Annotated in this window: 51 protein-coding genes and 3 tRNA genes (2 of these 54 only partly in view); 20 read left to right on the top strand and 34 right to left on the bottom strand. The window is 63.9% G+C overall.

Going from position 1 to position 57262, the window contains the following annotated elements; genetic code table 11:
• From AWB65_RS17435 to mltG, 8 genes are all read right to left on the bottom strand, one after another.
• On the bottom strand, positions 1-363 hold the 5' end (the start) of the coding sequence (locus AWB65_RS17435) for a mechanosensitive ion channel family protein (protein WP_087668341.1). Its footprint begins 897 nt before the window's first position; the window shows 363 of its 1260 coding nt (coding positions 1-363); the start codon lies at positions 361-363; the stop codon falls past the left edge of the window.
• A 134-nt stretch (positions 364-497) separates the two neighbouring features.
• Positions 498-854 carry a Rap1a/Tai family immunity protein gene (locus AWB65_RS17430; protein ID WP_087657557.1) on the bottom strand — a complete coding sequence of 119 codons (357 nt, stop codon included), beginning with the start codon at positions 852-854 and terminating at the stop codon, positions 498-500.
• A gap of 62 nt (positions 855-916) precedes the next feature.
• Positions 917-1639 carry an ankyrin repeat domain-containing protein gene (locus AWB65_RS17425; protein ID WP_087668340.1) on the bottom strand — a complete coding sequence of 241 codons (723 nt, stop codon included), beginning with the start codon at positions 1637-1639 and terminating at the stop codon, positions 917-919.
• Positions 1632-2444: a TatD family hydrolase gene (locus AWB65_RS17420; RefSeq protein ID WP_087668339.1), complete on the bottom strand. Its 813-nt coding sequence runs from the start codon at positions 2442-2444 to the stop codon at positions 1632-1634. The genes AWB65_RS17425 and AWB65_RS17420 overlap by 8 nt, the downstream gene beginning before the upstream one ends.
• Before the next feature lie 19 nt (positions 2445-2463).
• The gene (locus AWB65_RS17415; RefSeq protein ID WP_087668338.1) at positions 2464-2970 is read right to left on the bottom strand and encodes a GNAT family N-acetyltransferase; all 507 of its coding nucleotides are present in this window, start codon (positions 2968-2970) and stop codon (positions 2464-2466) included.
• Between the two features lie 15 nt (positions 2971-2985).
• Positions 2986-4017, bottom strand: coding sequence for a DNA polymerase III subunit delta' (locus AWB65_RS17410; RefSeq protein ID WP_087668337.1), 1032 nt, complete (start codon positions 4015-4017; stop codon positions 2986-2988).
• Positions 4018-4022: 5 nt separating this feature from the next.
• Positions 4023-4643, bottom strand: a complete 621-nt coding sequence (tmk, locus tag AWB65_RS17405) for a dTMP kinase (RefSeq protein WP_087668336.1) — start codon at positions 4641-4643, stop codon at positions 4023-4025.
• Positions 4643-5653 (bottom strand): endolytic transglycosylase MltG, encoded by a 1011-nt coding sequence (mltG, locus tag AWB65_RS17400; RefSeq protein ID WP_087668359.1) that lies wholly within the window; start codon positions 5651-5653, stop codon positions 4643-4645. The genes tmk and mltG overlap by 1 nt, the downstream gene beginning before the upstream one ends.
• A 77-nt stretch (positions 5654-5730) precedes the next feature.
• On the opposite strand from mltG, the gene ygfZ reads away from it, so the two are divergent.
• Positions 5731-6705, top strand: a complete 975-nt coding sequence (ygfZ, locus tag AWB65_RS17395; protein WP_087668335.1) for a CAF17-like 4Fe-4S cluster assembly/insertion protein YgfZ — start codon at positions 5731-5733, stop codon at positions 6703-6705.
• A gap of 6 nt (positions 6706-6711) precedes the next feature.
• Positions 6712-7539, top strand: coding sequence for an NRDE family protein (locus AWB65_RS17390; RefSeq protein WP_087668334.1), 828 nt, complete (start codon positions 6712-6714; stop codon positions 7537-7539).
• A 5-nt stretch (positions 7540-7544) separates the two neighbouring features.
• Here the strand turns inward: AWB65_RS17390 and AWB65_RS17385 are convergent, their stop codons facing one another.
• The 9 genes from AWB65_RS17385 to AWB65_RS17345 form a co-directional block, all read right to left on the bottom strand.
• Positions 7545-8501, bottom strand: a complete 957-nt coding sequence (locus AWB65_RS17385; protein ID WP_087668333.1) for an alpha/beta hydrolase — start codon at positions 8499-8501, stop codon at positions 7545-7547.
• 4 nt (positions 8502-8505) lie between these two features.
• Complete coding sequence (locus AWB65_RS17380; protein ID WP_087668332.1) at positions 8506-9384, bottom strand: SDR family oxidoreductase; 879 nt, start codon at positions 9382-9384, stop codon at positions 8506-8508.
• Positions 9385-9403: 19 nt separating this feature from the next.
• Positions 9404-10402, bottom strand: coding sequence for an NADP-dependent oxidoreductase (locus AWB65_RS17375; RefSeq protein ID WP_087668331.1), 999 nt, complete (start codon positions 10400-10402; stop codon positions 9404-9406).
• Positions 10403-10429: 27 nt separating this feature from the next.
• Positions 10430-10900, bottom strand: a complete 471-nt coding sequence (locus tag AWB65_RS17370) for a PaaI family thioesterase (RefSeq protein ID WP_087668330.1) — start codon at positions 10898-10900, stop codon at positions 10430-10432.
• Positions 10901-10907: 7 nt separating this feature from the next.
• Complete coding sequence (locus tag AWB65_RS17365) at positions 10908-11210, bottom strand: Dabb family protein (protein ID WP_087668329.1); 303 nt, start codon at positions 11208-11210, stop codon at positions 10908-10910.
• Between the two features lie 69 nt (positions 11211-11279).
• Positions 11280-12458 carry an acetyl-CoA C-acyltransferase gene (locus AWB65_RS17360; protein WP_087668328.1) on the bottom strand — a complete coding sequence of 393 codons (1179 nt, stop codon included), beginning with the start codon at positions 12456-12458 and terminating at the stop codon, positions 11280-11282.
• Between the two features lie 30 nt (positions 12459-12488).
• Positions 12489-13118, bottom strand: coding sequence for a bifunctional nicotinamidase/pyrazinamidase (gene pncA / locus AWB65_RS17355; RefSeq protein WP_087668327.1), 630 nt, complete (start codon positions 13116-13118; stop codon positions 12489-12491).
• Between the two features lie 9 nt (positions 13119-13127).
• Positions 13128-15212, bottom strand: coding sequence for a 3-hydroxyacyl-CoA dehydrogenase NAD-binding domain-containing protein (locus tag AWB65_RS17350; RefSeq protein WP_087668326.1), 2085 nt, complete (start codon positions 15210-15212; stop codon positions 13128-13130).
• Positions 15213-15402: 190 nt separating this feature from the next.
• Positions 15403-17073 carry a 3-(methylthio)propionyl-CoA ligase gene (locus AWB65_RS17345; protein ID WP_087668325.1) on the bottom strand — a complete coding sequence of 557 codons (1671 nt, stop codon included), beginning with the start codon at positions 17071-17073 and terminating at the stop codon, positions 15403-15405.
• A 113-nt stretch (positions 17074-17186) separates the two neighbouring features.
• Here AWB65_RS17345 and AWB65_RS17340 point away from each other — a divergent pair, with 113 nt between their 5' ends.
• From AWB65_RS17340 to AWB65_RS17320, 5 genes are all read left to right on the top strand, one after another.
• Positions 17187-18761 carry a protein adenylyltransferase SelO gene (locus tag AWB65_RS17340; protein WP_087668324.1) on the top strand — a complete coding sequence of 525 codons (1575 nt, stop codon included), beginning with the start codon at positions 17187-17189 and terminating at the stop codon, positions 18759-18761.
• A gap of 57 nt (positions 18762-18818) precedes the next feature.
• Complete coding sequence (gene msrB, locus AWB65_RS17335; RefSeq protein WP_087668323.1) at positions 18819-19241, top strand: peptide-methionine (R)-S-oxide reductase MsrB; 423 nt, start codon at positions 18819-18821, stop codon at positions 19239-19241.
• 110 nt (positions 19242-19351) lie between these two features.
• Positions 19352-19888, top strand: a complete 537-nt coding sequence (locus AWB65_RS17330; RefSeq protein WP_087657538.1) for a septation protein A — start codon at positions 19352-19354, stop codon at positions 19886-19888.
• A complete protein-coding gene (locus AWB65_RS17325; RefSeq protein ID WP_087668322.1) occupies positions 19885-20202 on the top strand; it encodes a BolA family protein in 318 nt (105 codons plus the stop codon). The genes AWB65_RS17330 and AWB65_RS17325 overlap by 4 nt, the downstream gene beginning before the upstream one ends.
• An 88-nt stretch (positions 20203-20290) precedes the next feature.
• Positions 20291-21073: a peptidylprolyl isomerase gene (locus tag AWB65_RS17320; protein WP_087668321.1), complete on the top strand. Its 783-nt coding sequence runs from the start codon at positions 20291-20293 to the stop codon at positions 21071-21073.
• Positions 21074-21157: 84 nt separating this feature from the next.
• Here AWB65_RS17320 and purL read toward each other — a convergent pair whose 3' ends face one another.
• A complete protein-coding gene (purL, locus tag AWB65_RS17315) occupies positions 21158-25195 on the bottom strand; it encodes a phosphoribosylformylglycinamidine synthase (protein WP_087668320.1) in 4038 nt (1345 codons plus the stop codon).
• Positions 25196-25667: 472 nt separating this feature from the next.
• Between purL and AWB65_RS17310 the strand changes: the two genes are divergently transcribed.
• The 3 genes from AWB65_RS17310 to pgi all read left to right on the top strand — a co-directional run bounded on the left by AWB65_RS17310 (position 25668) and on the right by pgi (position 30323).
• Complete coding sequence (locus tag AWB65_RS17310; protein WP_087668357.1) at positions 25668-26948, top strand: FAD-dependent oxidoreductase; 1281 nt, start codon at positions 25668-25670, stop codon at positions 26946-26948.
• A gap of 62 nt (positions 26949-27010) precedes the next feature.
• Positions 27011-28567 carry an NAD(P)H-hydrate dehydratase gene (locus AWB65_RS17305; protein ID WP_087668358.1) on the top strand — a complete coding sequence of 519 codons (1557 nt, stop codon included), beginning with the start codon at positions 27011-27013 and terminating at the stop codon, positions 28565-28567.
• 133 nt (positions 28568-28700) lie between these two features.
• Positions 28701-30323, top strand: coding sequence for a glucose-6-phosphate isomerase (pgi, locus tag AWB65_RS17300; protein WP_087668319.1), 1623 nt, complete (start codon positions 28701-28703; stop codon positions 30321-30323).
• 16 nt (positions 30324-30339) lie between these two features.
• Here the strand turns inward: pgi and AWB65_RS17295 are convergent, their stop codons facing one another.
• Positions 30340-31041 (bottom strand): ABC transporter ATP-binding protein, encoded by a 702-nt coding sequence (locus AWB65_RS17295; protein ID WP_087668318.1) that lies wholly within the window; start codon positions 31039-31041, stop codon positions 30340-30342.
• A gap of 67 nt (positions 31042-31108) precedes the next feature.
• Between AWB65_RS17295 and AWB65_RS17290 the strand changes: the two genes are divergently transcribed.
• The gene (locus tag AWB65_RS17290) at positions 31109-31723 is read left to right on the top strand and encodes an arylesterase (RefSeq protein WP_374729748.1); all 615 of its coding nucleotides are present in this window, start codon (positions 31109-31111) and stop codon (positions 31721-31723) included.
• A 134-nt stretch (positions 31724-31857) separates the two neighbouring features.
• Positions 31858-32199 carry a hypothetical protein gene (locus AWB65_RS17285; protein ID WP_087668316.1) on the top strand — a complete coding sequence of 114 codons (342 nt, stop codon included), beginning with the start codon at positions 31858-31860 and terminating at the stop codon, positions 32197-32199.
• A 73-nt stretch (positions 32200-32272) separates the two neighbouring features.
• Here AWB65_RS17285 and AWB65_RS17280 read toward each other — a convergent pair whose 3' ends face one another.
• The 8 genes from AWB65_RS17280 to tig form a co-directional block, all read right to left on the bottom strand.
• Positions 32273-34198, bottom strand: coding sequence for a SurA N-terminal domain-containing protein (locus AWB65_RS17280; RefSeq protein ID WP_087668315.1), 1926 nt, complete (start codon positions 34196-34198; stop codon positions 32273-32275).
• 88 nt (positions 34199-34286) lie between these two features.
• A tRNA-Asp gene (locus tag AWB65_RS17275) sits at positions 34287-34363 on the bottom strand.
• Positions 34364-34398: 35 nt separating this feature from the next.
• Positions 34399-34474 (bottom strand) — tRNA-Val (locus tag AWB65_RS17270).
• Between the two features lie 65 nt (positions 34475-34539).
• Entirely contained in the window at positions 34540-34860 is a 321-nt protein-coding gene (locus AWB65_RS17265) for an HU family DNA-binding protein (protein ID WP_159907663.1), read from the bottom strand.
• 191 nt (positions 34861-35051) lie between these two features.
• Positions 35052-37478, bottom strand: coding sequence for an endopeptidase La (gene lon / locus AWB65_RS17260; protein WP_087668314.1), 2427 nt, complete (start codon positions 37476-37478; stop codon positions 35052-35054).
• A 188-nt stretch (positions 37479-37666) separates the two neighbouring features.
• Positions 37667-38938: an ATP-dependent Clp protease ATP-binding subunit ClpX gene (gene clpX, locus AWB65_RS17255; protein WP_087657529.1), complete on the bottom strand. Its 1272-nt coding sequence runs from the start codon at positions 38936-38938 to the stop codon at positions 37667-37669.
• A 160-nt stretch (positions 38939-39098) separates the two neighbouring features.
• Positions 39099-39752 (bottom strand): ATP-dependent Clp endopeptidase proteolytic subunit ClpP, encoded by a 654-nt coding sequence (gene clpP / locus AWB65_RS17250; protein WP_087668313.1) that lies wholly within the window; start codon positions 39750-39752, stop codon positions 39099-39101.
• A gap of 141 nt (positions 39753-39893) precedes the next feature.
• Complete coding sequence (tig, locus tag AWB65_RS17245; RefSeq protein ID WP_087668312.1) at positions 39894-41240, bottom strand: trigger factor; 1347 nt, start codon at positions 41238-41240, stop codon at positions 39894-39896.
• A gap of 463 nt (positions 41241-41703) precedes the next feature.
• Between tig and AWB65_RS17240 the strand changes: the two genes are divergently transcribed.
• Positions 41704-42849, top strand: a complete 1146-nt coding sequence (locus AWB65_RS17240) for a glycerate kinase (RefSeq protein ID WP_087668311.1) — start codon at positions 41704-41706, stop codon at positions 42847-42849.
• 53 nt (positions 42850-42902) lie between these two features.
• Here the strand turns inward: AWB65_RS17240 and AWB65_RS17235 are convergent, their stop codons facing one another.
• The 3 genes from AWB65_RS17235 to AWB65_RS17225 form a co-directional block, all read right to left on the bottom strand.
• Positions 42903-44306, bottom strand: a complete 1404-nt coding sequence (locus tag AWB65_RS17235; protein ID WP_087668310.1) for a PepSY-associated TM helix domain-containing protein — start codon at positions 44304-44306, stop codon at positions 42903-42905.
• 36 nt (positions 44307-44342) lie between these two features.
• The gene (locus AWB65_RS17230) at positions 44343-46703 is read right to left on the bottom strand and encodes a TonB-dependent receptor (RefSeq protein WP_087668309.1); all 2361 of its coding nucleotides are present in this window, start codon (positions 46701-46703) and stop codon (positions 44343-44345) included.
• Positions 46704-46798: 95 nt separating this feature from the next.
• Entirely contained in the window at positions 46799-47209 is a 411-nt protein-coding gene (locus AWB65_RS17225; RefSeq protein ID WP_087668308.1) for a DUF2946 domain-containing protein, read from the bottom strand.
• A 232-nt stretch (positions 47210-47441) separates the two neighbouring features.
• On the opposite strand from AWB65_RS17225, the gene AWB65_RS17220 reads away from it, so the two are divergent.
• Positions 47442-47528, top strand: a tRNA-Leu gene (locus AWB65_RS17220).
• 107 nt (positions 47529-47635) lie between these two features.
• Positions 47636-48472, top strand: a complete 837-nt coding sequence (locus AWB65_RS17215; RefSeq protein WP_087668355.1) for a squalene/phytoene synthase family protein — start codon at positions 47636-47638, stop codon at positions 48470-48472.
• On the opposite strand, the gene AWB65_RS17210 is transcribed toward AWB65_RS17215, so the two are convergent.
• Positions 48453-49457, bottom strand: coding sequence for a DUF1501 domain-containing protein (locus AWB65_RS17210; protein WP_087668307.1), 1005 nt, complete (start codon positions 49455-49457; stop codon positions 48453-48455). The genes AWB65_RS17215 and AWB65_RS17210 overlap by 20 nt on opposite strands.
• A gap of 19 nt (positions 49458-49476) precedes the next feature.
• Positions 49477-49872 carry a hypothetical protein gene (locus AWB65_RS17205; RefSeq protein ID WP_087668306.1) on the bottom strand — a complete coding sequence of 132 codons (396 nt, stop codon included), beginning with the start codon at positions 49870-49872 and terminating at the stop codon, positions 49477-49479.
• 240 nt (positions 49873-50112) lie between these two features.
• On the opposite strand from AWB65_RS17205, the gene ompR reads away from it, so the two are divergent.
• The 4 genes from ompR to AWB65_RS17185 all read left to right on the top strand — a co-directional run bounded on the left by ompR (position 50113) and on the right by AWB65_RS17185 (position 53671).
• Positions 50113-50847: a two-component system response regulator GluR gene (gene ompR / locus AWB65_RS17200; protein ID WP_374729747.1), complete on the top strand. Its 735-nt coding sequence runs from the start codon at positions 50113-50115 to the stop codon at positions 50845-50847.
• A 52-nt stretch (positions 50848-50899) separates the two neighbouring features.
• The gene (locus AWB65_RS17195) at positions 50900-52270 is read left to right on the top strand and encodes a two-component system sensor histidine kinase GluS (RefSeq protein ID WP_087668305.1); all 1371 of its coding nucleotides are present in this window, start codon (positions 50900-50902) and stop codon (positions 52268-52270) included.
• 222 nt (positions 52271-52492) lie between these two features.
• The gene (locus AWB65_RS17190) at positions 52493-53041 is read left to right on the top strand and encodes a peroxiredoxin (RefSeq protein WP_087668304.1); all 549 of its coding nucleotides are present in this window, start codon (positions 52493-52495) and stop codon (positions 53039-53041) included.
• A 105-nt stretch (positions 53042-53146) separates the two neighbouring features.
• Positions 53147-53671 (top strand): carboxymuconolactone decarboxylase family protein, encoded by a 525-nt coding sequence (locus tag AWB65_RS17185; protein ID WP_087668303.1) that lies wholly within the window; start codon positions 53147-53149, stop codon positions 53669-53671.
• Between the two features lie 57 nt (positions 53672-53728).
• Here AWB65_RS17185 and ispF read toward each other — a convergent pair whose 3' ends face one another.
• Complete coding sequence (gene ispF / locus AWB65_RS17180; RefSeq protein ID WP_087668302.1) at positions 53729-54220, bottom strand: 2-C-methyl-D-erythritol 2,4-cyclodiphosphate synthase; 492 nt, start codon at positions 54218-54220, stop codon at positions 53729-53731.
• 26 nt (positions 54221-54246) lie between these two features.
• A complete protein-coding gene (gene ispD / locus AWB65_RS17175) occupies positions 54247-54963 on the bottom strand; it encodes a 2-C-methyl-D-erythritol 4-phosphate cytidylyltransferase (RefSeq protein WP_087668301.1) in 717 nt (238 codons plus the stop codon).
• A gap of 109 nt (positions 54964-55072) precedes the next feature.
• On the opposite strand from ispD, the gene mfd reads away from it, so the two are divergent.
• Positions 55073-57262: the 5' portion of a transcription-repair coupling factor gene (gene mfd / locus AWB65_RS17170; protein WP_087668300.1), read on the top strand. It continues 1287 nt past the right edge of the window; the window shows 2190 of its 3477 coding nt (coding positions 1-2190); the start codon lies at positions 55073-55075; its stop codon lies beyond the right edge, outside the window.

Below are 57262 nucleotides of genomic sequence, written 5' to 3'. Positions count from 1 at the left end.
ATGTGCCTGCACGATCGCTTCGCCGACCGCGCCCGCCGAACGCACCGCGAGGAACGTCAGCGCGCCGATCAGCGCGACCGTCGCCAGGTCGCGCAGCACGCCGATGAGCGGCAGCGTGTCGGGCGCCTCGAAGATCACGAAGGCGAGCGCGAGGATGATCAGCAGAACGAGCGCGGGCTTGTTGATGTAACGCAGCACGACGCTCATCAGCGGGTACGGCCGCGCGATGCGTGTGAGAATGCGCGCGCCCACGCGATGGACACCAAGCGCGAACACCACGCCGAGCGCCGCAACGCCGAGCGCGCCCGGCCAGGTACGCAGGGGGGCTTCGGCGATGCGGAGGAATTCGTCGAAGGAGATCATGAGCGTCGTGGAATCAGCCTCGTCGGGAAGGTGGATACGACGGTTCAGGGCACCGGATTCGAAGCCTGAAAAACAAACGGCCGGTCACGCGGACCGGCCACAACGGGTGCAACCTCTTCAGTTGCGCCGTGCGCTCAGCGCTCCGCCTTGCAGGGAAACGCCTTGCCGAGCCCGAGCGACACCATCGTCGTCGCGTTGAAGCCGGCCTTGTCGGGGTTGTCGGCGATGTACTTGCGCACCGCGTCGGTGAGTTGCTGCGGCTTCACATCCACCGGCAGGCAAAAATACTGGCCCACCTGCGGGCCGGAGGTTCCCCCGATCGCCTCGATTGTGTTGTAGATGCCGTCCGCCGCGCCCTCAATATAGGCAGCGCACGCGCTGCGCGAAACGGTATCGGTCTTGATACAAAGCTTGTTCAGGTCGTTGCCCGTGAACGCCGCCGCGCTGAGCGGCGCCGCCAGGACACTGGCCATCACGAAGAACCGCAGCATGGCGTTCCTTTTTCTAGTTGATTGGAGGCCGGATCGATGCGGCTCCCCGCCCGGCGACTGCGCTATTTTGCACCGTTTGTGCCGCTTTGCGGAGCGCTTGCGGCGGCTGGCATCGAGTCGAGACGCGCCTGCAGCCCTTCCGCGACGTCCTTCGCGTTGTATTGCTTCGCGAAATCGATGGCCGTCATGCCGATCTGGTTCTTCACGCGCAGGTCGGCGCCTTCGTCGAGCAGCAGTTTCACCGTCGACAGATGGCCGCCGCGCGCCGCCATCATCAGCGGCGTCGTGCCGTTCGGCGAACCGGCGTCGATATAGGCCGAATGGTCGATGAGGATCTTTACGACGTCGTCGTGGCCGTTGGTCGCCGCGTAGTGCAGCGGCGTCCAGCCTTTCTTGTTGACCTCGGCGTCCTTCGCGATCAGGAGGTTCACGAACTTGGCGTCGCCGTTGAGCGCCGCGAGCATCATCGCGTTTTCGCCGGCGGTGTCGAGCTTCTCGAGATCGGTTTTCGGGTTGTCGGCGAGGACCTGGCCGACCTTGTCCGACTTCTCGCGCGCGGCGATCACGAGGAGCGGCGCGCCCGTGTTGTCGACGAGATTCGGGTCCATGCCCTGCGCAAGCTGCTTTTTGACGCCGGAATCGTCGTCGAACTTGACGGCTTTGATCAGCGTGTCGGCGGGTGCGGCGAACGCCGGGGTGCCAATCGCCGTGGCGGCCAGCAGAACGCCCGCGAAAAGACTGCGCGCACGATTGGACGAAGCGGATTTCAGCGATGAATTATTCATGTGAGCCTTGAGTTGCTTGAGTGGCGGGGCGCGGGATCTTGAAGAGCTTGAAGAAGTTGTCGGTGGTCGCTTCTGCGAGCGCTTCGTCGGGCATCTCGCGCAATTGCGCGATGAAACGTCCGACATAACTCACGTACGCAGGTTCATTCGGCTTGCCGCGATACGGCACGGGCGCGAGATAGGGCGAATCGGTTTCGATCAGAAGCCGTTCGAGCGGCACGCGCTGCGCGACGTCGTGCACGTCCTTCGCGTTCTTGAACGTAACGATGCCCGACAGCGAGATGTAAAAGTTCTGCGCGAGCGCCGGTTCGGCGACGTTCCACGGCTCGGTAAAGCAATGCATCACGCCGCCGGGCACGCTCGCGCGCTCTTCCCGCATGATCCGCAGCGTGTCCTCCCACGACGACCGCGTGTGCACGATCAGCGGCTTGCCCGTCGCGTGCGCGGCGCGGATATGCGTGCGAAAGCGTTCGCGCTGCCACTCCATATCGGCGAGGCTGCGGCCTTCCAGCCGGTAATAATCAAGCCCGGTCTCGCCGATCGCCACCACTTTCGGGTGCGACGCCAGCTCGACCAGTTGCTCGACGCTCGGCTCCTCGGCGTCTTCGTGGTCCGGATGCACGCCCACCGACGCGTAGATGTTCTCGTACTGCTCCGCGAGCGCGAGCACCGAAGGCAGCGTCTCCAGATCGACGGAAACGCAAAGCGCATGCGTGACCTGCTGCTCGCGCATTTTCGCGAGCACTTCGGGCATGCGGTCGGCGAGACCCTCGAAATTGATGTGGCAATGCGAATCGACAAACATGGGCGTTCCTGTGTGTGGCTCAGTGCAGCGTATCGAGGCGCCGGCCGAGGATCACGAGATCGCGCTCGATGCCGTCGAGCACCGCCACGCGCGGCAGCGTGCCCCACGGCTCGAAGCCGAAGCCCTCGAATAGCCTCACGCTCGGCGCGTTATGTCCGAACACGAAGCCGAGCACGGTATCGATCCGAAGCTCGGGCGCTTTTTCCAGCGCCGCTTGTAGAAGTTTCTTACCCAAGCCTTTGCCGCGCGCGCTTTCGTCAAGATAAATGCTGACTTCCGCCGTGCGCGAATAGGCCGGACGGCCGTAAAAGTCGGAAAAACTCAGCCACGCGATGACCTTGCCTCCCTCTTCGACCACCCACAGCGGGCGCGCGTGCGGGCCGTGCGCGTGAAACCACGCGAGACGGCTTTCGACCGTGACCGGATCGAGATCGGCGGTGACCTGGCGCGAGGGCACCGTCGAGTTATAGATGGCGACGATGGCGGGAAGATCGTCGAGTGTGGCGTCGCGGTAAATCAGGCTCATGGATGACAGGCGGAATCAAGTCGCGAAAACGTCGCGATAACCGATAAAAAGCTCTTCGAAAACGAGCCGCGCGTTCAGCGGATGGTTCTCCACCGCGCGCTGGCGCGTGACCGTCTTCATGTAGCGGGCGAGCGCGGCGGCATCGGTCTGGGCGGCACAGCGCTCCAGCGCCTTCGACGCGTTCGGAAAATAACGCGGGCGCCCAGCCGTGCGTTGCGCGAGCAGGTCGTAAAGCCAGCGCTGCAACCAGCCGAGCACCATCGGCACCGGCAGCTTCTGCAGGTTCTCGCCGCACGCAAAGGCGTCACACTTCGGGCCGGCCGCGAGCTGCGCCAGCGTGAAATCGCGCAGCGGCCGGTTTTCGTCGGAGGCGAGCGCGAGCGCGTTGAGCGGTGCGCCGCCTGCTTCGGCGAGAAGCGCGGCCGGATCGTCGACGCCTTGCGCGGCGAGCCACGCGATGGCTGTCGCCGGTTGCGGCAACGACATAGGCCACTGGCGGCAGCGGCTGATGATGGTCGGCAGCAGGCGATCCACGCGGGCCGACACCATCAGGAACACCACGCCCGACGGCGGTTCTTCCAGCGTTTTCAGGAGCGCGTTCGCCGCAGCGATGTTGAGCGCCTCGGCCGGATACAGCAGCACGACGCGCACTCCGCCGCGATGTGAACCGACCCCGCAGAAGCCGAGCAGCGCGCGCACCTGCTCGATCTTGATCTCCTTGCTCGGCGTGCGCGTTTTCTTGCCTTCGTCGGAATCGGCTTTTTCGTCGGCGTTCGTATCAGTCGCGCCGACCAGACCCGCGAGCGCCTCCGGCACGACCGCCCGGTAGTCCGGATGATTGCCCTGACTGAACCAGAGGCATGCGGCGCACTTGCCGCACGGCTCGCCGTTCGGCTGCGCGGACTCGCAGAGCAACCCCTGCGCGAGATGCTGCGCGAACTTCAGTTTGCCTATGCCGCCTTCGCCGTGCAGCAGGAGCGCGTGCGGCCACTGCGCGCGCAATTGCTGAAGCCGGGACCAGTCATCGTTTTGCCAAGGATAAATCATATTTTTCAGATGCTTGCGACAACTTCTTCGAGTACTTTCTGAATCTCTCCGATGGAGCGCGTTGCATCGACGATCACGAAACGCTCCGGCGATTCTTCCGCGCGCCGGAGATATTCATCGCGCGTGCGGTTGAAAAACGCCTCCGACTCGCTTTCGAACTTGTCCGGCGCACGCGCCGCGCCGCGCCGTTCGCTGGCGGTGGCCGTCGGCACGTCGAAGAGCACGGTCAGGTCCGGCTGAAAACCGCCCTGCACCCAACGCTCCAGTGCTTCCAGCTTGTCGCGAGGCAGGCCCCGGCCGCCGCCCTGATACGCGAACGTCGCATCGGAGAAACGGTCGGAAAGCACCCAGTCGCCGCGCGCGAGCGCCGGCTCGATCACCTGCGCCAGATGCTCGCGGCGCGCGGCAAACATCAGAAGCGCTTCGGTTTCGAGGTCCATCGGCTGGTTCAGCAGGATGCCGCGCAGGGTTTCGCCAAGCGCGGTTCCGCCCGGCTCGCGCGTCATGACGACCGACCGGCCGCTCGCCGCCACGCGCGCTTCGAGTCGGCCGCGGAACCAGTCGAGATGGGTCGTCTTGCCCGCGCCGTCAATGCCTTCGAACGTGATGAATTTGCCGCGCACCATCATTGACCCCGGATGTACTTGTCGACGGCCTTGTTGTGCTCGCCGAGATTGTCGGAAAAGATGCTGCTGCCGTCGCCGCGCGACACGAAGTAGAGCGCCGTGCTCGACGCGGGGTTCATCGTCGCGGTGAGCGCGGCGACGCCGGGCAGCGCGATCGGCGTCGGCGGGAGGCCGTTGCGCGTGTAGGTATTGTACGGAGTGTCCGTTTGCAGGTCCTTTTTCTTCAGACGGCCGCCGTACGCCGGGCCGAGGCCGTAGATCACGGTCGGGTCGGTCTGCAGCGGCATGCCGATCTTCAGCCGGTTCGCAAACACCGCCGCGACGAGCGGCCGGTCCGCTGCGCGCCCCGTCTCCTTTTCGACGATCGACGCCATGATCAGCGCGTCGTAAGGCGTCTTGTAAGGCAGGTCCGGCGCGCGCGTCGCCCACGCTTCGTTGAGGCGCTGCTGCATCAGCCGGTATGCGCGCTTGTACACGGCGAGATCGCTCGTGTTCTTGTCGAAGAGATAGGTGTCGGGGAAAAAGAGCCCTTCCGCCGATGCCTTCGACACTTCCGGCGCGCCGATCGCCTTCAGCAAATCCGTGTCGCTCATGCCGGCGGTGTCGTGCGTGAGGGCCGGATTGCCGTCGAGTTCGGCGCGCATTTTCTGCAGCGTCCAGCCTTCGATGACGGTCGCGACATATTCGTTCACGTCACCGCGCGCGATCTTTTGCAGCACCTCGTACGGCGTGATGCCGCTCTTGAACTCGTAGTTGCCCGACTTCAGTTGGGAGGCCAGGCCGAGCGCGCGCGTCATCAGCACGAAGAGCTCAGGCTCGACGGGGACGCCGCCACGGTTCAACTGGATGCTGACGCTGCGCAGGCTACTGTGGGGCTTGATGGTGACATCGAGCTGCGGCGTGGCGAGCTTGACGGGCGACGTCGCCCAGTAGTACATGCCGCCAGCAAGCGCGATCACGAGCACGACGGCCAGGACCATCGCGATGAAGCATTTCTTCAAAAGGGACATGCGGAACACGCTTGAGATAGACCCCATATAATACTTGTTCGCCTCAGCCAAAGTCATATCGACTGCAAGCACACTCCATGAATTCCCCCGATACTTCCGGATTTACCGCCGTGCACACAGCGGGCGCGTTCATGCCGCTCACGCAGTTCGGCGTCATCGACGTCAAGGGTGACGACGCCGCCAGCTTCCTCCACACGCAACTGACCAACGACGTCCAGCATCTCGATGCATCGACGGCGCGTCTTGCCGGCTATTGCTCGCCGAAGGGGCGTCTGCTGGCGTCGTTCCTGATGTGGCGCACCGGCGATGCGGTGCGTCTCCTGATCGCGCACGACGTGCAGGCGCCGGTGCAAAAGCGACTCTCGATGTTCGTGCTGCGCGCGAAGGCGAAACTCGCCGACGTAACGGCGGAAGTCGGCGCGATCGGCTTCGCGGGCGATGTGCGCGCGGCGCTCTCCGGCATTTTCGATGCGCTGCCCGACGGCGTGCACGTGAAAGTGGAAGGTCCGCACGGCGCGCTGATCCGCGTGCCGGATGCTGCGCACCGTCCGCGTTTTCTCTGGGTCGGGCCGAAAGCCGAGATCGAGGCGCATCTGGAGAAGCTCGACGCGAAGCTCACGCGCGCGTCGCCCGAACTCTGGGACTGGCTGGACATTCACGCGGGCGAGCCGCGCATCACGCAGGCGACTTCCGAGCAGTTCGTCCCGCAGATGGTCAACTTCGACGTGCTCGGCGGCGTCAATTTCAAGAAAGGCTGCTATCCGGGACAGGAGATCGTCGCGCGCAGCCAGTATCGCGGCACGATCAAGCGGCGCACGGCGCTCGCGCACGCGGAAGCGGCCGCGCCCGGCGACGAAGTCTTCCATAGCGACGACCCCGGCCAGCCGAGTGGCCTTGTCATCAACGTGGCACTGGCGGAAAACGGCGGCGTCGATTGTCTGGTCGAGATCAAGCTCGCCGCGCTCGATAACGGCTCGGTGCACGTTGGATCGGCGAGCGGCCCGGCGCTCACCTTCCTGCCTCTGCCCTACGCTTTTCCCTCCGACGCCTGACGCACCATGTGCCTGATTGTCTTCGACTGGCAGCCCGAAGCGCATCGTTCGAGCGGCGGTAATCGTCCGCTTCTGACGCTCTCCGCGAATCGCGACGAGTTTTTTCGGCGCGAAACGGAGCCGTTGCACTGGTGGGACGACGCGCCGAACATGCTCGCCGGACGCGACCTGACGGGCGGCGGCACCTGGCTCGGTGTCACGCGCGACGGCCGTTTCGCTGCGCTCACGAACTATCGCGCGCCTAGCGAAGTGCGCCCCGATGCGCCGACGCGCGGCGCGCTGGTCAGCGATTTCCTCGCTGATGCTCCTGTCGCGCCGCTCGATTACCTGCGCCGCGTGGCCCGCGATGGCGATCGATACAACGGCTTCAACCTGCTCGTCGGCGATTTCACGCGACACGAGCTCGGCTGGTACGGCAATCGCGCCGATGCGCCGCCGTTGTTGCTGGAGCCGGGCGTGCATGGTCTCTCGAACAGCTTGCTGAACACGCCGTGGCCGAAGCTCGTCGCCCAGCGCGACGCATTGTGCGACCTCATCCATCTGGACGAACAGCCGTCGCTCGACGTGCTGATCGAGACCCTGCGCGATCCGGGCATCGCCAACGACGACCTGCTGCCGTCGACCGGCATTTCGATCGAGCGTGAGCGCGTGCTGTCGGCGGCGTTTATCGAGACGCCGGAATACGGCACGCGCAGCACGACGGCACTGCGCGTCTTCGCCTTCGACGATGGGTTATCGCTCGAAATCAAGGAACGCAGCGACGACGACGGCTCGCATCGCGTCGTGCGTCCAGGCGCGTTCGAGCGGAGCTTTGCATTCGATATAGGCGCTTGAGCCTGTTATGCAGCCAGCGCCGAGCGCAGCGCGGCGACCGCATCGGCGTGAGCGTCGGCGACTTCCGGCACGAAGCCGCCCATCTTGAAGAACTCGTGGATCATCCCTTCGTAGCGTTTGAGCGTCACCGAAACGCCCGCATCGGCGAGTTTTCGCGCGTACGCCACGTCTTCGTCGAAGAGCGGATCGTGGTCCGCCGCCCCGATCCATGCGGGCGCGACGCCTTCGTAGTTAGGCTGGCCGCGCGCCGCATCGAGCGGGGCGAAGCGCCAGTCGTCGCGATCGCTGTCGTCGTTCAGGTATTGCTCGAAAAACCACTGGATCGTCTCGCCTGACAGCAGGAAACCTTCGGCGAAGCGCCTGTGCGATTCCGTCTGCTGACGCGCGCTCACGCCCGCGTAGATCAGCAATTGCAGCCGCAGCGCAATGCCCGCGTCGCGCGCGAGCACGGCGCAGACGGTCGCGAGCGTGCCGCCCGCGCTATCCCCGCCGACGGCCAGCCGTGCCGGATCGATGCCGAGCGTTTCGGCTTCGGCGTGCAGCCACGTCAAGGCGTCGAACGCATCGTCTACGGCGACCGGAAACTTGTGCTCCGGCGCAAGCCGGTAATCGACCGATGCCACGACGCAGCCCGCATCGCACGCGAATTTGCGGCAGAGCGCGTCGTGCGTGTCGATCCCGCCGACCGTGAAGCCGCCGCCATGAAAGAACACGAGCGCTGGCGCCGGCTGCGTCCATGTCGGCTCGAACGGAAAGTAGAGACGCGTGCGGATCTTGGCGCCGTCGCGCGTCGGGATATCGATGTCCTGAACGTCGAACATCGGCTTCGGTGCGATGTCGAGAATCTGCGCGCTCATCGCGTACGCGGCGCGCGCTTCCTGCGCTGTCAGCGTGTGATACGGCGGACGCTTCGCGCGCGCGACCATCTCCAGAATCTGCGCGATCTTTGGATTGAGCGGCATCGTTTTAGTGCGGCGTATCGCCCGGTTTTACTTCGGGCTTGAGCGACAGCGGATCGGTCGGATTGCGCAGTTGCGCGATATCGTCGAGGCGCAGTTGCACCGATGCCATGATGTTCGGATGCGTGATCACGTAGAAACGGCGCTCGCGGATCGCATCGAAGGTGAGCGCGGCGACTTCGCGGGCCGAAAGCCGTCCGCCCTGCACCGCTTTCGTCAGTTGCCGGCCGGCGAGTTTCTGCGATGCGGTGAGCGGCGCGTCGTTGCGCAGCGTGTCGGGCCGCACGCGCTCGGCGTTCGCGATGCCCGTCGGCACGAACGCCGGACACAGCAGCGAGCAGCCGACCTGCCCGCCCGCGATCCGCAGATCGTGATAAAGCGTTTCCGTCAACCCGACGACCGCGTGTTTCGACGCGTTGTAGACGCCCATCGCGGGGGCCGCGAGCAGCCCCGCGACCGACGCCGTGTTCACGATGTGCGCTGGTTCGTTCTGCGCGAGCATGAGCGGCGTGAACGCGCGCAGCCCGTTCGCGACGCCCATCACGTTCACGCCGAAGACCCACTGCCAGTCGTTCGCGCTGTTCTCCCAGACGAAGCCGCCCGCGCCGACGCCCGCGTTGTTGAAAAGCAGATGCACGCCACCGAAGGTATCGAGCGTGGCTTTCGCGAGGGCATCGACTTGAGTTGCATCGGAGACGTCGGTCGGCACGCCGATCGCCTCCGCGCCCGACGCCCGCAGCATCTCGACGGTTTCCGCGAGCGCGCGGGCATCGACGTCGGCGAGCACGAGCTTCATGCCGAGCGACGCGCCTTGAATCGCGAACTCGCGGCCGAAGCCGCTGGCGCCGCCGGTGATCACCGCGACCTTGCCTTCGAACTGGTCCACGCTGTTGTCGCTCCTGTGCCTAGATCAGCTTGACGAGTTGCTTGCCGAAATTGCGGCCCTTGAGCAGCCCGAGAAATGCGTCCGGCGCATTTTCAAGACCGACGGCGATGCTCTCCCGGAAATGCAGCTTCTTCTGCGCGACCATTCCGCCGAGTTCCTTGAGCGCTTCAGGCCATATGTCGAGATGCTCGCTGACGATGAAGCCTTGCAGCTTCAACCGTTGCGTCAGGATGATGCGCGGATTCTTGATCGGCAGCGGCCGGCCGTCGTAGCCCGCGATCATCCCGCACACCGCGATGCGCCCGAACGCGTTCATCCGCGCGAGGGTCGCGTCGAGCACGTCGCCGCCGACGTTTTCGAAATAACCGTGGACGCCATCGGGCGTGGCCGCTTTCAGGTCCTGGTACAGGTTGCCCGCCTTGTAGTCGACGCACGCATCGAATCCGAGCGATTCGACGACGTAGCGGCACTTGTCCTCCCCGCCCGCGATGCCGACCGCGCGGCAACCCGCCGCCTTCGCCAGTTGCCCGACGACTCCGCCGACCGCGCCGCTCGCCGCGCTCACGACGATCGTCTCGCCGGCTTTCGCCTCGATCACGCGATTCAGGCCATACCAGCCGGTGACACCGGGCATGCCGACCGCGCCCAGATAGGCCGAGAGTGGCACATGCGTATCGTCGACGATTTTGAGGCCCGTGCCGTCGGACGTGCCGAATTCCTGCCAGCCGAAGCCGCCGACGACCTTGTCGCCCGCCTTGAACTTCGGATGTTTCGACTCGATCACGACACCCACGGTCCCGCCGATCATCACTTCGTTCAGCGGCTGCGGCGGCGCATAGGATTTCGCGTCGCTCATGCGGCCGCGCATGTACGGATCGAGCGACAAGTAGTGATTGCGCACGCGCACCTGGCCGTCTTCGAGCGGCCGCAGCGGTGTTTCGACGAGTTTGAAATTGTCCACGCTCGCCTCGCCTTCCGGACGCGAGACCAGCAGGATTTGTCGGTTGAGCTCGGTCATGCTTGGCTCCTCAAAGCGGTTGGAGGGTTACGCGTCGCTCGGGCCGGGTTTCGCGGCGGGATCGGTGCGCAGTTTCTGGCGCACGATATCGCGGCCGACGGCGAGCCGCTTCAGGTACTTGAACGTGCCGAGCGCCTTCGCGACGAAGTGGCCTTCGCTGTCGCGGATTTCGCCTTCGCAATAGGCCATCGTGGTCGAGCGGTGCAGCACGCGGCCGAAGCCACGCAGTTCGCCACGGCCCGGCTGCATGAAGTTGACCTTCATCTCGACCGTGACGACGCCGATCCCGTCGCCCGCGAGACTGCGCGCGGCCATCGCGAGCGCGACGTCGGCGAGCGTCATCGTGACGCCGCCGTGCGCGATGCCCCATGTGTTCAGGTGGCCCTCGGCGAGCGGGATGAGGACTTCGCTTGCGCCGTCGGCGGCTTTGACGAGCTGGACGCCGAGGCCGTCGACGAAGGGGCTTTCGATGGCCGGGTCTTTGCGTTCTTCGGGCATGTCTCGGTCAGACTTCGTAGTCGACGCACTGGCGCCCTTCGACGACGCTCGCCACGAAGTCCTTGATCGCGACGTGCTTCGGGTGCTTCTGGTAGGCGTCGAGGGCAGCGGCGTCGTCGTAGTCGGAGACGAGGACGACGTCGAAGGTGGAGCCCGGCAAGTTCTGGCCGATGCCCACTTCGAAATGGCCCTGGCCTTGGACGATGCTGCGGCAGGTTTCCAGCGTGGTCTTCAGCTTTTGCGCGTTTTCCGCTTTGTCGGCGCCTTGGGCGGTTTCTTTCAGTTTCCACATGACGATGTGACGGAGCATGGCGGGTCCTTTTTGGTTGAGGCCCAAGCGTATCAAAAAAGCTCGATACGCACGTTTGAGGGAACCGCTTCAAACCACCTCGAACAACCCCGCCGCTCCCTGCCCCCCGCCAATACACATGGTGACGACCACAAACTTCGCCCCCCGCCGCCTCCCTTCAATCAACGCGTGCCCGGTAAGCCGCGCCCCGGAAACCCCATACGGATGCCCGACCGCAATCGCTCCGCCATTCACATTCAGCCGCTCATTGGGAATCCCCAGCTTGTCGCGGCAATAAATCACCTGCACGGCAAACGCCTCGTTCAGTTCCCAAAGATCGATATCACCGACCTTCAACCCCGCCTGCTTCAAAAGCTTCGGCACGGCGAAAACCGGCCCGATCCCCATCTCATCCGGCTCACAGCCCGTCACCGCGAACCCGCGAAAAATCCCCATCGGTTGCAATCCTTCCCGCTCCGCGACCGCGGCGTTCATCACGACGCAAGCAGACGCCCCATCTGAAAACTGGCTCGCGTTCCCCGCCGTGACGACCCCGCCCGGCATCGCGGTCCGAATCTTCGATACGCCTTCGAGCGTCGTGTCCGCGCGGATGCCTTCATCGGCCGACAGCGTCACTTCCTTCGTGAACAGCCGCCCCGAAGCCTTGTCCGCGACGCCCGCGAGCACCGTAATCGGCACGATCTCGTCATTGAACCGCCCGGCCGCCTGCGCCGCCGCAGCACGCTGTTGCGACTGCACGCCGTACTCGTCCTGCCGCTCGCGCGAAATCTCATAACGCTTCGCGACGTTCTCCGCCGTCTGCAACATCGACCAGTAGATCTCTGGCTTGTGCTCGAGCAGCCAGCCATCGGTCAGCATGTGACGGTTCATCTCGTTCTGCACGCATGAAATCGACTCGACACCGCCGGCGACGAAAACATCACCCTCGCCCGCGATCACGCGTTGCGCCGCGAGCGCGATCGTCTGCAAGCCCGACGAGCAGAAGCGGTTCACCGTCATCCCCGGCACCGTGACGGGCAAGCCCGCCCGCAGCGCGATCTGCCGCGCGATGTTCGCGCCCGTCGCGCCCTCAGGGTTCGCGCATCCCATGATCACGTCCTCGATGCGCGCCGGATCGATCCCCGCGCGCTCGACGGCGGCCTTCGTCACGTGGCCGCCAAGCGTCGCGCCGTGCGTCATGTTGAGCGCGCCGCGCCAGGATTTGGCGAGGCCCGTGCGTGCTGTCGATACGATTACCGCGTCAGTCATGTTGTCTCCTGCTTCAAGATTTATTTGGCATCAGCACGCGAAAAGAGCGCTCGATTCGATGCGCTCGACGCCCGCCGCCGTCATGTCTTCCCACGCTTTCGCCAGCGACCCGCCCAGGTCGATCGCACGGCACGCGTCTTCGATCACCGTCACATCGAATCTCGCGCGGCGCGCATCGAGCGCGGACCACGCGACGCAATAGTCGGTCGCGAGGCCGCACAAATAGACGCGCGTGACGCCCACGTCGCGCAGATAGCCGGTGAGGCCCGTCGGCGTCACGCGATCGGCTTCGACGAAGGCCGAATAGCTGTCCACATCGCTGTGATGGCCCTTGCGGATCACTAGCCGCGCATGCGGCACATGAAGATCGCGATGCAGCGCCGCGCCTTCGGTGTCCTGCACGCAATGCACCGGCCAAAGCACCTGCTCGCCGTACGGCAGTGTCATCGTCTCGAAAGGCGCGCGGCCCGCGTGATTGGCCGCGAACGAAACGTGGCCGCGCGGATGCCAGTCCTGCGTCAGCACGACATGCGAAAACTCGCGGGCCAAACGATTGACGACAGGCACGATCTCGTCGCCGCGCGCGACCGCGAGTGCGCCGCCGGGCATGAAATCGTATTGAACGTCGACTGCGAGCAGGACTTCGTCTGCGCCTTTCATCGCGGATCCTTAGCTGGTGAAGCCTTTGCCTTGCGACGCAAGCTCCGTCACGCGCCTGGCCGGTGCCCAGGCATCGCCGTTCGGCCGCGCGGCATACTTGCGCATCGCGCGCTCGACGTTGTAGAGGCCGACCGTATCGGCGTACAGCATCGGGCCGCCGCGATAGAGCGGAAAGCCGTAGCCGGTGAGATACACCATGTCGATGTCCGATGCCTTCGACGCGATCCCTTCATCCAGAATCTTCGCGCCTTCGTTGACGAGCGAAAACACGAGCCGCTCGACGATTTCATCGTCGGAGATCTTCCGGCGCTCGACGCCCAGCTCCTTCGAATGCGCGACGATCATGTCGTCGACGAGTTTCGACGGCAATGCGTTGCGTTCGCCCGCTTTGTAGTCGTACCAGCCGCCGCCCGTCTTCTGGCCGAAGCGTCCGGCCTCGCACAGGCGATCCGCGATACGCGAGTAATGCAGCTCCGGCTGTTCCTGATAGCGCCGCTTGCGAATCGCCCAGCCGATATCGTTGCCCGCGAGATCGCTCATGCGGAACGGTCCCATCGCGAAGCCGAACTTCTCGATCGCGCGATCGATCTGCGCGGGCAGCGCGCCTTCGTCGAGCATGAAAAGCGCCTGCCTCACGTACTGCTCGATCATCCGGTTGCCGATGAAACCGTCGCACACGCCCGAGACCACCGCGGTCTTTTTGATCTTCTTCGCGACCTGCATGACGGTGGCGAGCACGTCCTTCGCGGTCTTCTCGCCGCGCACGACTTCGAGCAGTTTCATCACGTTCGCCGGGCTGAAGAAGTGCATGCCGACCACGTCCTCGGGACGCTTCGTGAACGCGGCGATGGCGTTCAAATCGAGCGTCGACGTGTTCGATGCGAGGATCGCGCCCGGCTTCGCGACTTCATCGATCTTCCTGAAAACCTGTTCCTTCACGCCGAGTTCCTCGAACACGGCTTCGATGATGAGATCGGCTTCGGCCAGATCGTCGTAAGCGAGCGTGGGCTTAAGCAAAGCCATCCGCTCTTCGACCTTCTCCGTCGTGAGCTTGCCCTTCTTCACCTGCGCTTCAAAGTTCTTTCGAATCGTCGCGACGCCGCGCTCGAGCGCGTCCTGCTTCGTCTCCAGCAGCGTGACGGGCAGCCCCGCGTTGACGAAGTTCATCGCGATGCCGCCGCCCATCATCCCCGCGCCGATCACGCCGACGCGCGCGATCGTGCGCACTGGCGTACTCGACGGCACGTCGGCGATCTTGCCCGCCGCGCGCTCGCCGAAGAACGCGTGCCGCAGCGCGCGGCTCTCGGGCGTCTGCACGAGCGCGAGAAAGCATTCGCGCTCGAAGGCGAGGCCGCGCTCGAAGCCGTTCTTGACCCCGGCCTCGATTGCATCGATGCACTTGTGCGGCGCCGGAAAGTCCTTCGCGATCGTCGCGACGCTGTTGCGTGCGAACTGGATGAAGCCCTCGGCGTTCGGATGCTTGATGGTGGAATCGCGCACCTTCGGATGCGGACCATCTTGCGCGCCGACTTGCTTTGCAAACGCAACGGCGTCGTCGAGGAGATCGCCTTCGGCCATGCGGTCGAACAATGCCGTGCCCGCGAGCTTCTCGGACAACACCGGCGCGCCCGACACGATCATGTTCAGCGCGGTTTCGAGGCCGACCGCGCGCGGCAGGCGCTGCGTGCCGCCCGCGCCCGGCAGAATACCGAGCTTCACTTCGGGCAGCGCGATCTGCGCGCCCGGCGCGGCCACGCGGAAGTGGGCGCCGAGCGCGAGTTCCAGGCCGCCGCCCATCGCGACGCTGTGAATCGCCGCGACGACCGGCTTCGCGCTGCCCTCGACCGCCTTGATGACGGTGTGCAGCGTCGGCTCCTGCGTCGCTTTCGGCGTGTTGAATTCGGTGATGTCGGCGCCGCCGGAAAACGCCCGGCCAGCGCCCGTAATGACGACGGCGCTCACCGACGCATCGCCGCGCGCCCGCTCGATGCCTTCCACGATCCCGAGCCGCGTGGAATGCCCCAGGCCGTTGACCGGCGGGTTGTCGAGCGTGATGACGGCGATGCCGTCGCGGACTGCGTAATCCACTGCCATTTCGTCTGCCTCCATGCGATGCGAGTGCGCCCGTGACCGAAAGGGTCCCAGGCGTCAAGGTGTCTCGGGTTATTTTGAGCGACCGCGTCAGAATACACAAAAGAGAACGATCGTTCAATTTTGTGCGGATAATCGAGGATGGGGATTTACCCGGGCCTTCGAGCGCGGCCCGGTTCCGAGACGAGATAAATCAGACAGCCTTCTCGGCGACGTCCGGCAACACGTGGTTACGATAAATCTCGCGCAGCCGCAGCTTTTGCAGCTTGCCCGTGGCGGTGTGCGGAAGTTCGTCGGCGAAGACGACGTCGTCCGGGACCCACCATTTTGCGACCTTGCCGTCGTAGTACGCGAGCAGTTCGTCGCGCGTCAGCGTCGCGTCCGGGCGCAAAACCGCGACGATCAGCGGCCGCTCCGTCCACTTCGGATGCGAGCACGCGATGCACGCCGCCTCGGCCACCTGCGGATGCGACACCGCGATGTTCTCCAGGTCGATCGAACTGATCCACTCGCCGCCCGACTTGATCACGTCCTTGCTGCGGTCGGTGATGTGCATGAAGCCGTCGGCGTCGATGGTCGATACGTCGCCGGTCGGAAACCACCCGTCGACGAGCGGCGACTCATCGCGCCGGAAATAACGGTCGATCACCCACGGACCGCGCACGTAGAGATCGCCGAATGCGCGGCCATCCCACGGCAGTTCTTGACCCTCCTCTCCGACGATTTTCATATCGACACCGAAGATCACGTGCCCCTGCTTCTCCCGCGAGGCGCGCTGTTCATCGGGCGAGCGCTGCTTCTGCTTCCAGCTCAGGCGCGCAAGCGTGCCGAGCGGCGACATCTCCGTCATGCCCCAGGCGTGGATCACCTCGACGCCGTAGTCGTCTTCAAACGTGCGCAGCATCGCCGGCGGACACGCGGAGCCGCCGATCACCGTGCGCTTGAGCGTCGAAAACCGCACGTCCGCCTGCTTCATGTAGTTGAGAAGCGCGAGCCACACGGTCGGCACGCCCGCCGAATACGTGACCCCTTCGCTTTCCATCAGTTCGTAGAGCGATTTGCCGTCGAGGTCCTTGCCCGGAAACACAAGCTTCGCGCCGACGAGCGGCGCCGCGTGCGGAATGCCCCACGCGTTGACATGAAACATCGGCACGACGGGCAGGATCGAATCGCTGGACGAGGCGCCCATCGCGTCGGGGAGCGCGGCACCGTAGGCATGCAGCACCGTCGATCGATGCGAATAGAGCGCGCCCTTCGGATTGCCGGTCGTGCCCGACGTGTAGCAGAGAAACGATGCCGTGCGCTCGTCGAACTGCGGCCATTCGTAGTTGCCGTCCTGCGCGGTGACGAGCGTTTCGTAGCTCAGCACCGGCTGCTCCATGTTGCCGAGATACTGGCCGAGATGCTCGCCGATACACGACGCATCGCCGAGCGCGATCCAGCCTTTCACCTTCGGACACTGCGGCGCGATGATGTCGACGAGCGGCGCGAAGGTCATGTCGAAGCAGACGTAGGCGTCGTCGGCATGATCGATGATGAAGGCGATCTGGTCCGGGAAAAGCCTCGGGTTGATCGTGTGGCACACGGCGCCCATGCCGGTCGTGCCGTAATAGCACTCGAGATGCCGGTAGCCGTTCCACGCGAGCGTGCCGATGCGGTCGCCGGGTTCCACGCCCAGCGCGATCAGCGCCTGCGCAAGTTGCTTCGCGCGCTTCTCGCAATCGCGGTAGGTATAGCGGTGGATATCGCCTTCGATACGGCGCGACACGATCTCCGTATCGCCGAAATGCCGCGCGGCGTGAGACAACAGCGACGAAGCGAGCAGCGGTACATCCATCATCTGGCCGTAAAGCGGCGACGTCATGGGCAATGTCCTCGTTGATGCGGGCTTCGGAAGTGCGCAAGGCTTATGCCGCGCGGCTCCTGCAGGCCCGCGGGCGCGGACTTACAATATCGTTTAACCCAGAGGCGCTCAATATGTCGTTTTCCCGAACCAGCAATGCCGTGCGAGCCGATTCGGCCGACGCTCTCTCGATGGAAGAACTGGCGGCCGCGATCGATATCGGCCGCCCCGACGCGTTCGTTCAACTCGGCACCGCGTTCCTCACGCGCCTGCCGGCCGTGCCCGTCCCCGATCCTTATCTCGTCGCTGTTTCCGCCGATGCCGCGCAGCGGTTGGGAATCGATCCGGCGCTCGCGCGCGAACCCGCGTTCGCCGAGTTCTTCGCAGGCAATCCGACGCGCGACTGGCCCGCGGATCAGCTTCCGTACGCAACCGTCTATTCGGGCCATCAGTTCGGCGTGTGGGCGGGCCAACTGGGCGACGGGCGCGCGATCGGTCTCGGCGAAGTGGAACACAACGGCGAGCGCTTCGAGCTGCAACTCAAGGGCGCGGGACGCACGCCGTATTCGCGCATGGGCGATGGCCGCGCGGTGCTGCGCTCGTCGATCCGCGAGTTTCTGTGTTCGGAGGCGATGCATCACCTCGGCATCCCGACGACGCGCGCGCTGTGCGTCATCGGCTCGGACCTGCCGATCCGCCGCGAAACCATCGAGACTTCGGCGATCGTCACGCGCGTGTCGCCGAGCTTCGTGCGCTTCGGGCACTTCGAGCATTTCTATTCGAACGATCGCGTGGACGAGCTGAAGGCGCTCGCCGATCACGTGATCGACCGCTTCTATCCGCAGTGCCGCGAGGCCGACGATCCTTATCTCGCGCTGCTTTCGGAAGTCACGCTGCGCACGGCCGACCTCATGGCGGACTGGCAGGCAGTCGGCTTCTGCCACGGCGTGATGAACACCGACAACATGTCGATCCTGGGCCTCGCGATCGACTACGGCCCGTTCGGTTTCATGGACGGCTTCAACGCGCATCACGTCTGCAACCACTCCGATACGCAGGGACGCTATTCGTACAGCCGCCAGCCGCAGGTCGGCTATTGGAATCTCTTCTGTCTCGCGCAGGCGCTCGTGCCGCTCTTTGGCGCCCAGTATCCCGAGGAAGGCCGCGCAGAACGCGTGATCGAAGACGCGCAGCGCGTGCTCGAAGGCTTCAAGACGCGCTTCGCGCCGGCGCTCGAATCCAAGATGCGCGCAAAACTCGGTCTGGCCGAGACACGCGAAGGCGACGACAAGCTCGCCAACGCCCTGCTGGAAGCGATGCACGCCAACCGCGCCGATTTCACGCTGACGTTCCGCAATCTCGCGAAGCTGTCGAAGACGGATGCATCGAACGATGCGCCCGTGCGCGACCTCTTTCTCGACCGCGCCGCCTTCGATGCGTGGGCGAACGACTATCGCGCACGGCTGTCCCACGAAACGCAAAGCGACGAAGCGCGCGCGGCCGCCATGAATCGCGTGAATCCGAAGTACGTGCTGCGCAATCACCTGGCCGAGCAGGCGATCCGTCAGGCGAGGGAGAAGGATTTCTCGGAAGTCGAGCGCCTGCTGCGAGTGCTGACGCATCCGTTCGACGAGCAACCCGAATTCGAGTCATACGCGGGCCTGCCGCCCGACTGGGCGAGCGATCTGGAAGTGAGTTGTTCTTCCTGAAAGCGCCCATATATCAGCTAGCCACCCAGGCCGATCAATAAAGACGAAAGGATTGATATGAACAGAGACGACCTCACCCGCGAAGGCGCGGCCCCGCTGCAAAAGGACGACGAGACGTATCGCCGGGAACTGTCCGACATCCAGTATCAGGTCACGCGCCACGCCGCCACCGAGCGGCCGTTCACCGGCGAGTACTGGGACCACACCGAACGCGGCGTCTACGATTGCGTCTGCTGCGGCACGCCGCTCTTCGAATCCGACACCAAGTTCGACGCCGGTTGCGGCTGGCCGAGCTACTTCAAGCCGATCAACGGCGAAGTGATCGCGGAGAAAACGGACCGCGCGCACGGCATGCTGCGCATCGAAGTGCAGTGCAAGAATTGCGGCGCGCACCTCGGCCACGTGTTCGAGGACGGCCCCGCGCCGACCGGCCTGCGCTATTGCATCAACTCGGCTGCGCTACAATTCGAACCCAAGTAATCCCCGCGACCGCACGCCGGTCGACCTGCACGCGTCGTTCGCACGGGCCTGAAAGCTCATGGCGAACGACGCGTGCTTTTCAAGCTCACGTCCTCCTCGTCCGAACGCCCATGAAATTTCTGTTCGATCTGTTCCCGATCATTCTCTTTTTCGTCGCATTCAAGATCTGGGGCATCTACACGGCGACCGCGGTCGCCATCGTGGCCACGCTCGTGCAGATCGCGTGGGTTGCGTTCCGGCATCGCAAGGTCGATGCAATGCTGTGGGTGAGCCTTGGCGTCGTCGTCGTGTTCGGCGGCGCGACGCTCGTGCTGCACAACGACACGTTCATCAAGTGGAAGCCTACCGCGCTCTACTGGCTATTCGCGGTCGCGCTGATCATCTCGCAGCTCGCCTTCAAGAAAAACCTGATCGAAGCGATGATGGGCAAGCAGATCGTGCTGCCGCATCGCGTGTGGGGACAGTTGAACATCGCGTGGGCAGTGTTCTTCGCGATTCTCGGGATCGTCAATCTGTTCGTCGCGTACAACTTCACGACCGACCAGTGGGTGAACTTCAAGCTCTTCGGCGCGACCGGGTGCCTGTTCGTGTTCATCGTGCTGCAAAGCCTGTGGCTCGCCAAACACATGAAGGAGGACGAGCGATGACTCATCATCTGGGCGACTTCATGAGCGCCTCCGCTGCGGACAAGATCGCGCATCTCGAAGCGCGTCTGAACACGGCGCTTGCGCCTGTTTCCCTTCACATCGAAGACGACAGCGCCGCCCATGCGGGTCACGCCGGAGCGGCATCGGGAAGCCACTATACGGTGACGATCGTCTCGGCGCAATTTGCCGGCAAGCCCCGCGTGGCGCGGCACCGGCTGGTGTATGATGCGCTGGCCGAGGAGATGCGGCGCGGCGTTCATGCGCTCGCGATCAAGGCTTATACGCCCGAAGAATTCTCACAACAGTTCGAATGATCGTCCCCGCAGTTTCCGATTTTTGTTGCCTCCACCCGTTTTTTTAACTCGCCTCGCAGGGCATGTTTTGCCTGATTAGGAACTTCCGATGACTTTGAAAAAAACCCGTCTCTGGGTGTTGCTGGCTGCGTTCGCGGCGGTGCCCGCTTACGCGCAAAACATCGCCGTCGTGAACGGCACGCCGATTCCGACTGCGCGTGCGAACGCGCTCGTCGGCCAGCTCGTCCAGCAGGGTCAGAAGGACTCGCCGCAATTGCAGGCGGCCGTGCGTGAGGAACTCATCAATCGCGAAATCCTGATGCAGGAAGCGAATCGTCGCGGCATCGCGATGCGTCCGGACGTGAAGGCGCAACTCGCCGTCGCACAGCAGACAGTGGTGCTGCGCGCGCTGATCGAAGACTTCGTGAAGACCCACGCGCCGACCGATGCCGAGATCAAGGCGCGCTACGACGAGCTCGTGAAGCAGGCGGGCGGCGGCAAGGAACTGCATCTGCATCACATCCTCGTCGAGGACGAAGCGCAGGCGAAGGATCTGATCGCGAAGATCAAGGCGGGCGCGAGCTTCGAGGATCTGGCGAAGGAATATTCGAAGGACCCGGGATCGGGCAAGAACGGCGGCGATCTGGACTGGTCGAGCCCGCAGGCTTATGTGCCTGAATTCGGCGCTGCCGCGCAGAAGCTCAAGAAGGGTGAAGTGACGCCGGAACCGGTGAAAACGCAGTTCGGCTGGCACATCATTCGTCTCGATGATTCGCGTGAGACTCCGCCGCCGCCGCTGGAGCAGGTGAAGCCGCAGATCGCGCAGCAGATTCAGCAGGAGAAGCTGCAGTCGTATGAGGAAGGGCTGCGGCAGAAGGCGGTGGTGAAGTAAGTCACCCGCTGACGTACAGGCCACAAAACAATGCGGCCCCTTGGAAACAAGGGGCCGCATTGTTATTTCAGGCTAGACAGCACGTCAACCAAGCCACCGCCGCGCATTCTGAAACACCCTGAGCCACGGGCTCGCATCGGTGGTCCACTCCTCCGGCGTCCAGCTCATCTGCACATTGCGATGCACGCGCTCCGTGTGCGGCATCAGCACTGTGAACCGCCCGTCCGGCGTCGTCACCGACGTGATCCCTTCCGGCGACCCGTTCGGATTGAACGGATATCGCTCCGTCGCCTGACCGTGGTGATCCACGTAGCGCATCGCCACCAGCGCCTTCGATGCTTCGCCCTGTTGCGAGAAATCCGCGAAACCCTCGCCGTGCGCGACCGCCACCGGAATCCGCGACCCTTCCATGCCGGCGAAGAAAATAGATGGCGAACTCTCGACTTCCACGAGCGAAAAACGCGCCTCGAACTGCTCGGACTTGTTGCGCGTGAACTTTGGCCAAGCGTCGGCACCGGGAATGATCGATGCCAGGCTGCTCATCATCTGGCAGCCGTTGCAGATGCCGAGCGCGAACGTGTCGGTGCGGCCGAAGAACGCCGCGAACATGTCACCGAGACGCGGGTTGAAGCGGATCGTCTTCGCCCAGCCCTCGCCCGCGCCGAGCACATCGCCGTAAGAAAAGCCGCCGCACGCGACCGCGCCCGCGAAGTCCGCGAGCGTGACGCGCCCTTCGAGCAGGTCGCTCATATGGACGTCGTGCGCATCGAAGCCTGCGCGATCGAACGCATAGGCCGTTTCCAGATGCGAGTTCACGCCCTGCTCGCGTAGGATCGCGACTCGCGGACGCGCGCCGCTGCTGACGAACGGCGCCGCCACGTCCTGCGCCGGATCGAACGTCAGCACGGGCGAGATACCCGGATCGTTCGCATCGGCGAGCGCTTCGTATTCGGCGTCGGCGCAGGCGGGGTTGTCGCGCAGACGCGCGATGCGCCAGCTCACTTCACCCCACGCGCGATGCAGTTCGGTACGCGGCGCGTCGTAGATCTTCTTCGCGTCGCGATAGATTTCGATGGTGTCGCGCTCGTTCGGCTTGCCGATCACGTGCGAACACGCCGACAAACCGTTTTCGCGCAACGCGACGAGCACCGCATCGCGATCGGTTGCGCGCACCTGCACGACCGCGCCGAGTTCTTCCGCGAACAACGCGCGGATCGTGCGATCGTCGCGACGGCCGCTCGTCTGCTTCGCCCAGTCCTTCGCGTCACCGTAGTCGGATTCGTGGTTCGGATCGAGCGTCAGCATATCGACGTTCAGCGACACGCCCACGTGCCCCGCGAACGCCATCTCGCAGACCGTCGCCCACAGGCCGCCGTCCGATCGGTCGTGGTACGCGAGCAGCTTGCCATCGGCGTTCAGCGACTGGATCGCGGTGAAAAAGCGCTTCAGGTCCTCGGCATCGTCGACGTCGGGCACCGTGTCGCCGACCTGCTGCGTCACCTGCGCGAAAATGCTGCCGCCCAGGCGATTGCGCCCGCGCCCGAGATCGATCGCGATCAGCACGGTGTCGGTATCGCGGCGCAACTGCGGCGTCAACTGGCGGCGCACGTCTTCGACCGGCGCGAACGCCGAGATGATCAGCGACACCGGCGACACCACTTCCTTCGCCGCTCCAGTCGCGTCCTGCCACTTGGTGCGCATCGACAGCGAATCCTTGCCGACCGGAATGCTGATGCCGAGCGCCGGGCACAGTTCCATGCCGATGGCCTTGACGGTATCGAAGAGCGCGGCGTCCTCGCCCGCGCTGCCGCACGCAGCCATCCAGTTCGCCGACAGCTTCAGCTTCTTCAGCGACTCGATCGGCGCGGCGGCGATGTTCGTCACCGCCTCGCCAACGGCCATGCGGCCCGACGCGGGCGCGTCGATGACGGCGAGCGGCGTGCGTTCGGCGATCGTCATCGCTTCGCCGCGGTAGCCGGCGTAGTCCATCGTCGTGATCGCGCAGTCGGCGACCGGCACTTGCCACGGCCCGACCATCTGGTCGCGCGCGGTCGTGCCGCCGACCGAACGGTCGCCGATGGTGATCAGGAACGATTTGCTCGCGACCGTCGGGTGCTTCAGCACGTCGACGGCGATTTCCGACAGCGGCACGCCGGTCACGTCGATCGGCTCGAACTTCGCCGATTCACGCTGCACGTCGCGATGCATCTTCGGCGGCTTGCCGAGCAGCACGTCCATCGGCATGTCGACGGGCGGCTGGCCGTCGTTTTCGTCGTCGATCAGCTTCAGTTCGCGCTCCTCGCTCGCCACGCCGACGACCGCTACCGGGCAGCGCTCACGCTCGCAGATCGCCTCGAAGGCGGGAAGATCGGCGGGCGCGATCGCGAGAACATAGCGTTCCTGCGCCTCGTTCGACCAGATTTCGCGCGGCGACAGGCCGCTTTCTTCGAGTTGCACCTTGCGCAGTTCGAACACCGCGCCCTTGCCCGCGCCATCGACGAGTTCCGGGAATGCGTTCGAAATCCCGCCCGCGCCGACGTCGTGAATCGACAGGATCGGGTTCTTCTCGCCAAGCTGCCAGCACGCGTTAATTACCTCCTGCGCGCGACGCTGAATTTCGGGATTGCCACGCTGGACCGAGTCGAAATCCAGTTCGGCGGTATTGGCGCCGGTCGCCATCGAACTCGCTGCGCCGCCGCCCATGCCGATGCGCATTCCCGGCCCGCCGATCTGGATCAGCAGCGTGCCCGCCGGCAGATCCAGCTTGTGCGTGTGCTGATCCGAAATGTTGCCGATGCCGCCCGCGATCATGATCGGCTTGTGATAGCCGCGCACGCGCCCCGCGACGTTTTGCTCGTAAGTGCGGAAATAGCCGCCGAGGTTCGGCCGGCCGAATTCGTTGTTGAACGCGGCCGCACCGATCGGCCCGTCGATCATGATCTGCAGCGGCGACGCGATGCGGTCCGGGCGTCCGTACGGCGCGCTTTCGCCGGCGGGATTGCGTTGCGGCACGGGCGTCGCGCTGTCGCGGTCGTTTTCCCACTTCTGGCGTGCGTCCGGCAGATCGAGGTTCGATACCGTGAAGCCCGCTAGACCCGCCTTCGGACGCGCCCCGCGGCCGGTCGCGCCTTCGTCGCGGATTTCGCCGCCGGAGCCAGTTGCGGCGCCCGCGAACGGCGAGATCGCGGTCGGGTGATTGTGCGTCTCGACCTTCATCAGCGTGTGCGTGAGTTCGACGTTGCGCTCGTAGTGTTCGCTCGCGCCGCGCGGAAACCAGCGCTCGGCGACGCCGCCCGCCATGATCGCGGAATTGTCCGAATACGCGACGATCGTGCCTTCGTGGTTCAGCTTTTCGGTATTGCGGATCATCTGGAAGAGCGAAATGTCCTGCTTTTCGCCGTCGATGGTCCACTCGCCATTGAAAATCTTGTGGCGGCAGTGTTCGCTGTTCGCCTGCGCGAACATCATCAGTTCGACGTCGGTCGGGTTGCGCTCGAGCGATTTGAACGCATCGACGAGATAATCGATTTCGTCGTCCGCGAGCGCCAGGCCCAGCTCCAGGTTCGCCGCTTCCAGCGCGCTACGCCCGTTCGCGAGGATATCGACGGTTTGCAGCGGCTTTGCCGGCAGTTCGTCGAAGAGATGCAGCGCATGATCGCGCGAGGGCGCGACGTTTTCGGTCATGCGGTCGTGCAGCGCCGCCGCGACTTGCGCGCGCGCTTCGTCGGAGAGCGTCTTTTTGCCGCCGAGCAGCCCGCTTTTCATGACGACCGTGTATTCGACGCCGCGCTCGATCCGGCGCACTTGCGTGAGACCGCAGTGATGCGCGATGTCGGTCGCCTTGCTCGCCCACGGCGACACCGTGCCGAAACGCGGCACGACCATGAACGTTTCGACGTTGCCGCGTTCCTTGTGGTCCTCGAACGGCGCGCCGTAGTGCATCAGCGCGTGGATGCGGCTGGTTTCCTCATCGGTGAGCGGCGCGGCGGAATTGACGAAGTGCAGAAACTGGCCGCGCACGCCGACGATGTTCGTGTCGATGCGGGCGAGCGTTTCAAGGAGACGGGTTTGACGGAAATCGGAGAGGGCCGAAGCGCCGGGGAAACACGAGAAGTGGGCCATTGGGACGGTGCGTCGATGACGTCGATGGGCCGTTCGTAGTTTGCGAGCCTGAACCTGCAAACGAAGCGGCGTGAGGCGAAAGGAAGACCCGGATTATAACCCGGAAGTGTCTCGAAATCGGCCGGGCGGCCAGCCGCAAGCGCCCGCCGATGCCGCCCGGCGCGCCTTCCTGGTCGTCGTCTCCGGCATCCTGAAAACGACTAAGGGCGCAATCGTCGCGGATTTTTTCGATCCCGGTGCAACGCTTGTGGGCGCGGCTTTTCACGGGCACGCGAGGCCTCCGGACGATGGCGCGCGCGTCCCGGGATGGCGCGTTTGGCGCTATCATGGCGCGCTTTCATCGGGCAAACGCCGCGCGCCTGTTTCCATCGCGGCGGCCCTCGCCTCTCCTGCAACGCTCGCGTTTCCCGCGCCAAACCACCGAATCCGCGCAGAACTCGCAAGTCTCACGCCTTCGGGCGACACAAGAATCATGGATGTAATCGTCATCGGCGGCGGAATTGGCGGCATCGCCACCGCGTATCAGTTGCTTGCGGCTGGACATCGCGTGTGCGTGATCGAGCGCCACGCGACCGTCGCGCAAGGCGCAACCTACGGGCACGGCGGCCCGATGCTGCCCTCTCCGCTCGACGTCTGGTTCGGCCCGACCTTCATGGGCACGCGCAGCGCGAACAAGACCGGCATCGTGTTCAAGCCCGGTTTCGATACCGCGACGCGCGATTTCGTCAAAAAACTCGCGCTTTTGCGTGATCCGGAAGCGTTTACCGCCCAGTACGCGCGCCTGAAGCCGCTCGTGGAATTGTCGCGCCGGGTGATCGGCGAGATCGAGGCGGCGTTCGCGCTCGATTGCGAGCAGCGCACGGGCGTGTTGCACGTCTTTCGCCGCCCGCGCGAATTCGAACAGGCCGCGCCGGCGATCGAGTTGCTGAAGCGCTTCGACGTGCCGCATCGCGTGCTGACGCCCGCCGAATGCACCGCCGCCGAGCCGTCCGTGCCGGAAGATCCACCGTTCGCAGGCGGCGTGCTGCTCGATGCCGAACGCACCGCCAATTGCCCGCTGTTCACCAAGCTGCTCAAGCAAATCCTCGAAGAACGCGGCGTGCAGTTCCGGCTCGGCCGCGAAGTCACATCGATCCGTCTGGAGGACAGCCGGGCGGCGGTCGAGCTTATGCCGCTGCATGGCACGCATCAAGCCGAGTTGATCGCGGCGGACGCGATCGTCGTCGCGGCGGGCATCGGCACGCCGGGGCTGATCGCGCGCGTGAACGGCAAACTGCCGCTGCATCCGCTGCGCCTGCACAGCCTGACCGCGCCCATCGCCTACGAGGAGCATGCACCACACATCACGATCGTCGATTCCATCAAGCGCATCGCGATGACGCGCGTGAATCAGCGCCTGCGCGTGGGCGGCGCCGCCGTGCTGCAAAGCGAGGCGAAGACCGCCAAGCCGCTCGGCACCGGGCTCGCCAACCGCGTGCTCGCGCTCCTCGGGCAAGGCACGCACGACTGGGTTCCGGGCGCGGCGAAGGTGTCGGCGGCACGCGCCTGGGAAGGCTTGCGCCTCTTGTCGCCGGATGGCCTGCCGGTCGTCGGCGCGACGAGCCACGCGCGGCTTTTCGTCAACGCGGCGCACGGTCCGGCCGGCTGGGGCCTCGCGTGCGGGTCTGCTAAAGTGGTCGCGGATCTCGTTTCCGGACTCACCCCCGACATTCCCGCCGATACCCTCGCGGCCTTGCGCATCGACCGGTTCTGACGGTCCGGTCCCGATGACGGCAGCGATGTGACGGCGCAATGCCGCTCACCACGCCGCCGCCCATGACCTCGTCACGTTCTCCCTATTTCACGCCAAAAGACGACGCGCTCGCGCTCCTCACCCTCGACGAGCTGCGCGCGCTCGAAGCGAGCGCCGCGCGCGCCCTGCCCGCGCACACGCTGATGGCGCGCGCGGGAGCGGCCGCCGCGCAGTTTCTTCTCGAATCCGACCACCATTCGCCCGAGCGGCAGGCGCTGCCCGTGTGGATCGCCGCCGGTCCCGGCAACAACGGCGGCGATGCGCTCGTGCTCGCGGCCGAGTTGCAGAAAGCGGGGGTGGCGGTCGAAGTCTGCATGCCCGTCGAGGTCAAGCCTGACGACGCCCGCTGGGCCCTCGACACCGCCCGCGCGGCCGGAGTCCCGATTTCGGCGAAGGCGCCTGAATCGCTGGAAGGCTTTAGCTGGGTCGTCGACGGATTGTTCGGCATCGGCCTGACGCGTCCGCTGGAAGGCGTTTTCGCCGATCTCGCCAAACGCATCACGCAGCATTCCCGCGATGCCGGCGGCGTCCTCGCGCTCGACGTCGCGAGCGGCCTGAACAGCGACACGGGCGAAGCAGTCAACGGCGGCGCGGCCGTGCGCGCGACCCACACGATCACCTTCATCGGCGCGAAGCCGGGGCACTACACCGCGCACGGACGCGACCTCACCGGCGAGTTGTTCGTCGCGACGCTTGGAGTCGAGCCGCCGGCTGCGCCATCGATCGTATTGAACGCGCCGTCGCTTTTCGCCGCGCACATGCCGTCGCGCGACTACGCGGCCAACAAGGGCACGTTCGGCACGCTCGCCGTGATCGGCGGCGACACTGGCATGTGCGGCGCGCCCGTGCTCGCCGCGCGCATGGCGCTCTACGGCGGCGCGGGCAAGGTCAACGTGGCGTTTATCGGCGAGGGCGCGCCGCCTTACGATCCGCCGCATCCTGAACTCATGCTGCATCACGTCGACGGCTTCGCGCTCGACAAGATGGACGCGCTGGCGGTCGGCTGCGGCATGGGGTCGAGCGATCGCGCGAAGGGCGTGCTGTCGGACGTGCTCGCGCTCGATGTCCCCAAGCTACTCGACGCCGATGCGCTCAACCTCGTCTCGCGCGATGCGTCGCTCGCGGATGCCGTCGCTGCGCGCGGCGCGAAGGGCGACCCGTGCGTTTTGACGCCGCACCCGCTGGAAGCGGCGCGGCTGCTCGGCATCGACGTGAAGGAGGTGCAGCGCGATCGGATCGCGGCTGCGCGGCAGCTTGCGGCGCGCTTCGAGAGCGTGATCGTGCTGAAAGGCTCGGGGACCGTGATCGCATCGACGGACGGCCGCGTCGCGATCAATCCGACCGGCAACGCCGCGCTCGCCACGGGCGGCACCGGTGACGTCCTCGGCGGCCTGATCGGCGCATTGCTCGCGCAGCGTCTGCCACCTTACGAAGCGGCGCTCGCGGGCGTCTACTTCCACGGCCTGGCCGCACAGGCACTCACCGCCGAAGGCGAAGGCCCAGCCGGGCTGACGGCGGGCGAGCTCGCGCCGAAGGTACGCAGCCTGCTCAACCGGCGCTTCTATCCCAGCCGAAACTGACCAGACGATGCATGCAAGCATTCGTTCATGCATCGTAGCTATACTCTGCAATGGTTCGTGCAACTGTCGCGCGGCTTGCCGGCATTCGCACGGAACGTTCCCTTAAGCCACTCACAAAAGGCATCGGACCGCTATGACGCTGAATTCGCTACCTGCCTGGCCGGCGCTCCAGTCGCACTATGACGACATCTCCGGCGAGCGCCTGCGCGACTGGTTCGCGCCGCAAAACGACACCTCGCCGACGCGCGCCGAGCGCTTCACCTACGACGGCGGCGGCATCGCGATCGACTTCTCGAAAAACCGCATCACCGATGCCACGCTCAAGCTGCTCGTCGAACTCGCGCAGCAGGCGAAGGTCGCCGAGCGCCGCGACGCGATGTTCGCGGGCGGCATCGTCAACATGACCGAGCATCGCGCGGCGCTGCACACGGCACTGCGCGCCACCGCCGACGACGCCCCGTTCCAGCAGCAAGTCCGCGCCGAGAAAGCGAAGATGGCCGCGTTCGCCGACAAGGTCCGCGACGGCTCGTGGACGGGCTACACCGGCAAGCGCATCCGGCACGTGGTGAACATCGGCATCGGCGGGTCGGATCTCGGGCCGAAGATGGTCGTGCACGCGCTGCATCATCTGGCGTCGCCGGAACTGGATACGCACTTCGTCTCCAACGTCGATGGCGCCGATCTCTACAACGTGCTGCAAACCATCGACGCGGAAGAGACGCTCGCGATCATCGTGTCGAAAACGTTCACCACGCTCGAAACGATGACCAACGCGCGCTCCATGCGCGACTGGTTTACGAAGCAAGGCTGCCCGGAAGACGCGCTCTCGAAGCATTTCGTCGGGGTGTCGGCGAATCCGGAGGAAGTGGTCAAGTTCGGCATCGCGAAAGAGAATGTTTTCGAGATGTGGGACTGGGTCGGCGGGCGCTATTCGCTGTGGTCGGCGGTGGGGCTGTCGATCATGCTGTCGGTGGGGCCGAAGAACTTCGACGGCCTGCTCGAAGGCGCGAACAAGATGGACCAGCATTTCCGCGCCGCGCCGCTCGACAAGAACCTGCCAGTGCTGCTCGGCATGCTTGGCATCTGGTATCGCAATTTCTTCGGCTCCCAGTGCGAACTGGTCGCACCGTATTCGGAGGCGCTGCACTTTCTGTCCGCGTATTTGCAACAACTGGAGATGGAAAGCAACGGAAAGTCGGCGCGGCTCGACGGCACGTTCGTCGATTACCCGACGGCGGCCGTCATCTGGGGCGAGCCGGGCACGAACGGCCAGCACGCATTCTTCCAGATGCTGCATCAGGGGCCGACCATCATCCCGATCGACTTCATCGCCGTACTCACGCCGGAGCATCCGCTGCCCGATCACCACGCGAAGCTGCTCGCGAACTGTTTCGCGCAGAGCGAAGCGTTGATGCTGGGACGCACGCTTGAGGAAGCGAAGAAGGTGGCGGGCCCGGGCAAGGAGGAACTCGCGACGCATCTGAGCTTCCCCGGCAACCGGCCGACCACGACGATCCTGCTCGACGCGCTCACGCCGCAAACGCTCGGAGCGCTGATCGCGCTGTATGAGCACAAGGTGCTCGTGCAGGCTTCCGTGTGGGACATCAATCCGTTCGACCAATGGGGCGTCGAACTGGGGAAGATCCTTGGCAAGGTCGTCGAAGCCGATATCACCGCGCCGAGCGCCGATCCGGCGAAGCACGATTCGTCTACGTCGATGCTGATCGCTCGGGCGAGGAACGCCTTGAAGCGTTAAACGGTGTGGGCTGGGTCTAAACGCCCAGCCCGTTTACCAGCCGCCCCGCTTCTATCGTCACCGTCGCATCGCAGCGCTCCGCCAGTTCCGTGTCATGGGTGACCAGCACGAGCGTCGCGCCGTTGCGGCGGTTCATCTCGAACATCAAATCGATGATCGCGTAGCCGGTGGCGGCATCGAGACTACCGGTCGGTTCGTCGGCGAAGAGCACGGCCGGATGCGTGACGAACGCGCGCGCGAGCGCCACGCGCTGCTGCTCACCGCCCGACAAGAGCTTCGGATAATGCCCCGTGCGTTGCGCGAGCCCGACCTGATCGAGCAGCGCCCGCGCCCGCGACGCGATCTCCCGGTGCGGTATTTCGGCGCGCAATTCGAGCGGCAGCATCACGTTTTCGAGCGCCGTGAGATGCGGCATCAACTGGAACGACTGGAACACGAAGCCGACCGCGCCGCTGCGCAACGCCGCGCGTTCGTCTTCGCTCAAGCTGCCGAGTTCCTTGCCGAGCAGACGAACCGAGCCCTCGCTCGCGCTGTCCAATCCGGCAAGCAAGCCGAGCAGCGTCGACTTGCCCGATCCCGATGCGCCAACGATCGCCACACTGCTGCCCTTCGCGATCGAAAGGTCGATCTGATCTAGGATCGTCAGTTCACCCGTTGCGTCCTTAACCCGCTTGCTCAATCCCCGTACTTCGATGACTGGTTCGATATTGTTTTGCATGGAAAACTTCAAGGTGAACTGGGACGCACGCGTGGCCGCGTTCGTGACGGCCGCGGCGTTCTCGTCGATGGCGGTTGCTTCATCGGCGCACGCGGCGGAAGCTGCGCCCGCGAAGGCGAAGCCGACGATTGTCGTGCTTGGCGACAGCCTCTCGGCGGAATACGGTCTGCCGCGCGATACGGGCTGGGTCAAGCTCCTGCGCGACCGTCTCGAAAAAGAGCGTCTCGATTATAGCGTCGCCAATTCGAGCATCAGCGGCGACACCACGAGCGGCGGACGCGCGCGTTTGCCAGCAGTGCTGAACCGGCTGAAGCCGGCGGTCGTCGTCGTGGAGCTCGGCGGCAACGATGCGCTGCGCGGCGTTCCCCTCGCGACGACGGAAGCGAATCTGCGCACGATCGTCGAGGCATCGCAGGCGGCGAATGCGAAAGTTCTACTCGTCGGAATGTACGTTCCGCCCAATTACGGCCCTGACTATTCGCAAAAGTTCCACGGCGTGTACGAGCAGTTGTCGAAGGAGAAAAAGGTGCCGCTCGTTCCGTTCCTGCTTGCAGGCATTGCCGACCAGCCGACGATGTTCCAGGCCGATCAGATTCATCCGACGGCTCAGGCCCAGCCTTTGCTATTGGAAAACGTCTGGCCAAGCTTGAAACCGCTGCTTGGCGCGGCCGCTTCCAAATAACGATTGATGTCGAGGCGGCACTGCCAAGCGGACTTCAGACATAACGCGGAACAAGGCCACGATTCAGTTATCTGAGACTTTCGCGTCACTCTTAAAACCCGGCTCCGCAGTGAGCGCCTCAACACGGAGGTAACGTGAAATATTTATCCCTTCTCGCCATGACCGTTGCGATCTCGGCTTGTGCCGCCCAGCCGCCGGCTGGCGTGCAGCAAGTGGGCACGAGCCAGAAGGCTCCGAAGGTCGTCGCACAGTGCATCTCGCAGAAATGGGCCGACAAGTCGCAGCAGCAAGTGGTCTCGCAGGACACGCTTGCGAACGACCAGGCCGTCGATGTCTACGTTCCGGGTCAGCAGCCGCCGGCAGGCGCGGCCGCTGTGGTGCGTCCGAACTGGTCGGGTCCAGGGTCTTGGGTCGGCTTCCGTGCCTCGGGCGCGGCCGGCAGCGACACCACCGGCGATATCCAGACTTGCCTGTGACCGCTTAGGTCCAGTTGTCAAAAAGCCCCGCTGTCTTTCGACGAGCGGGGCTTTTTTGTGTTTCTTTGAAGCGTTACTGCTGGTCGGCCGTAGCAGGTGCCTGCATGAGCTTCACCTTCGAGCGCGCCTTCAAGGCTTCGAGGTACGCTTCCATCTCCGCCTGAGCGTAGACTTGCGCGACCTGCTGCTGCGCGCCCGCGAGACGATCGGCTGCGACAGGCGTCGCCTTCGCGATGCCGTTCACGCGATAGATCGCATACCCGTCCTTGCCTAGATCGACGCCGACATACGCCGGCAGCTTCGACGCGTCCGCCTTGAAGATCGCGCTCAACGCGGCGGGCGGCAAGCCCTGCGGGTCGTTGCGCGATACCGTCGATGCCGACGAAAGCCCCGCCGTCGCGTTCGACTTCTGCAATTCGGCGAGCTTCGCGGCGCCTTCCTTCTTCGCGATCGCCGCCGCCTCTTCAGCGACGACTTTCGCACGCACGGCGTCCTTCACGACATCGAGGGCGGGCACGGTAGCCGGCTTGTAGTCGGTGACGCGCGCGGCGATCAGCGTGTTGTTGCCGATGTCGATGCCCTGCGTGTTGTTGTGATCCTTCACCGAGTCCGAAGCGAACACCGCCGACAGTAACTTCGGGTTGTTCAGCGGACTGTCGGGCGGCAATTTCGGGTCTGCCTTCGGGCCGACCGTGGCCGTCTGGATCTGGAGCTTGTACTTGTCGGCGGCGGGCTGCAGGGTCTTCGACTTCTCGTAGACGGCATCGGTGAAGCCCTGCGCGGCATCGGCGAAGTTCTTCGTGGCCTGCTGTGCGACGTAGTCCTTCGCGAGCGAGTCCTTCACTTCGTCGAACGACTTCGTCGCGGCCGGCTTCACGTCGGTCGCCTGAATGATGTGGTAGCCGAAGTCTGACTGCACGACATCGCTCACGTCGCCCTTCTTGAGATTGAACGCGGCGTCGTCGAACGCCTTGCCGCCCGCGATCATGCCGCGCGCGAAGTAGCCGAGATCGCCGCCCTTCGACGCCGAGCCCGGGTCTTCCGAGTTCTTCTCCGCGATCTGCGCGAACTGGTCGGGATGCGCTTTCACTTGCTTCTGCAACTCGTCGGCCTTGGCTTTCGCCTTGGCCTTGTCGGCGTCGCTTGCGTCTTTCGGCGCGTTGATCAGGATGTGGCTCGCGCGCACCTCGCCTTCCGTGCGATAGCGGGCGATATTGTCGTCGTAGTACTTCTTGAGCTCGGCGTCGGTGGGCTTGATCGACGCCGACAAATTCGCCGGCGACAACAGCACGTACTGGATCTGCGCCGTCTCGGGCGTCGCGAAATCGTTGCGATGCGCGTCGTAGTAGGACTTGATTTGTGCGTCGGTGGGCTGGACCTTCGACGCGTAATCCGCTGCGCGGAATGCGAGACCCTGCACGTCGCGACGCTGCTCGGCGAGTTCCGTAAGACTCTGCGCGAGTGCCTTCGAAGTGAATGCGCTCGCCTGGATGCTGCCCGGAAGCTGCTCGGTGGCGAGCCCGTAGCGGATGCGCTCGTCGTACTGTTCGGGCGTCATGCCCTGCATCGCGAGCAACTGCTTGTAGCGCTCGACGTCGATCGTGCCGTCAGGCTTCCTCAGCGACGAGATCACCGGATCGGCAAGCAGCGCGCGGCGCACGGCTTCATCGGATGCGGTGAGATGCAGGCGCTGGGTTTCGTCGGCGAGGACGCGCTGCTGAACGATGCTGTCGATGAGCGCCGAGCGCATGGCGGGCGTCTCGAACATCTTCGGATCGAACTGGGGGCCGAGCATCTGGCGCGCGCGATCGACTTGCTGGCGCAGCGCGTTGTCGTATTCGACGCGCGAGATCTTGTGACCGTTGACGCTCGCGACATAGGCGCTATCGTCGAAGAAACTGCTGAACCCCTGAACGCCGACGATCCCCAGACCCGGTACGACGATGAGGATCAGGAGCGCCATCATCAGGCGTTGGTGATTGCGGAAAAAATCGAGCATGCGGAACGATGCCTTAAGACAAAACGCCCGATATTACAACAGCGGGCAATAAAAAAGGCGAACCGGAGTTCGCCTTTCTCGTGGATGCTGGCGGAGTGGACGGGACTCGAACCCGCGACCCCCGGCGTGACAGGCCGGTATTCTAACCGACTGAACTACCACTCCTGATGTTGCTGCGTTTGCTGCTTTCGAGTGAGAACTGGTGGGTGCTGAGAGGCTCGAACTCCCGACCTACGCCTTGTAAGGGCGCCGCTCTACCAACTGAGCTAAGCACCCGCTCCCGACTCGATCGCCAGATATAGACGTTGCTCTCGAAGCGAGCCCCGTATCCAGCGAGTCCGCTAGTTTAGCGCATCCTTCAGTGCTTTGCCAGGGCGAAATTTCGGCACCTTGGCCGCCTCTATCTCGATCGCATCGCCGGTGCGCGGATTGCGTCCCGTGCGCGCCACGCGCTTGCCGACCGCGAACGTTCCGAAGCCCACGAGCGTCACTGTACCGCCCTTCTTGAGCGTGCTGCGTACGCCGCCGATCATCGCGTCGAGCGCGCGTCCGGCAGCGACCTTGGTGATATCGGCCTCCTGCGCGATATGGTCGATCAGTTCCGTCTTGTTCATTGTGATCCCCGTTTGTAGTTGCACGTTGTTGTCTATGCGGTCCGCCATCGACCTGACCATGCCGGACGCGGCGCTCATTAGAAGTAGCCGAAAGACACGTGTCAACGAGGGTTGCCGCCGATTCGCGCCGTTTGATCGCGCATTTAGAAGGGATCGTCAAAAAAACAAAGACCCGCGGGATTTCGCCCGCGGGTCTCTTTAGCGCTCTCAACGCGACATCTGTCGCGCGTCGTTGGCCTTCAGTGCTTCACGAACTCACCCGCTGCAGGCGAATCCTTCTGCGCTTCAGCCGCGGCGACCGGCGCCGGCTTCGCTTCATCTTCCGGCAATGCCTCGGGCACGCGTTCGAGCGCGAGTTCGAGGACCTTGTCGATCCAGCGAACCGGGATGATCTCGATCGAGTTCTTCACGTTGTCCGGAATGTCGGTCAGATCCTTCGTGTTCTCTTCCGGGATCAGCACGAGCTTGATGCCGCCGCGATGCGCTGCCAGCAGCTTCTCCTTCAGCCCGCCGATCGGCAGCACCTCGCCGCGCAGCGTGATTTCGCCCGTCATCGCGACATCGGCACGCACCGGAATACCGGTCAGGACCGACACCAGCGCCGTCGTCATCGCGATACCGGCGGACGGACCGTCCTTCGGCGTCGCGCCTTCGGGCACGTGGATGTGGATGTCCTTCTTCTCGAACGCTTCGTCCGCTACGCCGAGACGCCGCGAACGCGAGCGAACCACCGAGCGCGCCGCTTCGACCGACTCCTTCATCACGTCGCCGAGCGAACCGGTGCGGATCACGGCACCCTTGCCAGGCATCGATGCTGCTTCGATCGTCAGCAAATCGCCGCCGACTTCTGTCCAAGCGAGACCCGTGACCTGACCGACCTGATTCTCCTTCGCGGCCAGACCGAAGTCGTACTTGCGCACGCCGAGGAACGTGTCGAGATTGGTACCGTCTACCGTCACCGCGCCCGCCGCCTTCTTCAGCAGCAGCATCTTCACCACCTTGCGGCAAATCTTCGAGATTTCGCGCTCGAGCGAACGCACGCCGGCTTCACGCGTGTAGTAACGAATGATGTCGCGGATCGCCTGCTCGGTCACATCGACTTCGCCGTCTTTCAGGCCGTTGTTGCGCTTTTGCTTCGGCAGCAGATAACGCTCGGCGATGCTGACTTTTTCGTCCTCGGTGTAGCCCGAGAGGCGAATCACTTCCATCCGGTCGAGCAACGGCGGCGGAATGTTCAGCGAGTTCGACGTCGCCACGAACATCACATCCGACAGATCGAAATCGACTTCGATGTAGTGATCGGCGAACGTATGGTTCTGTTCGGGATCGAGCACTTCGAGCAACGCCGATGCCGGATCGCCGCGGAAATCCATACCCATCTTGTCGACTTCGTCGAGCAGGAAGAGCGGATTGCGCACGCCGACTTTCGCGAGGCTTTGCAGGATCTTGCCCGGCATCGAACCGATGTACGTCCGACGGTGGCCGCGAATCTCGGACTCGTCGTGCACGCCGCCGAGCGCCATGCGCACGAACTTACGATTCGTGGCGCGCGCGATCGACTGCCCGAGCGAGGTCTTGCCGACGCCCGGAGGCCCGACGAGACACAGGATCGGCGCCTTCACCTTCTCGACGCGCTGCTGGACCGCGAGATATTCGAGAATCCGTTCCTTGACCTTTTCGAGGCCGAAGTGATCTTCATCGAGCACGCGCTCAGCATTTGAGAGGTCGTTGTTGACCTTGCTCTTCTTGCGCCACGGCAGGCCGATCAGCGTATCGATGTAGTTGCGCACGACGGTTGCTTCCGCCGACATCGGCGACATCAGCTTGAGCTTCTTCAGCTCGGCGTCGGCCTTCTTCTTGGCTTCCTTCGGCATGCGCGCGGCGGTGATGCGTTTCTCGAGCTCCTCGAGATCCGCACCTTCTTCGCCTTCGCCCAGTTCCTTCTGGATCGCCTTGACCTGCTCGTTCAGGTAGTACTCGCGCTGGCTCTTCTCCATCTGGCGCTTCACGCGGCCACGGATGCGTTTTTCGACCTGCAGGATGTCGATTTCGGCTTCGAGCTGCGCGAGCAGATGCTCAAGACGCTCGATGACCGGGAACATTTCGAGGATATGCTGCTTCTGGTCAAGCTTGAGCGGCAGATGCGCGGCGATGGTGTCAGCGAGACGACCCGCTTCGTCGATACCCGACAGCGACGTCAGGATCTCCGGCGGAATCTTCTTATTGAGCTTCACGTACTGATCGAACTGCGACACGATCGCGCGGCGCAGTGCTTCGGTTTCAGCGCTGTCGGCGTGGTCGGGTTCGAGCGGCATCACGTCGCACGAGAATTGCGTTTCCTGCTCTTCGATGGAGAGCGTTTTCGCGCGCTGCAAGCCTTCGACCAGCACCTTCACGGTACCGTCGGGCAGCTTCAGCATTTGCAGGATGTTGGCGATACACCCTACTTCATACATGTCCTTTTCGGTCGGCTCGTCCTTCGCCGCCGTTTTCTGGGCGACGAGCATGATGTGCTTGCCGCCTTCCATCGCGGCTTCGAGGGCCTTGATCGATTTGGGCCGCCCAACGAAGAGCGGAATCACCATATGCGGGAAAACGACTACGTCGCGCAGCGGGAGCAGCGGGAGCGTAATGCGTTCCTGCGGAAGGAGTTGGGTTCCTGACATTTCATTTCCCCAGTAGTGGAATCAGTTCGTTCGTAAGTAAGGCCTGCGGACAACAAATACAAGCCTACGCATGTGGGAAAAGTTCAGTTCGAAAAAATCGCGTCAGTAACGTTCACAAGATATCCGAAAAATAAACAAAAAGCCGTTCACGTTGCCATGAACGGCCTTTCGCCGACACACAGCCCAAATCAGTTCGAGCCCGCTACCTTCGGCGCATCTTCGTAGATGAGGAGCGGCTTGCCGTCGCCGTCGATCGTGTTGTCGTCGACGATGACCTTGCTCACGCCCTTCATCGTCGGCAATTCGTACATCACGTCGAGCAACGCCTGTTCCAGAATCGAGCGCAGGCCGCGCGCGCCGGTTTTTCGTCGAATCGCCTTCTGTGCGATGGCCTGCAGCGCCGCCGGACGGATTTCCAGTTCGACGCGCTCCATGTTGAAGAGCTTGTGATACTGCTTCACGAGCGCGTTCTTCGGTTCGATCAGAATCTTGACCAGCGCGGTTTCGTCGAGCTTGCCGAGCGTCGCCACGACCGGCAGACGGCCGATCAGCTCGGGAATCAAACCGAACTTGATCAGGTCTTCCGGCTCGACGTCGCGCAGCACTTCGCCCGCGTCGCGCTCCAGCTTGCTCTTCACGCTCGCGCCGAAGCCGATGCCGGTCTTTTCCGTGCGATCGGTAATGACTTTTTCGAGGCCGTCGAAAGCGCCGCCGCAGACGAAAAGGATGTTGGTCGTATCGACTTGGATGAAATCCTGATTCGGATGCTTGCGGCCACCCTGCGGCGGCACCGACGCCATCGTGCCTTCGATCAGTTTCAGAAGTGCCTGCTGGACGCCCTCGCCCGACACGTCGCGCGTGATGGACGGGTTATCCGACTTGCGGCTGATCTTGTCGATTTCGTCGATATAGACGATGCCGCGCTGCGCTTTGTCGACTTCGTAGTTGCAGTTCTGCAACAGCTTCTGAATGATGTTCTCGACGTCCTCACCGACATAGCCGGCTTCCGTCAGCGTCGTCGCATCGGCGATGACGAACGGGACGTTCAGCATGCGTGCAAGCGTTTGCGCGAGCAGTGTCTTGCCCGAACCCGTGGGTCCGATCAAAAGAATGTTGCTCTTCGACAGCTCGATCTCGTCTTTCTTGTCGAGGTGCTTGAGACGCTTGTAATGGTTGTACACGGCCACCGCGAGAATCTTCTTCGCGCGTTCCTGGCCGATCACGTACTGATTAAGAATATCGCTGATTTCCTGCGGGCTCGGCAGGTCGGACTTGGTCAGCCCCGCTTCTTCCGCCGCGCCGGCTGCTTCGTCGCGAATGATCTCGTTGCACAAATCGATACATTCATCGCAGATGAACACCGACGGGCCAGCAATGAGTTTCTTGACCTCATGCTGGCTCTTGCCGCAAAACGAGCAATACAACAGCTTCTCGCTGTTTGAACCTTTTTTGTCCGCCATAGATGTGTAAGCCTCCGGACACTCGATTACATAATACGCCCTTCGATCTTCCCACGCAGAAACGGCCTGCGCGTCGAATGAAAGGTCTTCGGCGTGCTGCCGCAGGCGCTCTCAGGGCGGGCCGGCCTCCCGTTCAGGATGCCGGCGCTGCGTCACTCGATCAGGGACGCTTGTGAAGAACCTGGTCGACGAGACCGTACGCCTGTGCGTCGTCGCCGGACATGAAGTTGTCGCGGTCGGTGTCGCGCGCAATGCGTTCGACCGGCTGACCCGTGTGATGCGACAGCAACTGGTTCAGGCGTTCCTTCAAGTACAGGATTTCGCGCGCCTGAATCTCGATGTCCGATGCCTGGCCGCGTGCGCCGCCGAGCGGCTGGTGAATCATCACGCGCGCGTTCGGCAGCGCGACGCGCTTGCCTTTCGCACCCGCGGCCAGCAGGAACGCGCCCATGCTTGCAGCAAGACCCATGCACAGCGTGGCGACGTCGGGCTTCACGAACTGCATCGTGTCGTAGATCGCCATGCCGGCGGAGACTGAACCGCCCGGGCTGTTGATGTACAGGCTGATGTCCTTGTCGGGGTTCTCGCTTTCGAGGAACAGCAACTGCGCGACGACGAGATTCGCCGTCTGGTCGTTCACTTCGCCGACGAGAAACACCACGCGCTCCTTCAGCAGGCGCGAATAGATGTCATAGGCACGTTCGCCGCGGCCACTCGTTTCCACGACCATCGGAACGAGGCCGAGCGCCTGGACTTCGAAATCCCGCGGTGCATTTGAAGCTAACGTGTCGAGCAATTGAGCGCGAAAGGTCATGCAATTTCCTTGTTCGGAATAGGGATACTGAACGACTTTGGAACATTCAACATTAGAACGGCATCCGCCCGCACAAACTTTAATGCAAAAAAGGCGTGCGGGTCGTCACGCCGACGACCCGCACGCCCCTTGGACGCTGCTTCAGGCTTGCGCCGTTGCGCTCGCCAGTTCCTCGAAGCTGACTTCCTTGTCGGTCACCTTGGCCTTGCCGAGCACGAAGTCAACGACGTTGCTTTCAACGACGTACGCTTCCATTTCGGAAAGGCGTTGCTGATTCGAATAATACCAGCGGACGACTTCCTTCGGGTCTTCGTAGCTTTTCGCGAACTCGTCGACTTCCGCGCGGATCTGTTCAGGTTTTGCCTGCAACTCGTTGGCCTTGACCAGTTCGGCAAGCACCAGACCCAGCTTCACGCGGCGCTCGGCCTGCTCGGCGAACATTTCGGCCGGGATAGGCGCATCTGCTGCGTTCGGGACGCCGCGTTGCTGCAGGTCCTGCCGCGCCATTTCGACGAGGCGTTCCTGATCCTGCTCGATCAGCGCCTTCGGCACGTCGAGTTCAGAGATCTTGAGGAGCGCGTCCATCACCTGATTCTTCACGATCTGTTGCGTGCGACGCTTCGCTTCACGCTCAAGGTTGTCCTTGATCTCAGCGCGCATCTTCGAAATGTCGCCGTCGGCGATACCGAGCGACTTCGCGAATTCGCCGTCGATTTCCGGCAGATGCGGCCACTCGATCTTCTTCATCGTGATCGTGAATTGCGCCGTCTTGCCGGCTACGTCCTTGCCGTGATAGTCGTCCGGGAACTTGAGGTCGAATTCGCGCGATTCGCCGACCTTCAGGCCCAGCGCCGCTGCTTCGAATTCCGGCAGCATGCGGCCTTCGCCCAGCACGAACGAGAAGTCTTCGGCGCTGCCGCCCTGGAACACTTCACCGTCGATCTTGCCGACGAAATCCATCGTCACGCGGTCGGTGTCTTTCGCTGCCGTGTCTTCGCCGCCGTCGCCGTGCTCGCCGCCTTCGCCGCGTGCGTGGTAGTGCACGCGCTGCTTGCGCAGGATTTCGAGCGTGCGGTCGATTTCGGCTTCCGAGATGCTCGTGACCGTGCGCTCGATTTCAGCCGTCGCGACATCGCCCAGCTTCACTTCCGGATAGACCTCGAAGGTGGCGTCGAACGCGTAGGCGTCGGCCGGGGCTTCCTCACCCTTCGGCGCGAAGCTCGGCTGGCCTGCGACGCGCAGGTTCTCGGCGCGCGTGACGTCGAAGAATTCCTTGCCGACCTTGTCGCTCAGCACTTCGGCTTCGACCTGGCCCTGATACTGTTGCGTGACCATCTTGAGCGGCACCTTGCCCGGGCGGAAACCCGGCATGCGCACGTTCTTCGCCAACTGGCGGATACGCGAATCCACTTCCTTCTGCACGGTGTCCTTCGGCAGGGAAATGGTCACGCGGCGTTCGAGCTTGCCGAGATTTTCAACGTTAGCCATGGCTTCTATCGTCCTAAGTAATTCGAGTAGATTCGAGTATTCGGTTCGGATGTCTGGGTCTGTGGCGGCCTCGCAGCGCGCCGCCTCCGACGCCCGCACCGGGAGCGCTTGCGCGCCGTGTGCTTCGGTGTCCGGGCCGCCGCTGACGCGTTTGCGAGTCAACAGAGCCCGACATTTTAGCAAACAATTTGATACGCCCACGCGATTCAGCCGCCGGGCGCGCGATTTAGCGTTTTTTCGCCCCGATTTCGCGTTATTCCGCGTTTCTGAGACGCAAAACGTCGCGCACAATGCCGGCTATCGGGGCCAGGCTATTTTGCGTGGCGCGACACGCTGCTAAGCTTGCCGGCGCGGGTCTCGGAATTCCCTCTCGCGCATAGCCTGAAGGCATTTCCGGCATGCATCGAGTGCATAGATGGGCACCGGGCGCGCGATTTCAATCCATTCCAATACACGAGACACCATGTCAAACGCCATGTCCGCCCCTGTCGTCGTCATCGCTCCCGATTCCTTCAAAGGCTCGCTCAGCGCTGAACAAGTAGCGAACGCCATCGCGACCGGCGTGCGGCGGGCCCGCGCCGACGCCGCCGTGCGCATCTGCCCGATGGCCGACGGCGGCGAAGGCACGCTCGACGCGATGCTCGCCGCCGGCGGCGAGCGCCGCATGCTCAACGTGCGCGGCGCGGCGAGCGCCCGGCGCGAAGCGGCCACGGGTCTGCTTGGCGACGGCAGCGCGATTATCGAGACGGCGGAAGTCGTCGGCATCACCGATCCGGACGGCATGGCCGTGCCCGTCACTGAGCGCGACACGCGGGGCATGGGCGAGGCGATTCGCGCGCTGCTCGATCTCGGCGCGCGGCGCTTTTACGTCGCGCTCGGCGGCAGCAGCACGAACGATGGCGGCGCGGGGCTGCTCGTCGGCCTCGGGCTGAAACTCTTCGACGCGGACGGCAACGAACTGGAGCCAGTTCCGTCGGCGCTGTCGCGGGTTGCGCGCATCGACGTTTCGGGGCTTGATCCGCGTGTGAAGGACGCCGAGTTCATCGGGATGTCGGACGTCGATAATCCGCTCAACGGCGAGCACGGCGCGACTGCGGTCTTCGGGCCGCAGAAAGGCGTCGCGCCTGAGCAGGTCAAGGAAATCGACGCCGCTCTCGCCCGTTTCGCCGACGTGCTCGAACCGGCGCTCGGACGCACCGCGCGCGACAACGCGGGCGCGGGCGCGGCAGGAGGCCTTGGTTTCGCGCTGCACATGCTCGGTGCGAGCTTCGAGCCGGGCGCGGAAGTCGTCGCGCGGAAAATCGGGCTCGACGCGGCGCTGGAGGGCGCGAGTTGGCTGATCACAGGCGAGGGCCGCTCGGACGTGCAGACGCTGCATGGCAAGGCGCCGTTCATCGCGTGCAAACATGCGCGGGCGGCGGGCGTCGAGGCGTCGCTCCTGTCGGGCGGGATCGACCCGAAAGCGCTGCCGCGGTTGTCGGAGTTCTTCAGCGGCTGCTTTTCGCCGGCGCCGGGGCCAATCACGCTGGAAGTTGCGATTCGGGACGCTGGAACGTTGCTTGAGAATGAAGCGGAGCAGTTGACGCGATTGAAGTTTGGATCGCGGTAGGCGTGCCGGGCATTCGCGCTCAAAACGCGAATGCCGCTTGCAAACCTGACGATTCAACTCCGCGTCGACCGCCCGAACACCAGCCGGTCCGACACCCACACGACGAGCATCGTCAGCCCCATCAGGGGGAACACGACGCCGAGCATCGCGAGCCCGCTGCGCCAAGCCCGCATCGGCGCCCGCCGCGCGGGACGCGCCGGCGCGCCGAGCGCCCGCTGCGGCCGGCGCTTCCACCACATGACAAAGCCGGTAACAGCCATCGCCGCGAGCCCGAGCGAGATCATCGCGCAGACGATCTGGTTCGCGAGCCCGAAATAGCGCCCCATATGCAGCGACGTGCCGTACGAAATCCACTGCGCGACGCGCCCGTAGTCGTCGTAGGCGATGTCGGTCAGAAGCTTGCCGCTGTATTGATCGACGTGAAGCGTGCGTTCGGCTTTCGGATCGGCGGGAAAATAGGACACCGTGTACACGCCCTCCGTCGTCTTGGGGAGCGCGATGCTGTAGCCGTCGGTCACGCCTTGCGATGCCGCGAGCGCAATCACCGCGTCGAGCGGGATGCGCGCCGCTTGCGCATCGTGGGTGGCCGCGCCGGGCACGGGCGTCAAGCCGACCGCCCAGGGCGTCTGCTGCAGCGGCAAGTCGTCCATTCTCATGCCGTGCATCGCGTGTTCCCCGGCGGCGGGCTTCGCCGAACGCACGTGTGCATCGCCCCACGCGCCTTTCGGATAACCGAGTTGCGCCGACGTCGCGAGCGCCTTGAACTGTTTACCCCACGACCCCGACCAGGGTAAGCCGCTCAGCACGAAAAACACCGCGCCGATCGCGAGCCAGATCCCGCCGACGGCATGCAGATCGCGCCACCACGCCCGTCCGCGCAGCGCGAGACGTGGCGCCCACATGCCGCCCTTCTGCTTCGCCTTCGGCCACCAGAGCGCGATGCCCGTGCCGATCATCACGAGCGTCCAGCAGCCCGCGAGCTCCATCGCGAGTTCGCCGGTCTTGCCGAGCATCAACCCGCGATGCAATTCGCGGATCTGCTTCATCAGCCGGTGCTCGACGCTGAGCGTCCCGAGCACCGCGCCCGTGTACGGATCGACGAACACGCTCTCGTTTTCGCCGGACGGCAAGCGGAACACGAATTCGCTGCTGCGCCGCGGATCGGTGCTGATCTGCGCCGTAGTCGGCACGGCATCGCGCGGCTCGCTAGCGGCGGCCTTCGCGAGCAGTATCTGCGCGCTCAGACGCGGCGCGGCCTGCGGCTCGACGACCATCCGGTCGCGATAAATCAGCGGCTCGATCTGCGGCTGAAAGCAATAAAGCGTGCCGGTGATCGCGAGCACGATCAGAAGCGGCATCACGAAAAGGCCCGCGTAGAAATGCCAGCGCCAGAGCGTGCGATGGTGGCTGGCCGATTCACCGACCGACGCGGCTTGATTGATGACGGATGCGTCCATGTCTTGATGTTCCCGATGAGTTGGATACGAACGGCCTCAGATGCCGATGCGCCCTTCCAGGTAGAACGTCCGGCCCGCATACGGGTGGAACACGTAGTAGCGATGGTCGAAGAGATTGTCGACACCGATGCCGATCTCGCTCTTTTTCGTCGGCCGGTACGTGAACTTCGCGTCCATGACCGCGTACGTACTCGTGCCGCCGTACGTGTTCGGATTGGTGTCGATGTTGGTGAGCGTGTTGTACTGGCGGCCCGAATAGCGCGCGGCGAGCGTCACGGCCGCCTTCTCCGTTGCGCGATAAGTCGCGACGACGTTCGCCCGCCACAGTGGAATGCGGTAAAAATACTTCCCCACCGACGCCGGATTGCTGCTGTTCGCGAGAATCTTCGACTGCGTGTATGCGACGCTCGCTGCGAGGTCGAGCCCGCGCAACAGCACGTTCTGGCCTTCGTACGCCGTCTCGAAGCCGCGCGAGCGCACCTTGTCGATATTCTGGAAGTTCGTGACGTTCGGGATGACGGTCGTGTTGGTCTGGCTGAAGATCGTGTTCTTCACGTCGTCCTGGAACAGCGTGAAGCGATACACGCCGTCGCCGTGCTGCCATTCGGCCGTGAGTTCCTTCGACAGATCGTTTTCGGGCTTCAGGTTCGGATTGTTGTTCACGATCGAGGTGCCCGTAATCTGCCCCTGAAACAGTTCGCCGACGGTCGGAAAGCGGTACGCCCGCCCGATCGATGCGCGCAACAGCAGGCTCGGCGTGACATCGAACGATAGCGACGCTTTCGGCGACCAGTGGCTCTCGCTCGCGTCGCCATAGCCGACCGACGTCGAGCCGAGAGAACGCGTGCCGTCGTACGCGTTCCAGTTCTCGTAGCGCGCGCCGTAGGTGAAGCGCCAGCGCGGCAGGAAACGCCACGAGTCCTGCGCGTAGGCGGCCTGCGTCTGTGTCCGGCCGCCGAACGCGTTCGCGAACGCCGCGTTGCCGCCATCGCGCCAGGCGGTCGTCGTGTAGGTCTCGTTGTCGAGGAAATAGTTGTCGTAGTGGTAGCCGAACGACAGCCAGTGCGCGGCGAGACCCGCGTCGGCGGTCGGCGGCGTCCAGGTCGTGCGCAGGTCGAGCGATTTCCAGCCCGCGCCGTCGCCGTAGGTGATCGTGCCCGGACCGTCACCCGGCACACCGGAACTGGCGGTGCGCGCGATGCTCTGCGTGATGTCGAAGTACGACGCGATGGCTTCCGCGTTCCAGCCGGTCGCGTTGCGCGTGCGAAGCGACAGCCCGTAAAGGAAGTTTTCGCTCGATCCCTGGCTCGGCGCGAAAGTCGCCGCCGGCACGTTGTATTCGAATCCGCCGATGTTCACGAACCCGCTGTACACGGGATTGCCAGCCGCGTCGCGCAGGAAGGTCTGCGTGTCGCTGTTGTACTTCTGGTGCCAGTAGCCGAGCGTGAAGCCCGCTTGCAGCGTCGGCGTGATGTCGTAGGCAAGCTTCACCCGGAACTGGTCCTGGAAGGTGCGCAGGAGGCCCTCGTTCGACACACCGAGCACAGCGGTTCGCGCGTTCGTCTGGTCGTTGTAGAAGTACGCGCCGGTGACGGGCCGGTCGGTGGTTTTGGCGGGCGTCGTCGATTGGGGGAACGTCGCGAATTGCAGCGGCTGGCTCGTGTTCTCCAGATGATCGACGCCGATCAGATACGACAGGTTGCCAATCTTGTCGCCGATCGTCGCGGTCGTGTTCGTGCCGTTGAAGCTGCGGTTCACGCCGAACAGATCGAAATGCTGCGTGAAACCCTGCACTTTCGCGTCAGCCTCGAAGTGCGTGGGCATGCGCGTCGTGATCGCAACGGTCGCGCCGATCGAGTTGCCCGGATACAGCGCGGAGTACGGGCCGTAGACGACGTCGACTTTGTCGATGGCGTCGGCGAAGACCATCGACCAGCGCGGTGCGAACGTGAAGGTGTTGCCGAGGAAGTTGCTGAGGAGCAACCCGTCGGCGTAGACGAGGCCGCGCGCCGTCTGCGAGTTGCTCGTGCCGCGCACGGCGATCGTTGAATTCAAGTCGCCGATGAAGCGCTTGCGCACCGCCATGTTCGGCGCGTACTTAAGCACGTCTTCGGGCGTGACGACGTTCCAGTTCTCGAACTGGTCGGCGGTGATCGTGGCCACGCTCGCGGGGAGATTCGGGTCGAGCGTCGGGCGCGAGGCCTGCGCCGTTATCACCACCGGAGCCAGCGATGCGGCGCTGTTTGAGTCTTCTTGCGCCGGCGGCGTTTCGGGAATGGCGTAGGCCGCTTGCGTCATCAGCGAAAGCGGTAGCCACGCGATCGGAAGGTACGCGCGGGAACGCACGGCGGCGCGGCAGCCGGACGGCTGCCGCGCTCGCTTGAACAAGTCGAGCATCGAAGAATCCTGAAGGTGTTAACGCGTGACCGGGCCGGACGCGAACGCGCTTTCACGCACGCGGATAGGCAAACGGTCGAGACGAATGACGGGCTTCAGGAAACGACGGGCGGCGCGCGCGGACGCGCGGCATTGAAGGACTTGGCGTAGACGGCCGAAACGCGCTCGACCCGCGCGACGCGCACGACACGCTCGACGCGCGCCACGGCCGGCGAAACGCCCGGCAAGAGCGGCAGGTTATGCGCAAGCAGGCCGCAGTAGGAACAGGCTTCGAAGTGATCGGCGGCGGAGGCGTGGTGCGAGGCGCCACTCGATGCTTCAGCCTGCGCTTCGTGATGATGATGCGCTTCGACCGATTCGAGCGAATCGACCGAACAGAGGATTTCAGTATCGCCAACGGAGACACGCGCCGCGATCGTCTGGCTCACGACCGGCGCGACAATGGCAAGCCACATGGCGGCAATGCCGAGCCATGCAACGATGCGATTGCGCGATGTGCGGGTCATGAAACGCGTGCCGGTAACGATTATCGAGACAGGAATTGTAGGGAGGACGCAAGCATGGCGCAATCGTGCAAAAGTGATAGGCAGCATGGCCGGTCACCGCGCCTTTCAGCATGGAGACATCGGTTTTCGAATCGGTTAGAATCTTGGGCTTGGCGCGGCGGGCGCACGCTTCATCCGGTTGTTTTCGAACTGTATCGAGCGCCTGCACGAGCCTGACAAAGCGGATCAGGCGGCGAGGATGGCGAAATTGGTAGACGCACCAGGTTTAGGTCCTGACGCCAGCAATGGTGTAGGGGTTCGAGTCCCCTTCCTCGCACCATCACCCACGTTGTAGATGCAGCAGAAAAAAGCCATTGACGTTCAATGGCTTTTTTTACTTACGCCGCAGTTTCTTACGATCACAAGACGCGCCTCACGCAGACCCCAGTGAATTCCGACGACTACTGCCAGCAAAAGGCCGCCCCCGATGGCTCCAGCACCTACTACGCGCTGCGCCGAGCGCCGGCCGCGAGCCAGCCGCTCCTGACCGCGCTCTTCGCGCTGCGACGCGAGCTGGAAGAGACCGTCAAGCAAACGAGCGATCCGACCATCGGGCGCACGAAGCACGCGTGGTGGCAAAAGGAGCTGGCGAGTCTTTTCAACGGCGAGCCGTCGCATCCGGTGACGAAGGCGTTACAGGCGCATTCGGCTAAAAAAAACGCGCTCGATGAACCGCTGCGGGCTTCACTCGATACGCTCGTCGACGGCTTCGGCATGGACCTCGATCAGGCGCGCTATCTCGACTGGCCGGGTCTGCGGCGCTATCTCGATCAGACGGGCGGCGCGTTCGCCGTAGCGGCGGCGCGCATCACGGCGCGTTCGCCCGAGCAGGCCGCGAAGTGGGCCGCGCCGCTCGGCTCGGCGCTGATGCTGGCGGAGCGCCTGCTGGAACTCGGCGACGACGCGCGACACGGGCGCATCTACATCCCGATCGATGAGTTGCAGCGCTTCAACGTTACGGCCGCCGACCTGATCAACCGCAGATACAGCGATGGTTTCACCGCACTGATGCGCTTTCAGGTCGAACAGACGAGGAAAGCGCTGAACGACGCGCTCGCCGCGATCCCGTCCGATGAGCGCGCCGGACAGCGGCTCTTGCGCGCGCAAGCGGCGCTGGCGCTGGCATCGCTCGACGAGATCGAGCGCGAGAAGTTTCAGGTGTTGCATCAGCGCATCGCGCTCACGCCGATCCGCAAGTTGTGGATCACGTGGCGTACGCGTTGATGAGCGGCAAGGGATCGAAGCGTTGCTGCAGGATGGACGCGGCATCGAGATCGAGCCACGATCCCAGCACGGTCGCGTAGATCTGCCGGAAATCGACGGCTATCGGCAGATTGCCGTTGCCGTCCAGGCGCGCAAGCTTAGGCGGCGCGCCATAGAGGCCACCGCGCACGCGGCCACCCGCTACGAAAAGCGGGGCCGCAGTGCCATGCTCCGTGCCGCCCGACTGATTCTCGCGGGCGCGCCGGCCGAACTCCGAATAGGTCACGACAAGTGTCTCGTCCCAGCGTCCGAGTTCGGTGAGCGCGCGACGCATCGTTACGAACCCCTCCGATAGTTCCGCCAGCAACGCCGCGTGCCGCGCCGGCTGGTTCTGATGCGTATCGAAGCCGTTGAGCGTGAGACGCAGGACGGTGAGCTCGCGCCGCAAGGGATTATTCGCGAGATGGTTGATCGATGCTTCGAACGCGCCTGAAGTCTTGACCGCCAGGCTATCGACGAACCGCGACCCTGATGCACTCGCAAACGGCCCCGCTTCAAAGCTGCCGATCGCGACCGCATCGGCATTGCGCGCGCGGCCGAGCGCACGCGCTAGCCAGCCGTCGCGCAGGTATTGATCGGAGCGCGACGCGGTGTCCCAGATCTCCATCGAGCGGAAATGCGACAGGTTCGGTTGCGCATAGCCAACGCCCTGCACCACCGCCAGTTCACCGTCGCGCCAGAGCGGCAAGAGGGGCGCGGTCGCGGGATGAAGGCCGGTGCGCTCGTCGAGTTGCAGTACCTTATCGCGCGCGATACCGATCGTCGGACGCAGCGCGCGATAAGCGGGATCGGAGAACGGGACGACCGTGTTCAGGCCGTCGTTGCCGCCCTTCAGTTCGACGAGGATCAGCGTCTTCGGTGCGCCGCCTGACTTCGTCGCAGCGAAACCCACGCCGGGCAGACAGAGCAGCGCGCCACTCGTGGACAGGAACTGGCGTCGGTTCATCGCGAAACGCGTCGCAAGCTCAACGCTTGTACAGATCGCGCACCGCTTCCTCGATGTGCTGTCGCAGAAGCCGGCGCTCATCGGCGGTCATGACGGCATGACGAGGCGGCCGCGCGGGCGGATCGTTCTGCTGGCTCTGAATCTGCTGGATGGTCGGCGGCTTGTTCGCGTTCGAATCGTGATTGCCAGCCTGGTTCTTGCCGGTGCGCTGCTGCGCCCGGACGATGCGCCCGTCGAAGCGATTGGACAACGTGTTCACGGGACGGTCAAACGCAGCCGGATCGCGGCTCGAAGGCCACGACGACTGTGCGAAGACGGGAGATGTGGTCAGTACGGCGTAAAGCGCGCTAGCGAGTAGCGTCTTCTTGAAAATGCGCTCGGGGCGCACAGGTCCGCGCTGACGCGCTCCCTTCATATTGTTCCCTTCGTTGCTCGACAACCGGACAGTCTCATTTCTCTTCAGCGCTGCACGCACAGCCAGTGTTTACGGTGCAGACGCCAAGCGTTGGTCTAATGAAGTATCTACCGAATGACGGGCTTAGGTAAAGGAGTGTACGCACAGAAGCTTTACGGCGTGCCACGGCCTCCGTAAATTTTGTAACCAACTGTTACACTGGAATTGTTACAAACTCGACCCCTTTCTAATCGCGCTAAGATGCCGCTCATGGAAACCAAAAATCCTTCAAAAATACTCGTAGTCGACGACGATCCGCGTCTGCGCGACCTCCTTCGCCGCTATCTCGGCGAACAGGGCTTCAACGTCTACGTCGCGGAAAACGCGCCGGCGATGAACAAGCTCTGGGTGCGTGAGCGCTTCGACCTCCTCGTGCTCGACCTCATGCTTCCCGGGGAAGACGGCTTGTCGATCTGCCGGCGTCTGCGCGGCAGCAACGACCGCACGCCGATCATCATGCTCACGGCGAAAGGCGAGGACGTCGATCGCATCGTCGGTCTGGAAATGGGCGCAGACGACTATCTGCCGAAACCGTTCAATCCGCGCGAACTCGTCGCGCGCATTCACGCGGTGCTGCGCCGCCAATCGCCGTCCGAACTGCCGGGCGCGCCGTCCGAAACTACCGAAGTGTTCGAGTTCGGCGAGTTCGCGTTGAACCTCGCCACGCGCACGCTCACGAAGAACAGTCAGGAAATTCCGCTGACCACCGGTGAATTTTCGGTGCTGAAGGTGTTCGCCCGCCATCCGCGTCAGCCGCTCTCGCGCGAAAAGCTGATGGAACTCGCACGCGGCCGCGAATACGAAGTGTTCGACCGCAGTCTCGACGTGCAGATTTCTCGACTGCGCAAGCTGATCGAGCCGGACCCGAGCAGCCCGCGCTTCATCCAGACCGTGTGGGGCCTGGGATACGTCTTCATCCCCGACGGCGCCGCGTGAGGCGTCCCGAACCAGGCTTCCCGCCCTCATCCGAGCAGGACCCGAAAGACCCATGCGCATCGACAGGCGGCTACTGACGCTCGCGTTCGGCGGCCTGTTCTGGCGGACTTTTGCGCTGATCGCGCTCTTGATCGCGGTCAGCCTCGCCGCATGGTTCCAGAGCTTTCGAGTGATCGAACGGGAGCCGCGCGCGCAGCGCGTGGCGCTGCAGCTTGTCGCGGTCGTCAAACTCACCCGCACCGCCCTCCTTTATTCCGATCCCGATCTGCGCCGCGCATTGCTGCAGGACCTGGAGAGCAATGAAGGCGTGCGCGTGTATCCGCGCGAGACCACCGATAAATATCGCCTCCAGCCCGACGAGTCGCTCAACCGGCTGATCGAGCGCGACGTGCGCGGGCGTCTCGGCAACGAAACGATCATCGCGCAATCGGTGAACGATATCCCCGGCGTGTGGATCAGCTTCAAGATCGACGACGACGATTACTGGGTCGCCCTCGATCGCGATCAGCTCGACACCGTCACTGGCCTGCAGTGGGCCGGCTGGGGCGTGTTCGCGCTCGCGCTGTCGCTGTTCGGCGCGGCGTTCATCACGAGCCTCGTGAACCGGCCGTTCGCACGGCTCGCCCTCGCCGCGCGCAAGGTCGGCTCGGGACAGGCGCCCGATCCGCTGCCCGAGCGCGGGATGGGCGTCGCGGCCGAAACCAATCGAAGTTTCAACCAGATGGTGCAGGACCTCGAACAGCTCGAAGCGGACCGCGCGTTGATGCTCGCCGGCATTTCGCACGATCTGCGCACGCCGCTCGCGCGCTTGCGGCTCGAAACGGAGATGAGCCCGTCGGACGAAACGACCAAGCTCGCGATGATCGACGATATCGAGCAGATGGACATGATCATCGGCCGCTTCCTCGACTACGCCCGGCCGATGCAGCGCATGCCCGAAACCGTCGATCTGTCGATGATCGCTGGCGAACTCGCCGCGCGCTTTCATGCGGACGAAGGCGTCGTGATGCGGACGGAGCTGGCGCAAGGCGCGATGATCGAAGGCGATCCGACAGATGCGCGGCGCGTCGTCGGCAATCTGCTCGAAAACGCGCGCAAGTACGGCCGCAGCGAATACGACGACATCGCGCGCATCACGCTCGAAACGCACGTGACGCACGGCCGCGTCGAGCTGACGGTGACGGACGAAGGCTGCGGTATCCCCGACGACCAGATCGCGCTGATCACGCGGCCGTTCTATCGCGTCGACACGGCGCGCACGCAGGCGAACGGCACCGGCCTCGGCATGGCGATCGTGCAGCGGCTCGTGACGCGTCAGCGCGGGACGCTGCGCCTGCGCAATCGCGTACCCGGCCCGGGATTCGAAGTGACGATCGATTTCCCCGTCGTCAAGGTCCCGAAGTTCGACAGCCAGCGCGACTGATGCACCAATCGGCGGCAAAAACTATTGGACTCTTCGGGAAAAACTATCCGTAGTGTTAGTTATAATCTATTGAAAATATAACTTAATAGAGTTATGATGAAGGTCGTTTGATGCCGGAAGCGCTCGCTGCAAAAGCGGCTGTCATGCCGGCGTTACGGCGATCTGTTAGCTTGATGATCTGTCAGTTTGATTTGTCCTTCCAACGAATACAGGAGTAGTCATATGAAGACCGTGGGCGATAAAGTCGAAGCGTTTACCGTTACCGCTGCAAAGCCGGGTTTCAACCATCACGAAGAAAACGGCCAGTCGGCGTTCGAAGAAGTGACTGAGCAATCGTTCCCGGGCAAGTGGAAGATCATCTATTTCTACCCGAAGGACTTCACCTTTGTGTGCCCGACGGAAATCGTCGAGTTCGGCAAGCTGGCAAACGACTTCGCTGACCGCGACGCGGTTTTGCTCGGCGGCAGCGTCGACAACGAGTTCGTCAAGCTCGCATGGCGCCGTGAGCACAAGGACCTGAGCAAGCTCAACCACTACGCATTCGGCGACGTGAAGGGTGAACTCATCGACCAGCTCGGCGTGCGCGACAAGGAAGCCGGCGTTGCGCTGCGCGCTACGTTCATCGTCGATCCGGACAACGTCATTCAGCACGTTTCGGTGAACAACCTGAACGTCGGCCGTAACCCGGAAGAAGTGCTGCGTATTCTTGACGGCCTGCAAACGGACGAACTCTGCCCGTGCAACCGCGCTGTCGGCGGCTCGACGCTGTAAGAGCGCCGCGCAGCCATCCGCGATGGCTGAACGCCAGAGCCCGCTATGCTTGATGTTCACTTGAGCCGGCGGGCTTTTTTATCGGCATTCGAATAGGAGAAATCAATGGAATTCCTGTCTTCGATTAAAGAACTCATTCCTGATTACGCAAAAGACATCCGCCTGAATGTCGATGGCACGATCGCGCGCTCGTCGCTTCAGGGTACTGACGCGGTCGGCGTCGCGCTCGCCGCGGCCTATGCCGCGAAGGCGACGAAGATCGTCACGACGATCCGCTCGGCGGGCGTGCTGTCGCCGGAAGAAACGAACGCCGCGCTGACCGCCGCCGCGCTCATGGGCATGAACAACGTGTGGTATCCGTATCTGGAGATGGCCGATAACGCCGACCTCAAGACCCAGCCGGCCGGCCTGCGCATGAACGCGTATGCGTCGCACGGCGGCGTCGACAAGCGGCGGTTTGAGATGTACGCGCTCGCAGCGTCGATCATCGGCAAGTGCCACTTCTGCGTGAAGTCGCACTACGAAAACCTCGTCGCGGAAGGCATGAGCACGACACAATTGCGCGACGTCGGGCGTATCGCGGCGGTCATCAATGCCGCTGCGCTCGCGATCGAAGCTGAAGGGAAATAAGCGCCTTTCGCCCTCGGTAAAGCAAAACGCCACGTTTTTGACGTGGCGTTTGTGTTTTCAGTGATCGATCGAGGTTCGTCGCAGCAGCACCGCCGCCTGCGCCTCGATGCCCTCGCCCCGGCCGAGATAGCCGAGCTTCTCGTTGGTTTTCGCCTTCACGTTCACACGATCGAGCGGCAATTCGAGATCGGCCGCGATGTTCGCGCGCATGCCGTCGATATGCGGTGCAAGCTTCGGCGCCTGCGCGATCACGGTCGAATCGACGTTCGCAATCGCAAAACCCGCCTCCGATACGCGTTTGAACGCCTCGCGCAGCAGCATGCGGCTGTCGGCGCCGGCGAATTCCTTCGCGGTATCGGGGAAATGGCGGCCGATGTCGCCCATCGACGCGGCGCCGAACAACGCATCGGTGATGGCGTGCAGCAGCACGTCGGCGTCTGAATGGCCGAGCAGGCCGCGTTCGTAAGGAATCGTCACGCCGCCGATGATGAGCGCGCGGCCTTCAACGAGCTGGTGAACGTCGTAACCCTGTCCGATTCTGAAATCCATCGATAAGACCTTGTTTTGGTGGAGATTTAAGACGCGGCGCCGAGCATCGCGCCCGCAAGCGCGAAATCTTCGGGATAGGTGACCTTGAAGTTCCGCAGACTCCCCTGAACGAGTCTCGGCGCGTGTCCGAGCCATTCGATGGCGCTCGCTTCGTCGGTGAGATCGTGGCCGTCCTGGCGCGCGCGCTGGATCGCGTCACGCAGCATGCCAAGCCGGAACATCTGCGGCGTCTGCGCCTGCCACAAGCCATTGCGCGATTCCGTGCGCGCAATGCGCCCTTCCTCGTGCGCCGTGCCTTCGGCTTCGATGCGCTTCAGCGTATCCGCGACGGGCAGCGCCAGAATGCCGCCGACCGCGTCGTCCTTCAGTTCGCCGATGAGCTGGCGGATCATTTCCGGCGTGATGCCGGGGCGCGCGGCGTCGTGGACGAGCACCCAGTCGTGGTCTTTCGCGCCAAATTCGACGAGCGCGTTCAGCCCGTTGTACACCGACGCCTGGCGCGTCGCCCCGCCGCAGCGTTTGACGGCGAAACGCAGGCCGGCGAAGCGTCGGGCGTCGAAATGACTGTCGTCGGGAGCGAGGACGACGAGCGTCTGCGAAAATTCGGAACACGCATCGAACGCGGCAAGCGTATAACTCAGCATCGGGCGGGCGCCGACTGTCTGGTATTGCTTCGGCATCGGCGCGCCCGAGCGGCTGCCGGTGCCGGCGCACGGAATCAGGGCAAACAGGCGGGAAGTCACGAGTGGGAAATGTTGCCAAGTCAAAGTGAAGCCCGGATTTTATAATAGGTCCCTCGCGACCACGCCGGACCCGCGCACTTTCGCGTACGGACGGTTCCCCGCACACCCTATGTCTTCAAAAGCCGTTACATCGCAGTCCACGTCTCCCATCGCACTCGTCAAGGCGGGCCAGCGCTTCGTCTTCGACGGCGCCACCGGCTCCTCGGACGCCCTCGCCATCGCGCGCTACCACCTCGCGTACCGCGCCGAGGTTCCGCTCCTGACGGTGCTCTGCGCGAGCGCCGTCGATGCACAGCGCCTCGCTGTCGAGATCCCCTACTTCGCGCCGGACGCCCGCGTGCGCCTGCTGCCCGACTGGGAAACGCTGCCGTACGACACATTTTCGCCGCATCAGGATCTCGTCTCCGAACGGCTGGCGACGCTGCACGATCTCGGCGAAGGCCGCTGCGACATCCTGCTCGTCCCTGCGACGACCGCGCTCTACCGCATGCCGCCCGCGTCGTTTCTGGCCGCCTACACGTTTTCCTTCACGCAGGGCGAGCGGCTGAACGAGGCGAAACTCAAGGCGCAACTGACGCTCGCGGGCTACGAGCACGTGAGTCAGGTCGTGCGGCCGGGCGAATACTGCGTGCGCGGGTCGCTGCTCGATCTCTTTCCGATGGGCTCGCCCTTGCCATACCGGATCGACTTGTTCGACGATCAGGTCGATTCGATCCGCGCATTCGATCCCGACACGCAGCGCAGCCTCTACCCCGTGCGCGACGTGCGCCTTTTGCCCGGCCGCGAATTCCCCTTCGATGAAGCCGCCCGCACCGCCTTTCGCAGCCGCTGGCGCGAAGTGTTCGAGGGTGATCCGAGCCGCTCGTCGATCTACAAGGACATCGGCAACGGCGTGCCGTCGGCGGGGATCGAGTACTACCTGCCGCTTTTCTTCGATGAAACCGCGACGCTCTTTCACTACCTGCCCGAAGGCGCGCAACTGGTGTTCGTCGGCGACATGGATGCGTCGATCAAGCGCTTCACCAACGACACCCGGCAGCGCTACAACTTCCTCTCGCACGACCGCGAGCGGCCGCTTCTGGAGCCGAAGCGCCTCTTTCTCACCGACGACGATTTCTTCGCCTTCGCCAAGCCCTTCGCGCAACTGAAGCTGCCGCCCTCGCCCGAAGGCGGCTGGGCGGTGCCGCTGCCGGGTCTCGCGATCGACCGTCACGCCGACGAGCCGCTCCTCGCGCTGCGCCACTATCTCGAGCAGACGCCGAACCGCGTGCTGTTCGTCGCGGAATCGGCGGGACGGCGCGAGACGATCCAGCAACTGCTCGCTGAAAACGGTCTGCGCACCGCGCTCGACGATACGCTCCAGCAATGGCTCGCCGGCGACGCGAAGTTCTCGCTCGGCGTCGCGCCGCTCGCGAACGGCTTCGCGCTGCCGGGCGAGCAACTCGCGATCATCACCGAGACGGAGTTGTACGGCCCGCTCGCGCGCCGCGCCGGACGGCGTCGCCAGGAACAGGCGAGCAACGTCGATTCGATGGTGCGCGACCTGTCCGAGCTGAAGATCGGCGATCCAGTCGTGCATACGCAGCACGGCATCGGGCGCTACATGGGGCTCGTGTCGATGGATCTCGGTGAGGGCGAAACCGAGTTCCTGCATCTCGAATATCAGAACGAAAGCAAGCTCTACGTGCCGGTCGCGCAGTTGCACGTCATTTCGCGCTACAGCGGCGCCGACCCTGAAAGCGCGCCGCTGCATGCGCTCGGCTCCGGCCAGTGGGACAAGGCGAAGCGCAAGGCGGCGCAGCAGATCCGCGATACCGCGGCCGAACTGCTCAACTTGTACGCACGCCGCGCCGCGCGCTCGGGCTACGCGTTCAAGCTCGAACCGCGCGACTACACGAAGTTCGCGGAGAGCTTCGGCTTCGAGGAAACGCCCGATCAGGCCGCTGCGATCACCGCCGTGATCGGCGACATGACGAGCGGCAAGCCGATGGACCGCCTCGTGTGCGGCGACGTCGGCTTCGGCAAGACGGAAGTCGCGTTGCGCGCGGCGTTCATCGCGGTGATGGCGGGCAAGCAGGTCGCGATCCTCTCGCCGACGACGCTCCTCGCCGAGCAGCACACGCAGACCTTCACCGACCGCTTCGCCGACTGGCCGGTGCGCATCGCGGAACTGTCGCGCTTCAAGAGCACGAAGGAAGTGGCGGCGTCGATTGCGGCGATCAACGAAGGCACGATCGATATCGTGATCGGCACGCACAAGCTGCTGTCGTCCGATGTCCAGTTCAAGCGGCTCGGGCTC

Origin of the sequence: Caballeronia humi (assembly GCF_001544475.1) — a bacterium.
Lineage (GTDB): Bacteria > Pseudomonadota > Gammaproteobacteria > Burkholderiales > Burkholderiaceae > Caballeronia > Caballeronia humi.
Note: the sequence above shows the minus strand (reverse complement) of the source record. Positions and strands in the feature narration are given on the sequence as shown.

Coding starts and splice junctions, on each gene's coding strand:
- AWB65_RS17235 (WP_087668310.1), bottom strand. CDS start 44,306: ATGGACGCATCCGTCATCAATCAAGCCGCGTCGGTCGGTGAATCGGCC.
- AWB65_RS17290 (WP_374729748.1), top strand. CDS start 31,109: ATGGCGGTTGCTTCATCGGCGCACGCGGCGGAAGCTGCGCCCGCGAAG.
- AWB65_RS17420 (WP_087668339.1), bottom strand. CDS start 2,444: ATGTTTGTCGATTCGCATTGCCACATCAATTTCGAGGGTCTCGCCGAC.
- AWB65_RS17325 (WP_087668322.1), top strand. CDS start 19,885: ATGACTCATCATCTGGGCGACTTCATGAGCGCCTCCGCTGCGGACAAG.
- tmk (WP_087668336.1), bottom strand. CDS start 4,643: ATGGTGCGCGGCAAATTCATCACGTTCGAAGGCATTGACGGCGCGGGC.
- AWB65_RS17320 (WP_087668321.1), top strand. CDS start 20,291: ATGACTTTGAAAAAAACCCGTCTCTGGGTGTTGCTGGCTGCGTTCGCG.
- AWB65_RS17360 (WP_087668328.1), bottom strand. CDS start 12,458: ATGACTGACGCGGTAATCGTATCGACAGCACGCACGGGCCTCGCCAAA.
- AWB65_RS17225 (WP_087668308.1), bottom strand. CDS start 47,209: ATGACCCGCACATCGCGCAATCGCATCGTTGCATGGCTCGGCATTGCC.
- tig (WP_087668312.1), bottom strand. CDS start 41,240: ATGGCTAACGTTGAAAATCTCGGCAAGCTCGAACGCCGCGTGACCATT.
- AWB65_RS17415 (WP_087668338.1), bottom strand. CDS start 2,970: ATGAGCCTGATTTACCGCGACGCCACACTCGACGATCTTCCCGCCATC.
- AWB65_RS17240 (WP_087668311.1), top strand. CDS start 41,704: ATGTCAAACGCCATGTCCGCCCCTGTCGTCGTCATCGCTCCCGATTCC.
- pgi (WP_087668319.1), top strand. CDS start 28,701: ATGACGCTGAATTCGCTACCTGCCTGGCCGGCGCTCCAGTCGCACTAT.
- AWB65_RS17390 (WP_087668334.1), top strand. CDS start 6,712: ATGTGCCTGATTGTCTTCGACTGGCAGCCCGAAGCGCATCGTTCGAGC.
- AWB65_RS17375 (WP_087668331.1), bottom strand. CDS start 10,402: ATGACCGAGCTCAACCGACAAATCCTGCTGGTCTCGCGTCCGGAAGGC.
- AWB65_RS17425 (WP_087668340.1), bottom strand. CDS start 1,639: ATGAATAATTCATCGCTGAAATCCGCTTCGTCCAATCGTGCGCGCAGT.
- AWB65_RS17330 (WP_087657538.1), top strand. CDS start 19,352: ATGAAATTTCTGTTCGATCTGTTCCCGATCATTCTCTTTTTCGTCGCA.
- clpX (WP_087657529.1), bottom strand. CDS start 38,938: ATGGCGGACAAAAAAGGTTCAAACAGCGAGAAGCTGTTGTATTGCTCG.
- clpP (WP_087668313.1), bottom strand. CDS start 39,752: ATGACCTTTCGCGCTCAATTGCTCGACACGTTAGCTTCAAATGCACCG.
- AWB65_RS17410 (WP_087668337.1), bottom strand. CDS start 4,017: ATGATTTATCCTTGGCAAAACGATGACTGGTCCCGGCTTCAGCAATTG.
- AWB65_RS17370 (WP_087668330.1), bottom strand. CDS start 10,900: ATGCCCGAAGAACGCAAAGACCCGGCCATCGAAAGCCCCTTCGTCGAC.
- AWB65_RS17185 (WP_087668303.1), top strand. CDS start 53,147: ATGGAATTCCTGTCTTCGATTAAAGAACTCATTCCTGATTACGCAAAA.
- mltG (WP_087668359.1), bottom strand. CDS start 5,653: ATGTCCCTTTTGAAGAAATGCTTCATCGCGATGGTCCTGGCCGTCGTG.
- AWB65_RS17210 (WP_087668307.1), bottom strand. CDS start 49,457: ATGAACCGACGCCAGTTCCTGTCCACGAGTGGCGCGCTGCTCTGTCTG.
- ispF (WP_087668302.1), bottom strand. CDS start 54,220: ATGGATTTCAGAATCGGACAGGGTTACGACGTTCACCAGCTCGTTGAA.
- AWB65_RS17195 (WP_087668305.1), top strand. CDS start 50,900: ATGCGCATCGACAGGCGGCTACTGACGCTCGCGTTCGGCGGCCTGTTC.
- AWB65_RS17345 (WP_087668325.1), bottom strand. CDS start 17,073: ATGACGTCGCCGCTTTACGGCCAGATGATGGATGTACCGCTGCTCGCT.
- msrB (WP_087668323.1), top strand. CDS start 18,819: ATGAACAGAGACGACCTCACCCGCGAAGGCGCGGCCCCGCTGCAAAAG.
- pncA (WP_087668327.1), bottom strand. CDS start 13,118: ATGAAAGGCGCAGACGAAGTCCTGCTCGCAGTCGACGTTCAATACGAT.
- ygfZ (WP_087668335.1), top strand. CDS start 5,731: ATGAATTCCCCCGATACTTCCGGATTTACCGCCGTGCACACAGCGGGC.
- AWB65_RS17305 (WP_087668358.1), top strand. CDS start 27,011: ATGACCTCGTCACGTTCTCCCTATTTCACGCCAAAAGACGACGCGCTC.
- purL (WP_087668320.1), bottom strand. CDS start 25,195: ATGGCCCACTTCTCGTGTTTCCCCGGCGCTTCGGCCCTCTCCGATTTC.
- ompR (WP_374729747.1), top strand. CDS start 50,113: ATGCCGCTCATGGAAACCAAAAATCCTTCAAAAATACTCGTAGTCGAC.
- AWB65_RS17385 (WP_087668333.1), bottom strand. CDS start 8,501: ATGCCGCTCAATCCAAAGATCGCGCAGATTCTGGAGATGGTCGCGCGC.
- AWB65_RS17280 (WP_087668315.1), bottom strand. CDS start 34,198: ATGCTCGATTTTTTCCGCAATCACCAACGCCTGATGATGGCGCTCCTG.
- lon (WP_087668314.1), bottom strand. CDS start 37,478: ATGTCAGGAACCCAACTCCTTCCGCAGGAACGCATTACGCTCCCGCTG.
- AWB65_RS17310 (WP_087668357.1), top strand. CDS start 25,668: ATGGATGTAATCGTCATCGGCGGCGGAATTGGCGGCATCGCCACCGCG.
- AWB65_RS17365 (WP_087668329.1), bottom strand. CDS start 11,210: ATGCTCCGTCACATCGTCATGTGGAAACTGAAAGAAACCGCCCAAGGC.
- AWB65_RS17340 (WP_087668324.1), top strand. CDS start 17,187: ATGTCGTTTTCCCGAACCAGCAATGCCGTGCGAGCCGATTCGGCCGAC.
- AWB65_RS17190 (WP_087668304.1), top strand. CDS start 52,493: ATGAAGACCGTGGGCGATAAAGTCGAAGCGTTTACCGTTACCGCTGCA.
- AWB65_RS17295 (WP_087668318.1), bottom strand. CDS start 31,041: ATGCAAAACAATATCGAACCAGTCATCGAAGTACGGGGATTGAGCAAG.
- AWB65_RS17430 (WP_087657557.1), bottom strand. CDS start 854: ATGCTGCGGTTCTTCGTGATGGCCAGTGTCCTGGCGGCGCCGCTCAGC.
- AWB65_RS17230 (WP_087668309.1), bottom strand. CDS start 46,703: ATGCTCGACTTGTTCAAGCGAGCGCGGCAGCCGTCCGGCTGCCGCGCC.
- AWB65_RS17205 (WP_087668306.1), bottom strand. CDS start 49,872: ATGAAGGGAGCGCGTCAGCGCGGACCTGTGCGCCCCGAGCGCATTTTC.
- AWB65_RS17265 (WP_159907663.1), bottom strand. CDS start 34,860: ATGGCGGACCGCATAGACAACAACGTGCAACTACAAACGGGGATCACA.
- AWB65_RS17350 (WP_087668326.1), bottom strand. CDS start 15,212: ATGGCAGTGGATTACGCAGTCCGCGACGGCATCGCCGTCATCACGCTC.